Source organism: Lactococcus cremoris subsp. cremoris KW2 (assembly GCF_000468955.1).
GTDB classification, from domain to species: Bacteria; Bacillota; Bacilli; order Lactobacillales; family Streptococcaceae; genus Lactococcus; species Lactococcus cremoris.
In genome coordinates, this window is record NC_022369.1 from 1,384,113 (window position 1) to 1,441,783 (window position 57,671).

General features: G+C 36.9%; 53 protein-coding genes (2 of these 53 cut by a window edge). 21 read left to right on the forward strand and 32 right to left on the reverse strand.

Features of this window, described 5'->3' with window-relative positions; all coding sequences use genetic code 11:
• Positions 1-130: the 5' portion of a hypothetical protein gene (locus KW2_RS06540; protein WP_021037367.1), read on the reverse strand. Its footprint begins 314 nt before the window's first position; only the first 130 of its 444 coding nucleotides appear in the window; the start codon lies at positions 128-130; its stop codon lies beyond the left edge, outside the window.
• Between the two features lie 304 nt (positions 131-434).
• On the opposite strand from KW2_RS06540, the gene KW2_RS06545 reads away from it, so the two are divergent.
• The 5 genes from KW2_RS06545 to KW2_RS06565 all read left to right on the forward strand — a co-directional run bounded on the left by KW2_RS06545 (position 435) and on the right by KW2_RS06565 (position 6,659).
• Positions 435-2,063 (forward strand): Rqc2 family fibronectin-binding protein, encoded by a 1,629-nt coding sequence (locus KW2_RS06545; RefSeq protein WP_021037368.1) that lies wholly within the window; start codon positions 435-437, stop codon positions 2,061-2,063.
• 41 nt (positions 2,064-2,104) lie between these two features.
• On the forward strand, positions 2,105-2,920 hold the full coding sequence (locus KW2_RS06550) for a putative RNA methyltransferase (RefSeq protein WP_021037369.1): 816 nt from the start codon (positions 2,105-2,107) through the stop codon (positions 2,918-2,920).
• A 181-nt stretch (positions 2,921-3,101) separates the two neighbouring features.
• Positions 3,102-4,622 carry an ABC transporter ATP-binding protein gene (locus KW2_RS06555; protein ID WP_021037370.1) on the forward strand — a complete coding sequence of 507 codons (1,521 nt, stop codon included), beginning with the start codon at positions 3,102-3,104 and terminating at the stop codon, positions 4,620-4,622.
• Positions 4,615-5,709 (forward strand): ABC transporter permease, encoded by a 1,095-nt coding sequence (locus KW2_RS06560; protein ID WP_021037371.1) that lies wholly within the window; start codon positions 4,615-4,617, stop codon positions 5,707-5,709. Before KW2_RS06555 ends, KW2_RS06560 begins: the two co-directional genes overlap by 8 nt.
• On the forward strand, positions 5,706-6,659 hold the full coding sequence (locus tag KW2_RS06565; RefSeq protein WP_011676327.1) for an ABC transporter permease: 954 nt from the start codon (positions 5,706-5,708) through the stop codon (positions 6,657-6,659). The genes KW2_RS06560 and KW2_RS06565 overlap by 4 nt, the downstream gene beginning before the upstream one ends.
• Positions 6,660-6,775: 116 nt before the next feature.
• On the opposite strand, the gene KW2_RS06570 is transcribed toward KW2_RS06565, so the two are convergent.
• The 6 genes from KW2_RS06570 to KW2_RS06600 form a co-directional block, all read right to left on the reverse strand.
• A complete protein-coding gene (locus KW2_RS06570) occupies positions 6,776-7,753 on the reverse strand; it encodes an L-lactate dehydrogenase (protein WP_003131075.1) in 978 nt (325 codons plus the stop codon).
• A gap of 117 nt (positions 7,754-7,870) precedes the next feature.
• Positions 7,871-9,379 carry a pyruvate kinase gene (pyk, locus tag KW2_RS06575; protein WP_021037372.1) on the reverse strand — a complete coding sequence of 503 codons (1,509 nt, stop codon included), beginning with the start codon at positions 9,377-9,379 and terminating at the stop codon, positions 7,871-7,873.
• 87 nt (positions 9,380-9,466) lie between these two features.
• Positions 9,467-10,489, reverse strand: a complete 1,023-nt coding sequence (gene pfkA / locus KW2_RS06580; protein WP_003131080.1) for a 6-phosphofructokinase — start codon at positions 10,487-10,489, stop codon at positions 9,467-9,469.
• Positions 10,490-10,875: 386 nt separating this feature from the next.
• A complete protein-coding gene (gene nagA / locus KW2_RS06590) occupies positions 10,876-12,024 on the reverse strand; it encodes an N-acetylglucosamine-6-phosphate deacetylase (RefSeq protein ID WP_021037373.1) in 1,149 nt (382 codons plus the stop codon).
• A gap of 170 nt (positions 12,025-12,194) precedes the next feature.
• Positions 12,195-13,373 carry a toxic anion resistance protein gene (locus KW2_RS06595; protein ID WP_021037374.1) on the reverse strand — a complete coding sequence of 393 codons (1,179 nt, stop codon included), beginning with the start codon at positions 13,371-13,373 and terminating at the stop codon, positions 12,195-12,197.
• Positions 13,374-13,514: 141 nt separating this feature from the next.
• Entirely contained in the window at positions 13,515-14,141 is a 627-nt protein-coding gene (locus KW2_RS06600; RefSeq protein ID WP_011835023.1) for a 5-bromo-4-chloroindolyl phosphate hydrolysis family protein, read from the reverse strand.
• A 191-nt stretch (positions 14,142-14,332) separates the two neighbouring features.
• Here KW2_RS06600 and KW2_RS06605 point away from each other — a divergent pair, with 191 nt between their 5' ends.
• From KW2_RS06605 to rsmG, 6 genes are all read left to right on the forward strand, one after another.
• Positions 14,333-15,361, forward strand: coding sequence for an NAD(P)H-dependent glycerol-3-phosphate dehydrogenase (locus tag KW2_RS06605; RefSeq protein WP_011835022.1), 1,029 nt, complete (start codon positions 14,333-14,335; stop codon positions 15,359-15,361).
• 53 nt (positions 15,362-15,414) lie between these two features.
• Positions 15,415-16,356, forward strand: a complete 942-nt coding sequence (gene galU, locus KW2_RS06610) for a UTP--glucose-1-phosphate uridylyltransferase GalU (RefSeq protein ID WP_021037375.1) — start codon at positions 15,415-15,417, stop codon at positions 16,354-16,356.
• A gap of 70 nt (positions 16,357-16,426) precedes the next feature.
• Positions 16,427-16,834, forward strand: a complete 408-nt coding sequence (locus KW2_RS06615; RefSeq protein WP_021037376.1) for a NusG domain II-containing protein — start codon at positions 16,427-16,429, stop codon at positions 16,832-16,834.
• Positions 16,831-17,361 (forward strand): Gx transporter family protein, encoded by a 531-nt coding sequence (locus KW2_RS06620; RefSeq protein ID WP_021037377.1) that lies wholly within the window; start codon positions 16,831-16,833, stop codon positions 17,359-17,361. Before KW2_RS06615 ends, KW2_RS06620 begins: the two co-directional genes overlap by 4 nt.
• The gene (locus KW2_RS06625; RefSeq protein ID WP_011835018.1) at positions 17,352-18,311 is read left to right on the forward strand and encodes a polyprenyl synthetase family protein; all 960 of its coding nucleotides are present in this window, start codon (positions 17,352-17,354) and stop codon (positions 18,309-18,311) included. The genes KW2_RS06620 and KW2_RS06625 overlap by 10 nt, the downstream gene beginning before the upstream one ends.
• A complete protein-coding gene (gene rsmG, locus KW2_RS06630; protein ID WP_021037378.1) occupies positions 18,308-19,024 on the forward strand; it encodes a 16S rRNA (guanine(527)-N(7))-methyltransferase RsmG in 717 nt (238 codons plus the stop codon). The genes KW2_RS06625 and rsmG overlap by 4 nt, the downstream gene beginning before the upstream one ends.
• Before the next feature lie 8 nt (positions 19,025-19,032).
• Here the strand turns inward: rsmG and KW2_RS06635 are convergent, their stop codons facing one another.
• From KW2_RS06635 to KW2_RS06695, 13 genes are all read right to left on the reverse strand, one after another.
• Complete coding sequence (locus tag KW2_RS06635) at positions 19,033-19,491, reverse strand: hypothetical protein (RefSeq protein WP_021037379.1); 459 nt, start codon at positions 19,489-19,491, stop codon at positions 19,033-19,035.
• Position 19,492: 1 nt separating this feature from the next.
• Entirely contained in the window at positions 19,493-20,206 is a 714-nt protein-coding gene (gene pyrF / locus KW2_RS06640; protein WP_011676339.1) for an orotidine-5'-phosphate decarboxylase, read from the reverse strand.
• A 129-nt stretch (positions 20,207-20,335) separates the two neighbouring features.
• Complete coding sequence (locus KW2_RS06645) at positions 20,336-21,271, reverse strand: dihydroorotate dehydrogenase (protein ID WP_021037380.1); 936 nt, start codon at positions 21,269-21,271, stop codon at positions 20,336-20,338.
• Between the two features lie 230 nt (positions 21,272-21,501).
• Entirely contained in the window at positions 21,502-22,290 is a 789-nt protein-coding gene (locus KW2_RS06650) for a dihydroorotate dehydrogenase electron transfer subunit (RefSeq protein WP_014572723.1), read from the reverse strand.
• Positions 22,291-22,539: 249 nt separating this feature from the next.
• On the reverse strand, positions 22,540-23,904 hold the full coding sequence (locus KW2_RS06655) for an MFS transporter (protein WP_021037381.1): 1,365 nt from the start codon (positions 23,902-23,904) through the stop codon (positions 22,540-22,542).
• A 196-nt stretch (positions 23,905-24,100) separates the two neighbouring features.
• Positions 24,101-24,817 (reverse strand): GntR family transcriptional regulator, encoded by a 717-nt coding sequence (locus tag KW2_RS06660; RefSeq protein ID WP_021037382.1) that lies wholly within the window; start codon positions 24,815-24,817, stop codon positions 24,101-24,103.
• A gap of 70 nt (positions 24,818-24,887) precedes the next feature.
• On the reverse strand, positions 24,888-26,315 hold the full coding sequence (locus KW2_RS06665; RefSeq protein WP_021037383.1) for a glycoside hydrolase family 1 protein: 1,428 nt from the start codon (positions 26,313-26,315) through the stop codon (positions 24,888-24,890).
• A gap of 9 nt (positions 26,316-26,324) precedes the next feature.
• Complete coding sequence (locus KW2_RS06670) at positions 26,325-27,065, reverse strand: SDR family NAD(P)-dependent oxidoreductase (protein ID WP_021037384.1); 741 nt, start codon at positions 27,063-27,065, stop codon at positions 26,325-26,327.
• On the reverse strand, positions 27,066-27,611 hold the full coding sequence (locus KW2_RS06675; protein WP_021037385.1) for a hypothetical protein: 546 nt from the start codon (positions 27,609-27,611) through the stop codon (positions 27,066-27,068).
• Entirely contained in the window at positions 27,608-28,393 is a 786-nt protein-coding gene (locus KW2_RS06680; RefSeq protein ID WP_051303730.1) for a carbohydrate ABC transporter permease, read from the reverse strand. The genes KW2_RS06675 and KW2_RS06680 overlap by 4 nt, the downstream gene beginning before the upstream one ends.
• A gap of 50 nt (positions 28,394-28,443) precedes the next feature.
• Complete coding sequence (locus KW2_RS06685) at positions 28,444-29,397, reverse strand: carbohydrate ABC transporter permease (protein ID WP_021037387.1); 954 nt, start codon at positions 29,395-29,397, stop codon at positions 28,444-28,446.
• A 37-nt stretch (positions 29,398-29,434) separates the two neighbouring features.
• Positions 29,435-30,754, reverse strand: a complete 1,320-nt coding sequence (locus tag KW2_RS06690) for an ABC transporter substrate-binding protein (protein WP_021037388.1) — start codon at positions 30,752-30,754, stop codon at positions 29,435-29,437.
• 111 nt (positions 30,755-30,865) lie between these two features.
• Positions 30,866-31,795 (reverse strand): glycoside hydrolase family 113, encoded by a 930-nt coding sequence (locus KW2_RS06695; protein WP_011676350.1) that lies wholly within the window; start codon positions 31,793-31,795, stop codon positions 30,866-30,868.
• A 100-nt stretch (positions 31,796-31,895) separates the two neighbouring features.
• On the opposite strand from KW2_RS06695, the gene KW2_RS06700 reads away from it, so the two are divergent.
• The 4 genes from KW2_RS06700 (at position 31,896) to KW2_RS06715 (ending at position 36,359) form a co-directional block, all read left to right on the forward strand.
• Positions 31,896-32,834 (forward strand): acetylxylan esterase, encoded by a 939-nt coding sequence (locus KW2_RS06700; protein ID WP_021037389.1) that lies wholly within the window; start codon positions 31,896-31,898, stop codon positions 32,832-32,834.
• Between the two features lie 166 nt (positions 32,835-33,000).
• The gene (locus tag KW2_RS06705; RefSeq protein WP_021037390.1) at positions 33,001-34,212 is read left to right on the forward strand and encodes an SPFH domain-containing protein; all 1,212 of its coding nucleotides are present in this window, start codon (positions 33,001-33,003) and stop codon (positions 34,210-34,212) included.
• A 213-nt stretch (positions 34,213-34,425) separates the two neighbouring features.
• Positions 34,426-35,577 (forward strand): hypothetical protein, encoded by a 1,152-nt coding sequence (locus KW2_RS06710; RefSeq protein WP_021037391.1) that lies wholly within the window; start codon positions 34,426-34,428, stop codon positions 35,575-35,577.
• On the forward strand, positions 35,574-36,359 hold the full coding sequence (locus KW2_RS06715; RefSeq protein WP_021037392.1) for a TPM domain-containing protein: 786 nt from the start codon (positions 35,574-35,576) through the stop codon (positions 36,357-36,359). The genes KW2_RS06710 and KW2_RS06715 overlap by 4 nt, the downstream gene beginning before the upstream one ends.
• A gap of 35 nt (positions 36,360-36,394) precedes the next feature.
• Here the strand turns inward: KW2_RS06715 and KW2_RS06720 are convergent, their stop codons facing one another.
• Positions 36,395-36,928 carry an rRNA large subunit pseudouridine synthase E gene (locus KW2_RS06720; protein WP_021037393.1) on the reverse strand — a complete coding sequence of 178 codons (534 nt, stop codon included), beginning with the start codon at positions 36,926-36,928 and terminating at the stop codon, positions 36,395-36,397.
• 299 nt (positions 36,929-37,227) lie between these two features.
• On the opposite strand from KW2_RS06720, the gene glpK reads away from it, so the two are divergent.
• Genes glpK through KW2_RS06735 form a run of 3 tightly spaced genes read left to right on the forward strand, consistent with a single transcriptional unit; the run spans position 37,228 to position 41,122 of the window.
• Positions 37,228-38,745: a glycerol kinase GlpK gene (gene glpK / locus KW2_RS06725; RefSeq protein ID WP_021037394.1), complete on the forward strand. Its 1,518-nt coding sequence runs from the start codon at positions 37,228-37,230 to the stop codon at positions 38,743-38,745.
• Between the two features lie 52 nt (positions 38,746-38,797).
• Positions 38,798-40,375 (forward strand): glycerol-3-phosphate dehydrogenase/oxidase, encoded by a 1,578-nt coding sequence (locus KW2_RS06730; RefSeq protein WP_021037395.1) that lies wholly within the window; start codon positions 38,798-38,800, stop codon positions 40,373-40,375.
• An 18-nt stretch (positions 40,376-40,393) separates the two neighbouring features.
• Positions 40,394-41,122 (forward strand): MIP/aquaporin family protein, encoded by a 729-nt coding sequence (locus tag KW2_RS06735; RefSeq protein ID WP_011676357.1) that lies wholly within the window; start codon positions 40,394-40,396, stop codon positions 41,120-41,122.
• A gap of 57 nt (positions 41,123-41,179) precedes the next feature.
• Here KW2_RS06735 and KW2_RS06740 read toward each other — a convergent pair whose 3' ends face one another.
• From KW2_RS06740 to KW2_RS06775, 8 genes are all read right to left on the reverse strand, one after another.
• Positions 41,180-42,343: a WxLIP family cell surface protein gene (locus KW2_RS06740; protein WP_021037396.1), complete on the reverse strand. Its 1,164-nt coding sequence runs from the start codon at positions 42,341-42,343 to the stop codon at positions 41,180-41,182.
• Positions 42,344-42,420: 77 nt separating this feature from the next.
• Entirely contained in the window at positions 42,421-43,233 is an 813-nt protein-coding gene (locus KW2_RS06745; protein ID WP_021037397.1) for a WxL domain-containing protein, read from the reverse strand.
• Positions 43,214-43,549 carry a hypothetical protein gene (locus tag KW2_RS06750; RefSeq protein ID WP_021037398.1) on the reverse strand — a complete coding sequence of 112 codons (336 nt, stop codon included), beginning with the start codon at positions 43,547-43,549 and terminating at the stop codon, positions 43,214-43,216. The genes KW2_RS06745 and KW2_RS06750 overlap by 20 nt, the downstream gene beginning before the upstream one ends.
• 31 nt (positions 43,550-43,580) lie before the next feature.
• Positions 43,581-44,585, reverse strand: coding sequence for a WxL protein peptidoglycan domain-containing protein (locus KW2_RS06755; RefSeq protein WP_021037399.1), 1,005 nt, complete (start codon positions 44,583-44,585; stop codon positions 43,581-43,583).
• Positions 44,586-44,596: 11 nt separating this feature from the next.
• Positions 44,597-46,507, reverse strand: coding sequence for an RTX toxin (locus KW2_RS06760; RefSeq protein ID WP_187288335.1), 1,911 nt, complete (start codon positions 46,505-46,507; stop codon positions 44,597-44,599).
• Positions 46,508-46,582: 75 nt separating this feature from the next.
• Positions 46,583-47,164, reverse strand: a complete 582-nt coding sequence (locus KW2_RS06765) for a hypothetical protein (protein WP_021037401.1) — start codon at positions 47,162-47,164, stop codon at positions 46,583-46,585.
• Positions 47,165-47,362: 198 nt separating this feature from the next.
• Complete coding sequence (gene carB / locus KW2_RS06770) at positions 47,363-50,557, reverse strand: carbamoyl-phosphate synthase large subunit (protein WP_021037402.1); 3,195 nt, start codon at positions 50,555-50,557, stop codon at positions 47,363-47,365.
• 349 nt (positions 50,558-50,906) lie between these two features.
• A complete protein-coding gene (locus KW2_RS06775; protein ID WP_011834996.1) occupies positions 50,907-51,380 on the reverse strand; it encodes a glutathione peroxidase in 474 nt (157 codons plus the stop codon).
• Positions 51,381-51,604: 224 nt separating this feature from the next.
• On the opposite strand from KW2_RS06775, the gene KW2_RS06780 reads away from it, so the two are divergent.
• On the forward strand, positions 51,605-52,234 hold the full coding sequence (locus KW2_RS06780) for a glycoside hydrolase family 73 protein (RefSeq protein ID WP_021037403.1): 630 nt from the start codon (positions 51,605-51,607) through the stop codon (positions 52,232-52,234).
• 42 nt (positions 52,235-52,276) lie between these two features.
• On the opposite strand, the gene yoaB is transcribed toward KW2_RS06780, so the two are convergent.
• From yoaB to KW2_RS06795, 3 genes are all read right to left on the reverse strand, one after another.
• Positions 52,277-54,910, reverse strand: coding sequence for a cation-translocating P-type ATPase (gene yoaB / locus KW2_RS06785; RefSeq protein ID WP_021037404.1), 2,634 nt, complete (start codon positions 54,908-54,910; stop codon positions 52,277-52,279).
• Positions 54,911-55,168: 258 nt separating this feature from the next.
• Positions 55,169-55,891 (reverse strand): epoxyqueuosine reductase QueH, encoded by a 723-nt coding sequence (locus KW2_RS06790; protein ID WP_041168638.1) that lies wholly within the window; start codon positions 55,889-55,891, stop codon positions 55,169-55,171.
• 222 nt (positions 55,892-56,113) lie between these two features.
• Positions 56,114-56,683, reverse strand: coding sequence for a hypothetical protein (locus KW2_RS06795; protein ID WP_021037406.1), 570 nt, complete (start codon positions 56,681-56,683; stop codon positions 56,114-56,116).
• Positions 56,684-56,939: 256 nt separating this feature from the next.
• On the opposite strand from KW2_RS06795, the gene KW2_RS06800 reads away from it, so the two are divergent.
• The gene (locus KW2_RS06800; RefSeq protein ID WP_021037407.1) at positions 56,940-57,494 is read left to right on the forward strand and encodes a TMEM175 family protein; all 555 of its coding nucleotides are present in this window, start codon (positions 56,940-56,942) and stop codon (positions 57,492-57,494) included.
• 170 nt (positions 57,495-57,664) lie between these two features.
• Positions 57,665-57,671 carry the 5' end (the start) of a TraX family protein gene (locus KW2_RS06805; protein ID WP_021037408.1) on the forward strand. 749 nt of this gene lie beyond the right edge of the window, so 7 of the gene's 756 nt are visible here — the first part of the coding sequence; its start codon is at positions 57,665-57,667; its stop codon lies off the right edge, out of view.

A 57,671-nucleotide genomic window follows, 5' to 3' on the forward strand; every position in this document is an offset into this window, starting at 1 on the left:
CTGTTTTTTCTAAACTTTTATTTGTCTGATGGATACCAAGTAAAAACAGAGCCCCGAAAAGCATTGCCACTGCAACAATAAACATGACAATTCGCAAAATTCGCTGAAATATACTAACTATTTTATTCATTTAACATCCTATATTTCTAATTTAATAACTTTCCTGAGTTTAATCCTCTTTTCATTTTAACATTTTTTATTGATAAAAGTCGATATGCTAATTAAGCTGCATTCTTAGCTTTTTATGAAATCATAAACAATAACTTGAAAAATACAAGAAAAATTAACGTTTTTTTGGTAAAATTGGCTTAGAAATAGTTATTAATTTTCTCATATTTTACTGACAGGCCTTTGTCAGTAAATTGAAAAATAAAAGGCTCCTAAATAAACAGTGAAAGCTGTTTTTATAATCTATAAAACGAAAGAGGCACATAATGTCCTTTGATGGTATTTTTTTACACCACATGACGGCTGAATTGCAACCGCTTGTTGGTGGACGTATTCAAAAAATTAATCAACCTTTTGACCAAGAACTTGTTTTAACCATTCGGTCAGCTGGTAAATCTCATAAACTTCTACTTTCAGCTCACCCTGTATTTGGACGGGTCCAACTGACGAAAACTGATTTTCAAAATCCTCAAAACCCCAATAACTTTGTGATGATTTTACGGAAATATTTAGCGGGGGCTTTCCTTGAAAAAATCGAACAAGTTGAAAATGACCGCCAAATTATTTTTCACATTTCAACTAAAGATGAGATTGGTGACAGCCTAAAAATTGCTTTAATCGCTGAAATTATGGGGAAACACAGCAATATTATTTTGCTTGAAAAAACCTCACAAAAAATCATTGAATCAATCAAACATATTGGCTTTTCGCAAAATCAATATCGGACGATTTTGCCTGGCTCAACCTATATCGCACCACCTGCCTCTAATGCTACTGATCCCTTTAAAGCAACTGACGAAGAAATTTTTGATACGTTACAAACTGAACAATTACAACAAAAATTCCAAGGGATTGGGCGCGATTCTAAAATCGCATTGACTGGTCTGTCAGTAAAAGAATTCAAAGAAAAATTACTGACGATTAAACCATCAATTTATCCTACTGACAATTTTTCTAGTATTCAACTTACTGACACTGATGATTTTGTAAGCTTCGATAGCTTATCTGAAATGCTGGATGTTTATTATGCTGACAAAGCTGAACGTGACCGTGTCAAACAAGTTGCTGCTTCTGTCATTAAAAAAATCCAAAATGAATTAAAGAAAAATCGTGATAAATTAAAGAAACAAGAACGAGAATTATTGGCTACTGACAATGCTGAAATTTTCCGTCAAAAAGGTGAGTTGCTTAACACTTTCTTAAATCAAGTCCCAAACGATAAAACAAGTGTGACCTTAGAAAATTACTATACAAACGAACCCTTAGACATCGCTTTAAACCCCGCACTAAGCCCCGCTCAAAATGCTCAACGCTATTTCCACCGTTATCAAAAATTGAAACAAGCTGTCAAATTTTTGGGAGAACAAATCACCAAAACTAAAGAAACAATTCATTATTTAGAGTCCGTTGAGTCCAATCTTGAAAATGCTGATGTTCCTGAAATTGCTGATATTCGTGAAGAATTAATTCAAACTGGCTATATCAAACAAAAATATCGCAATAAGAAACAAAAAATGCTGCCGCCAGAAAAATATCAAGCTGAAGATGGAACAATTATTTTGGTCGGAAAAAATAATTTACAAAATGAACAAGTCAGTTTCAAACTTTCTCGTCGAGGCGATCTTTGGTTTCACGTTAAAGATATTCCAGGAAGTCATGTTTTGATTACTGGAAATCCAAACCCTTCTGATGAAACAATTACTTTCGCCGGAGAATTAGCCGCCTATTTCAGCAAGGCCCGTTATTCAAATCTTGTTCAAGTAGACGTTTTGGATGTCAAAAAATTACACAAGCCGACCGGAACAGCTCCAGGATTTGTGACCTATGATCGTGAAAAAACGATTCGTGTCACTCCTGATGAAGCTGTCATTAAATCACGTAAGATCAGTAAGTAAAGTTTACTGACGAAAATTAATTTTAAAAATTTGGAGAATCCATGTCTGAAATTATAAAATGTTCTGTTTGCAATCATTTACTTACAAAAGAAGGAAATACTTTTAAATGTGAGAATAATCATACTTTTGATTTGGCTAAAGAAGGCTATCTTAACCTTCTTTTAAATGCCAAAAAAACTTCTGGCGACTCAAAAGAAATGATGGCAGCCAGACGTGATTTTCTCGCAAAAGGTTATTATGAAAAACTATCCGACCGAGTCAATCAACGCTTAAACAATTTGTCTTCAACCAACCAAACCATTGTTGACATTGGTTGTGGGGAAGGTTACTATCTTTCACGTTTCCAAAAAGAAATGGCACCAGAATCCACTAAGCTTTATGGAATGGATATTTCTAAGCTCGGGATTCGGATGGCTGCTAAAAAAAACACAACGATTCAATGGTTAGTAGCCAATTTTGCCAATCTCCCTTTTACTGACAAGTCCGCCAGTACTGTTTTATCCATGTTCGCAGAATATTCTGTCCCAGAAATTGACCGAATTCTGACTGACGAAGGAAATATTATCATCGTCAGAGCCGCTAGTGACCACCTCATTGAATTAAAAAATATTATCTATCCTGAAATTCATGAAAAAGTTAAAGCCTCTTCTATTAAAACTTTCCCTGGATTTTTAGTTGAGCAAGAAAATTATTCTTATCAAGTGACAATCCAATCCACAGAAGATTTATTAAGCTTACTACTGATGACCCCTCATTATTGGAAAATCAAACCAGAGGGAATTGAAAATCTCAAAAAGTTTGAAGCTTTAGAAGTAACAATCAGTATTGAAATTGATGTATTAAAGCGACAAAAATAACTTTTTTTAATCGAAAAATAATCAACTTTTAAGTAATCATTTTCAAAATGCATTTTTAAGGAAAAGCCACGCGTTTATTGCTATGACGGGGCTTTCATATCTTAGACAAATTTGGTATAATTAAATTTGTAATTTTTACAATTTACATTATTATTATAATATTTTATAAGAAGGAGCCACTATGGCAAATGAAACTGTCATTCAAATGATTGATGTCACCAAACGTTTTGGTGATTTTGTCGCAAACGACAAGGTCAATCTTGAGTTGAAGAAAGGTGAGATTCATGCATTGCTCGGCGAAAATGGAGCCGGTAAGTCAACCTTGATGAACATCCTCTCAGGACTCCTCGAGCCTAGCGAAGGCGAAGTCCACGTCAAGGGAAAGCTCGAAAACATCGATTCCCCCTCTAAAGCAGCAAACCTCGGTATCGGAATGGTTCACCAACACTTCATGTTAGTTGACGCCTTCACAGTTACTGAAAATATCATCCTTGGTAATGAAGTAACCAAAGGAATCAATCTCGATTTAAAGACAGCGAAGAAAAAAATTCTTGAACTTTCTGAGCGTTATGGACTTTCTGTTGAACCAGATGCACTTATCCGTGATATTTCCGTCGGTCAACAGCAACGTGTTGAGATTTTAAAAACACTTTATCGCGGGGCAGATATCTTAATTTTTGATGAACCAACTGCCGTTTTGACTCCTGCTGAAATTACAGAATTGATGCAAATCATGAAAAACTTGATTAAAGAAGGTAAGTCAATCATTCTCATCACCCATAAGTTGGATGAAATTCGTGCCGTAGCTGACCGTATCACTGTAATTCGACGCGGAAAATCTATTGATACCGTTGAGCTTGGCGACAAAACCAATCAAGAGCTTGCAGAACTCATGGTCGGACGCTCTGTCTCATTTATTACTGAAAAAGCTGCTGCCCAACCTAAAGATGTCGTTTTAGAAATTAAAGACCTTAATATCAAAGAGAGTCGTGGCTCCCTTAAAGTTAAAGGCCTCTCTTTAGAAGTTCGTGCCGGTGAAATCGTAGGAGTAGCCGGAATTGATGGTAATGGACAGACAGAATTAGTAAAAGCAATTACTGGTTTAACAAAAGTGGATTCAGGTTCTATCAAACTTCACAATAAAGATATTACTAATCAACGCCCTCGAAAAATAACTGAGCAATCAGTTGGACACGTTCCAGAGGACAGACATCGTGACGGACTCGTTTTGGAAATGACAGTCGCTGAAAATATTGCCTTGCAAACCTACTACAAACCACCAATGAGCAAATATGGTTTTCTAGATTACAATAAAATAAATAGTCATGCTCGTGAACTTATGGAAGAATTTGACGTCCGTGGAGCTGGTGAATGGGTTTCTGCCTCATCTCTTTCTGGTGGTAATCAGCAAAAAGCAATTATCGCCCGAGAAATCGACCGTAACCCTGACTTACTTATCGTTTCCCAACCCACACGTGGTCTTGACGTTGGAGCGATTGAATATATTCATAAACGTTTAATCCAAGCTCGTGATGAAGGAAAAGCAGTCCTTGTTATTTCTTTTGAACTTGATGAAATTCTTAATGTCTCTGACCGAATCGCTGTAATTCACGATGGTCAAATTCAGGGAATTGTAAGCCCTGAAACAACCACAAAACAAGAACTCGGTATTTTAATGGTTGGAGGTAACATTAATGAATAATAAAACAAGAAAAGTCCTCGTTCCTCTCATTGCCATTGTTTTTGGTTTCCTGTTAGGTGCGATTATCATGCTAGCCTTTGGCTATAACCCGATTTGGGGTTACGAAGACCTTTTCATTTCTGCTTTAGGAAGTGCAAGATCCATTGGTGAAACCCTACAAACTATGGGACCTTTGATTTTGACTGCTTTATCCTTTGCCGTTGCCATGAAAGTCGGCCTCTTCAATATCGGGATGTCAGGTCAAGCACTAGCTGGTTGGATTAGTTCCATGTGGTTTGCTTTAAGTTTCCCAGATATCCCCCGCTTACTGATGATTCCTTTAGTTGTAATTATCGGAATGGTCTTTGGAGCATTTATGGGATTCATTCCCGGCATTCTTCGAGCTCTACTTGGAACTTCAGAAGTTATCACAACGATTATGTTGAATTATATTATGTTGTTCTTCTCAACATTTATGATACACAGTATGTTCCAAAAAAACATTTTGATGGACAATACAACTGACCAAACAAAATTAATTAGTGCAAATGCTTCTTTTAGAACCAATTGGATGTCCTCATTAACTGATAATTCAACCTTAAATATCGGACTAATCATTGCATTAATTGCCCTTGTGATTATGGCCATTATCTTCACTAAGACAACTCTTGGGTTTGAAATTAAAGCTGTTGGTTTAAATCCTGACGCTTCAGAATATGCTGGTATCTCAGCAAAACGTACCCTTATCTTATCTATGGTTGTCGCCGGAGCCCTCGCTGGACTTGGTGGTGTTGTTTATGGATTTGGGTATATGCAAAACTTCGTCTCTCAATCGGCATCCCTTGATATCGGATTTAATGGGATGGCTGTCGCCCTTCTTGGCGGTAATAGTCCTATCGGTATTCTCTTTGCCGCTCTTCTTTTCTCAGTTCTTCAAACAGGTGCACCTGGTATGACAAACGATGGTATTCCACCAGAAATCGTTAAAGTTGTCACTGCTGCAATTATATTCTTCATCGCAGTGAAATTCATTATCGAAGTCATGCTACCAAAAGCTAAAGCAATCAAAGCTTCAGAAGCCACTAAGAAGAAAGGAGAAAAAGCATGAACGTCGTAAACACTTTACAGATTATTGTCGCTAATATGCTCATCTATTCAACACCTCTAATCTTTACAAGTATTGGTGGTGTCTTCTCCGAACGAGGCGGAATCGTCAATGTCGGTCTCGAAGGAATAATGACTATCGGGGCCTTTAGTTCCGTTGTCTTCAACTTAACTACTGCCGGGATGTTTGGAAGCATGACTCCTTGGCTCTCAATTCTCTTTGGAGCTTTAATCGGTGCGCTCTTCTCTTCTCTTCACGCGGTTGCTACCGTCAACCTAAGAGCAGACCATATCGTATCTGGGACCGTACTTAACTTGATGGCTCCAGCACTTGGAGTATTCCTACTTCAAGTTTTCTACCAACAAGGTCAAATTAATATCAATGAACAAATTGGTTATTGGAACGTTCCTTTACTTTCTAATATTCCTGTCATTGGTAAAATCTTCTTTACTCAAACTTCACTCCCAGGTTTCCTTGCAATAGTTGTTGCAATTCTCGCTTGGTACGTCCTATTTAAAACTCGCTTTGGTCTTCGCCTTCGTTCTGTTGGTGAAAATCCTCAAGCAGCTGACACCCTTGGGATTAACGTTTATGCCTATCGTTGGGCTGGGGTACTTCTCTCTGGTGTTCTCGGAGGAGTTGGTGGAGCAATCTATGCTCAAGCAATTTCTGGTAACTTCTCAGTTTCAACTATTGCAGGACAAGGTTTCATTTCGCTTGCAGCCATGATTTTTGGTAAATGGAATCCAATTGGAGCAATGCTATCATCACTTCTCTTTGGACTCTTTACTTCACTGGCCGTTGTCGGTGGTCAAATCCCAGGAATCAAAGAAATCCCTTCTTCATTCCTACAAATGGCACCTTACGTCTTTACAATTATCGTCTTGGCACTCTTCCTTGGAAAAGCAATTGCGCCTAAAGCTGACGGGGTAAACTATATCAAATCGAAATAAATTTCTAAAAATAAAAAAGTCTGTCGATGAACAGACTTTTTTATTATAGTTTAAAGCAAACTTTTAAATATAATAAAAAGAGTTAGTTGAAATTTTCTACTAACTCTTTTTTATTTTTAGTTTTTAACTGCAGAAGCAAATTCTTCTTTAGCAAAAGCTTCATCGATGATAGCTTTCAATTGAGCTCCAGAAGCTTCCATTTTTTGCATTTCAGCATCGTTCAATGGAATGTGAATTGGGTTAACAACACCTTCAGCACCAACTACAGCTGGTTGACCAAGGTAGCAGTCGCTTACGCCATATTGTCCATCTTGGAATACTGATACAGGAAGTACTGCATGTTCATCATCAAGAATTGCTTTAGTAATACGAGCAAGGGCTACAGCCACACCGTAGAATGTTGCACCTTTTTTAGCGATGATTGAGTAAGCTGCATCACGTACAGATTCAAACAATTCAACGATTTCTGCTTCGTTAAGGTAGTCATTTTCTTGGAACCATTGTTCCAATTTAACACCAGCAACGTTAGCGTGTGACCAAACAGCAAATTCTGAGTCACCATGTTCACCCATGATATATGCGTGGATTGAACGAGCATCAACGTCAACTTTTTCAGCCAATGCTTGACGGAAACGTGCAGTATCAAGTGAAGTACCTGAACCTACAACACGGTTTTTAGGGAAACCAGAGAATTTCCAAGTTGCGTATGTCAAGATGTCAACTGGGTTAGCAGCAACGAGGAAGATTCCTTTGAATCCTGAAGCAACAATTTTAGTTACAACATCTTTAGTAATACGAAGATTTTTTTCAACAAGGTCAAGACGAGTTTCACCTGGTTTTTGTGGAGCACCAGAAGTCAAGACAACGAGGTCAGCGTCGCTTGCATCAGAGTAGTCTGCAGAGTAAATCTTTTTAGGTGATGTAAATGCCAAGGCATGAGAAAGGTCTTCTGCATCCCCTTGAGTTTTTTCTTTAAAAAGGTCAACAATACCTAATTCTTGTGCAATTCCTTGGTTAACAAGGGCAAAAGCGTATGATGAACCTACAGCACCGTCACCAACAAGGATAACTTTCTTACGTTGTTTATCAGCCATGATTTTCTTTAATTCCTTTCAAATTATAAACGAGTATTTTATAAAATATAATCTTTTCAACAATAGGGCCTGTCGATAGCGGCAGGCTGTATTGTTTTAAGATCATTAATTGACAAATTATTTAACAGTGCGGATACGCATTGTATTAGTGCGACCAGTACCAACTGGAACACCAGCAACGATAATGATATTGTCGCCAGCTTCAACCAAACCAGAAGCCAATGCAACTTTTTCAGCAACTTCAAACATGTCATCAGTAGATGCAGGTTTTTCAGTCATCATTGGGATAACACCCCAGTTGATCATCAAACCACGTTCAACTTTTTCGTCAAATGTGATAGCCAAGATATCAGCATCTGGACGGTGTTTAGAAATCAAACGAGCTGTGTTACCAGATTCAGTCAAAGCAACAATCAATTTAACATCCATAGCTTCTGCAGCATTTTTAACTGATGCAGCAACAACTTCTGTTACAGTTGATTTGTCGTAACGTTCTGGGTGAAGACGTCCGTATTCTTTCAACATTGTTTGAGCATTTTTGTTAACAGTAGCCATTGTACGAACTGATTCGCGTGGGTATTTACCATTAGCAGACTCACCTGAAAGCATTGTAGCATCAGTTCCGTCAATAACAGCGTTAAATACGTCTGAAATTTCTGAACGTGTAGCACGTGGGTTGTAAGTCATTGATTCAAGCATGTTTGTTGCAGTTACAACAATTTTACCTGCTTTGTTAACTTTGCTGATAATCAATTTTTGGTAAACTGGAACCATTTCAAATGGAACTTCGATACCCATGTCACCACGAGCAATCATGATACCATCAGCTGCTTCGATGATTTCATCAAGGTTTTCAATCCCTTGTTGATTTTCAATTTTAGCCAAGAGTTGTACGTGTGGATTACCAGTTTCTTCACAAATACGACGTACTTCTTTAACGTCATTTGCAGTACGTACGAATGAGATAGCGATAAAGTTAATTCCACCAGGTTGTGAAAGACCGAAACGGATATCTGCATCGTCACGTTCAGCAAGGGCTGGGAAAGGAATTTTAGTGTTAGGAATGTTAACACCTTTTTGTTTACCGATAACACCATCATTTTGTGCTTCAACTTCGAATTCACGAGTTGCTGCATCTTTACCAGTCAATGACAAACCAAGTTTACCATCATCAATCAAGATAGTTTGACCGATTTCAACATCATCAAAGATGTCAAGTCCGCCAGCTACGTTCAAGGCAATCAATTCAGGAGTTGATTTAAGACCTTGTTTAGTTGCAACACGGAATTTATCTCCAGTAACAACGCTGATTGAATCAGCACCGTCAGCGAAGAGTTCTGTACGCATTTCAGGACCTTTAGTATCAAGCAAGAAACCTACTTTGTGACCAGCGATTTCTTCAGCGCGGTGAACAGTTGCCATACGAGCACCTTGTTCAGGATGGTCACCGTGTGAGAAGTTGAAACGGAAGACATTAGCGCCTTCTTCAATCAAAGCTGCAATGTTTTTTGCTGATGCTTCGACGTCAAGAGATTCTCCCCAATAGCCGCTTTCACCAAATTTTTTGCCACCACGAATTTCGACAGCAGGTCCAAGAGTTGAGACGATTTTTACACGTTTATTCATTTTGTGTTTTTCTCCTATAATGATTAATTATATATCTCTGCCCTAATTATGCGTTTAACACTTAACTAGAAACAGATTTGCAGTAACTTAGTTAAGGTTAAGATTGTTGAGTGCTGAGTTAAGACGGTAAAGTTCAAGACCTGCTTTATGCGGGTTGTTTACTTTGATGCCACCTTCAGTAGTCAAACTAAAGAGTGCTCCTTCTTCAGCAGTTCCGAGAATTGGACTTTCTACAAGTTCTTCATTACGGATACCAACGGCTACGCCACCGATTCCATCACGAAGCAATTCAACGGCACGAGCTCCCATACGTGAAGCAAGAACACGGTCACGAGCTGTTGGTGAACCACCACGTTGGATGTGTCCAAGAACAGAAACACGAAGGTCTCCTTTATAACCAGCTTCTTTAAGTTTTGTAGCAAATTCTTCACCAGTCATAACGCCTTCAGCAAGAACGATGATGTGGTGATTTTTACCTTTTTCGTAGCCTTTGTTAATGTTGTTAACTACGTTTTCAAACTTAAATTCTTTTTCTGGAATACAAATATCATCTGCACCAGCAGCGATACCAGCATTCAAAGCGATATCTCCAGCATTACGTCCCATTACTTCTACAACGAAAGTACGGTTATGTGATGATGAAGTATCACGGATTTTATCCAAGGCATCTACGACTGTCGAAACAGCTGTATCAAAACCAATTGTAAAATCAGTTCCTACGATATCGTTATCGATTGTGCCTGGAAGTCCAACAGCTGGGAAACCATGTTCTGTAAGACGCATAGCTCCATGGTAAGATCCGTCACCACCGATTACAACGACACCTTCGATACCGAATTTTTTAAGTTGCTCAATCCCAGCAAGTTGTCCTTCTACTTGAGCAAATTCTGGGTAACGTGCTGAGTACAAGAATGTACCACCACGACCGATTTTATCACCAACTGAAGCTGACGTAAGCGGGAAAATGTCTCCCGCAACCATGCCCGCATATCCGTGATTGATACCGTAAACTTCGATACCTTCAGAAATTGCTTTGCGAACAACTGCACGAATAGCCGCATTCATCCCTGGGGCATCACCACCAGAAGTCAAAACTGCAATGCGTTTCATTTAAATCTGTCCTCCGAAATTGAGATACACAGCAAAAATACGTAAACGTTATTAATATTTTTACCATGTTCATTTGTTGTCTAGTTCATTATATCACGTATTTATAAAAAAATCTCTTTACAAACTGTATGAAACGTTTTCATTGTTTCTTTTTTTCTAAGCCTTATTTTGCAAGGGTTTTCTAGCATTTTCAAATAATTTTTTTAGACTTCATTTGCTTCTTATTCTTCTATAATATGACACAATATTAGCCATTCTATTCTTTTATATTTTAACAAAAAAGTAAAGAATCTTTTACTTTTTTGTTTATTTTTCTAATTATTCATTTTGAAAATTGAAATTATTTTCATAAAAAAATGAATTCCTTTCGAAATTCATTTTCAAGATTAAGCTTCGTAACGTTTTTCACCATCAAGATAAGTCGCAACTAAATCATATTCATTGTCTAATACGATGAAATCGGCTGCAAGTCCTGGTTTGATTTGTCCACAAACATCATCAATATTTACTGATTTTGCTGGCGTTAATGAAGCCATCATAACTGCTTCTGCTGGCGTAGCAATCCCCCAGTCAATCACATTTTTAACGGCTGTTTTAAGTGTTAAAATTGAAGCGGCTGGGCGGCCTGTTGGAAGCCAAGCAGCGCCATCGCGCACTTCTACTTCGTATTCTCCAAGCATATAAGGACCATCAGGAAGTCCTGCGGCACGCATTGAGTCTGTAATCAAAACAACATGGTCAGCGCCTTTCATTTTCACAACAATTTCAGCGGCTTCTGGACGAACATGGTGACCATCACAAATTAATTCGGCGTAAGTATTTGGAGTATTTAAAATTGCTCCAACCATCCCTGGTTCTTGGTGAGTCATTCCTGACATCCCATTGAATGTGTGAACCCATACAGATGCTCCAGCTTGAACACCGGCAACTGCTTGCTTATATGTCGCGTTCGAATGGCCTAAGGCAATGACAACCCCTGATTCAGTCGCCTTACGAATAAAGTCTTCTGAACCTTCGCGTTCTGGTGCAAGACCAATTTTCTTAAGCATTCCATGTGCAGCTTCTTGCCAATCTTCAAGCTCCCACATTTTAGCATCACGCATGTATTTAGGATTTTGAGCCCCTTTCTTTTCTTCTGTAAAGAAAGGACCTTCAAAGAAAATACCACGTACTTTAGCTCCGCGTGCTTCTTGGTAGTGTTCTCCTACAACTGTACAGACCGCTTTCAAGCCTTCATGGTCATCTGTTAAAGGACTTGGCAAAAATGAAGTAACTCCTGCTGACAATAATCCTTCTGACATTGTCCCCATGATTCCTTCTACTTCAGCATCTTGGGCATCTGCACCACCGAAACCATGAATATGTGTTTCAACTAATCCTGGGGCAATAGATTGTCCTGAATAATCTAGGATTTCAGCTCCTGCTGGCGCTTCTTCTGTCCACTCTCCAAATTTTCCATCAGTAATTTCTAAGAAACCACCTTTTTTTGTTTCATAAGCGTAGAAAAATTGATTTGCTTTAATATAGTAAGTCATAAATATCTCCTCTTCTTTTTCTTTAATTTTAGCACCCTTTATCTTATTTGTCAATAAACAGTATATACCAATTATCAGAATGAAAAAATTACTGACAGCTTTGTCAGAGCTTATCTATCACACGTTGGCGGATAAGAATGCTGGTCAATTTCTGTCAGTAATTTTAAAATTTAATTTAATTGTTTATTATTTGATAATTGTAACAATTTTTCTTTAATTTCTTCTTCCATCTTAGAAAGTTCAACTTCACCTTGTTGACGTTTTTGACGTCCTTCGGCTTGAATACGCATGGTTTCTTGGATAGTATCCACTAGGTTTTGTTGAGTTAATTTCAACGTTTCAATATCAACTAAGCCACGTTCATTTTCTGTTGCGGCTTCAATTGTTGAAGCTTTAAGCATTTCTGAATTCTTACGCAACAAATCATTGGTTGTTTCAGAAACAATCCGTTGGCTAGTCAATGCATCTTTTTGTTTCAACAAAGTCAAAGCAATCGCCACTTGGTTCTTCCAAAGTGGAATCGCAGTATTTATGGAAGTTTGAATTTTTTCAGCTAATTCTTGGTTGGTATTTTGAATCAAACGGATTTGTGGGGCTTGTTGGATGGTCAGCTGACGAGCAAGCCGTAAATCATGGGCTCGTTTTTCTAAACGATTTTTATATGATTCTAAATCATTCACTTTTTGAACAATTAAGGCATTGTCAGTAGATTCTTGCGCTTCCTTGCGTGCTTGAGGTAATATTTCAGTGTCCAATTCTTGAACTTTTAATTCGGCCCCTGCAATATAAACATTTAAGGCTTTGAAATAATTCAGGTTTTCATCATAGAGTTTGTCAAGCATTTCATTATCTTGCAAAAGCCCTTGTTGTTCATTATTTAATTTGGCCGAAATTTTGTCAATTCCAGCTCCGATTTTTTGATATTTTTGAGTCACTTCAAAAATCGAGCGTTTAACTTTACCAAACATTTTGGTAAAAATCCCTTTGTTTTCAGCAACCAATTCGTTGGGATTAGCTTGTTGCAAATTGAACATCAAGTCTGTTAGTGATGAGCCGACTTCACCTAAATCTTGGGCTTGAACTTTATTTAAGACACTTTGTGAAAATGCTGAAATTTTATCTTGAGCACTCGCTCCATAATTAATGACAGATTGGGCACTTGATTCATCCAATTGTTTAGATAATTCTTTTGCTTTTTCTAATTCGTCAGTAGAAAGGACTTCTACAGCTGCCAATGAGGCATTTTGATGCATTTTTACAATTTCTGATTTTTGTTGCTCATCTAATTGGTCTGCTTCTTTGATGACTTTATCATTCGTCATCAAATCATCTAAAATTGGGTTGTCCATATCTTTATTTTCCTTTACTAGTCTTCGATTACTTACTTTATATTATAAATGATTCCTGCCAAAATTGACAGGAATATTCGTCTTTTATTGACAGAATCGTCAGTTTTTACTGACAAAAATCATTTAATCTTGTCAGTAAATTTATTTGTCAAAATCAACTTGATGTTTAATGACATTCACATCATCCATCAGTATTTCGTGGTAATTTTTAGAAATCGAATTAGACAATGTTTTTATCAATAATAGAGTCTCATCTAAATCACGATTAATATCTTCGGTTCTTACTGATTGTTTCTTCATCTCAATAAATTTCTCTGACAATTTGACCATATTTGGCAAGTCTTTATAAAGAAACTCATTTTGTTTAGTAAGTTCTTGTGGATTTTGAACAATATATTTGAAAGTATGCTTACTAGCGTCTAAGCCACCTGTTACTGACTCAACAACTTGTAAATCATCTTCTTTTTTCAACAATTTTTCCCAAGTTTTGATGTTTTCTTTGGCTTCAGATAAATTTTCACGAAATATTTTGATGTCTGTATCAGAAAGTCCTGCTTCGTGGTAACGTTCAATATTTTCTTTTTTACTCATTCCTTTGTCCTGATACCTTTCTTCTTTTTCAGTCGAATTTTTGCGCATAAAACTGATACCTATAATCATTTTTATTATTAAGAAAAAGAGAACTAAACCAAAAATCACATTCACGATTCCTAGATGACCATAACCAAACATCATCCCATGATGATTCATAAATAAACTGACTGGCATATTTTTTTCCTCCCGCTTGTGTCCTGTTTTCACAAGTTTCTAATTTTTAAATTTCAATTTTAAGAATAACCTTTCGGATATATCTCTATTTTATCATAATATTTAAACCCTAAATCATACTTAGGGCTGATTTTTATTCTTGCTTATGTTAAAATGTAAAGGAAACCAAAACGAAAGAAAGGATCATTTCTATGAATCCACAAAAAATTGCAGTTTTAGGTCCAGGCTCATGGGGAACTGCTCTTTCACAAGTTCTTAATGATAATGGTCATGAAGTTCGTATCTGGGGAAACAACCTAGAACAAATGGCCGAGATAAATGAAAAACATACGAATACACGCTACTTTAAAGATGTTGTCTTAGATGAAAAAATAAAGGCATATAGTCGTTTAGATTTAGCTTTGGAAAATGTTGATGCCATCCTATTTGTTGTGCCAACGAAAGTTACACGATTGGTTGCAAAACAAGTTGCCCAAGTTCTTAAACATAAAGTTCATATCCTACACGCTTCAAAAGGGCTTGAACAAGGGACACATGACCGAATTTCGACAATTCTTGAAGAAGAAATTCCAGCTCAACTTCGCGGTGAAATCGTTGTCGTTTCTGGTCCTTCTCATGCTGAGGAAACGATTGTTCGTGACATCACTTTGATTTCTGCAGCTTCTAACGATCACGATGAAGCAAAATATGCTCAATCTATTTTTAGTAATGACTATTTCCGTCTTTATACTAATACTGATGTGATTGGAGTTGAGACAGCTGGTGCTCTTAAAAACATTATCGCGGTTGGAGCAGGGGCATTACACGGTCTTGGTTTTGGTGACAATGCTAAAGCAGCAATTATTACTCGTGGTCTTGCCGAGATTACACGATTAGGCGTTGCCATGGGAGCTGAACCTTTAACTTACAGTGGTCTTTCCGGAGTCGGCGACCTTATTGTAACAGGGACGTCCATTCATTCACGAAATTGGCGGGCAGGCGATGCTCTTGGTCGCGGTGAAAAAATAGCAGATATCGAAAAGAATATGGGAATGGTTATTGAAGGAGTTTCAACGACTAAAGCAGCTTATGAGCTTGCTCAACGACTTGAAATTGACATGCCTATCACTGAAACAATTTACAAAGTTCTTTATGAAAATCTTGATGCAAAATCTGGAATTCTTGATATCATGCGCCGCGAAACTCGTGCTGAAAATGAATTCATTAATATTAATAAATAAAATAATAAATAAAAAAATTCGATTTTACTAATTAAATAAAGGAGTTAATTATCATGAAACAAACTACTATACCTAACAAAGCCAGAAAAGTTCGTAAAGCTGTTATTCCTGCTGCTGGTCTTGGGACTCGCTTTTTACCAGCAACTAAAGCCATTGCCAAAGAAATGTTGCCAATTGTTGATAAACCTACTATCCAATTCATCGTTGAAGAAGCTTTGAAATCTGGAATCGAAGACATTTTGATTGTAACTGGTAAAGCAAAACGTCCAATTGAAGACCATTTTGACTCAAATATTGAGCTTGAACAAAATTTACTTGAAAAAGGAAAAACAGAATTACTTAAACTTGTTGAAGAAACAACAGATATCAATCTTCATTTTATCCGCCAATCTCATCCAAAAGGTTTGGGACACGCTGTTCTTCAAGCCAAAGCTTTTGTTGGCAACGAACCTTTTGTAGTTATGCTTGGTGATGATTTGATGAATATCACAGGCAATGAAACTCCTTTGACTAAAGACTTGATTAATGATTATGAAAAAACTCATGCTTCAACAATCGCTGTAATGAAAGTGCCTCATGAAGATGTTGACAAATACGGAGTAATCGACCCTAATGGCGAAGTTTCTAAAGGTCTTTACAATGTTGAACGTTTCGTTGAAAAACCAAAAGTTGAGGAAGCTCCTTCAGACCTTGCAATTATCGGTCGTTACCTCTTGACTCCAGAAATTTTTGATGTTTTAGAAACACAAGTACCTGGTGCTGGAAATGAAATTCAATTAACTGATGCGATTGAACGTTTGAATAAAACACAACGTGTCTTTGCTCATGAATTTACTGGAAAACGTTATGATGTTGGTGATAAACTTGGTTTTGTGGAAACAACAATCGAGTATGGTTTAGAACATCCACAAATCGGCGACAATTTGAAAAATTATATCATCGAAAAAGCTAAAGAACTTTCTAAAGATGAACCAAAACAAAATACAAAAAAATAAGAAAGAGCCTATTGGCTTTTTCTTTTTGATTTCGTGAATTTTTTCATTAATTTTGCTATAATTAATCTTAATGAACTTCTTTAAAAACACGATAATTTTTTTTAAAACAATAAAAACGAAACCGCTTGATTTTGTTATCATTTTCGTGTTATTTCTTGCTTCCTTTTCAACGATATTCCTTTTCGCCACTGGTTCTACTGGAGCCAAAGCCGAGCTTCGGATTAGCGGGAAAGTCATAAAAACATTTGATTTGAAAAAAAATCAAACTTGGACTTACCGTGATAAAGATGGCGACTATAACAAAATAGAGGTGAAAAACGGCGAAATTGCAGTTGTTGAGGCGAATTGTAAAGACCAAATTGATGTCCAACGAGGCTTTATTTCTAAAACAGGGGAAACAATCGTTTGTTTACCTCACAATTTAGTGATTGAAGTGATGAGTGGTCAAAAAGACGAACAGGTAGATTATAAGGTATGAATATCAAAGAATACGTTTATGTTTCCTTATTAACTGCTGCTGCAGTAGTCATGGGAATCATTGAAAGCACACTGCCTCCTTTTTTTGCTTTTGCTCCCGGAGCTAAGGTAGGATTGGCCAATTTAGTCATGATTATTGCTGTCTTCACTTTGAAATGGCAACAGGTTTGGGTCATGCAAATTCTTCGTCTTTTAATTACAGCACTTTTTACTGGATTTTCTGTCTTTCTCTATTCTTTTGCTGGCGGAATTTTATCTTTATTAGCCATGTACTTAATGAAGCAATTTGGACCAAAGCTAGTCTCACTGATTGGTATTTCAACCGTTGGTGGATTTTTCCATAATTTTGGCCAGTTAGCTATGGCTTCACTTTTAGCGAAAACAACTTCTGTCATGCTATATTTGCCATGGCTTGCCTTTTTTGGAATACTAGCTGGTTTTGCGATTGGTATTGCCGGGAATCAATTAATTTCACGGGTTAAACCCATACAGGAACTATTTATCAAAGAGAGTAAACAATGGACTTAAAAAATAACTTTTGGAAAGACTATCCAGCACTTGAGAAGGAATTAGCTCAAGTACATCAATTAATGAAAAGCCATGTTACCATCAAAAATTCTGATGTCAAATCGGCTATTTTTGATATTTTTGATGCAGGTGGGAAAATGTTACGCCCTGCTTATCTGCTTCTATTTTCAGGATTCACTGACCTTTCGGAGAGCGAGCGATTGGCTCTTGCTGCTTCTGTCGAAATGATGCACACGGCAACTTTAGTACATGATGATGTGATTGATCATGCTGATACTCGACGTGGAGTTGCCACCTTGTCAGCAAAATATGGGCCTGAAATTGCTGTTTATGCCGGCGACTATCTCTTTATTGCTGTCTTTCGTTTAATGTCAGAACACTCATTAGAATTGTCAAATTTAACTAAAAACATTGGGTCAATTGAGCGTTTGTTAGGTGGCGAATTGGGTCAACTTAATCATCATTTTAATCTTCAACAAACTTTGGATGATTATATTGAAAACATTTCGGGAAAAACGGGTGAACTTTTTGCACTATCTGCTTCTGTTGCTCCTTTGATTTCCAAGAATAATGCTCTGACAAAACGAGCCTACAAAATCGGCATGAATATTGGAATTTCTTTCCAAATCATGGATGATTATTTAGATTATGCATCGACTGCTCAAACGCTTGGGAAACCGGTACTTGAAGACATTAAACAAGGCATTTATTCGGCTCCTGTCCTCTTTGCTTTACAGGAAAACAATGCTCTCGTTTCTGAATTAATTAAAAATGAAAAATTCGATGAAGTTTATGATTTTATCAAAACTTCTGATGCCCTTGAAAAAACCAAAGCACTTGCGAAATCTTACACCCTTTCAGCATTAAATTTAATCGATAAATTACCTAAAGGTGAGAATCGAGAGCTGATTGCTGAAATTACTAGAAAACTTTTGGAGCGAACTTTATGACCCCTGATGAATTTTTGTCAGCACTGACAGACTTTGATATCAAGCTATCTGATAAACAAATCAAACAGTTTGAACGCTATTTTGAACTTTTGGTTGAATGGAATGAAAAAATTAATCTGACCGCAATTACCGAAAAAAACGAAGTCTATTTAAAACATTTTTATGACTCGGTTGCGCCAATTTTGTATGGATTAATTACTGACCAGCCCGTCAGCATTTTAGATATTGGGGCTGGAGCTGGTTTTCCTAGCTTACCAATGAAGATTATTTTTCCTGAACTAGAGGTAACAATCATTGACTCTTTAAACAAACGAATTAATTTTTTGAGTTTACTGACAGAGGAATTAGGCCTTGAAAATGTTACCTTGCTTCATGGACGAGCCGAAGATTTTGGACAAGATTCGAATTATCGTGGAACGTTTGATTTTGTGACTGCCCGTGCGGTCGCTAGACTCTCCGTCCTATCAGAATTTACAATTCCTTTTCTCAAGAAAAATGGTAATTTATTGTCATTAAAAGCAGCTCAATTTGAAGAAGAATTAACAGATGCTAAAAAAGCCATTGCAATTCTGGGCGGAAAATTCATCAAGGAAATCGCTTATGAATTGCCTAATGGCGATGAACGCCACATTGCCGTCATTGAAAAGAAAAAAGAAACACCAAAGAAATACCCACGTAAAGCAGGCACTCCTGCTAAAAGTCCAATAAAATAAAAAATCGGCTAATCATTGCCGATTTTTTTGGTCAGATTGCTAATAAGCACTGAGATTGAAACAATGGCCGTAAAGCTATTCATAATCATTGCTGGTGCAGTAAGCGATAAGGTAATGAAGACTGAAAGTAAAATAAAGGTAAGATGTATCGTCCGATAACGAAACCAAAAATGAGCAATTTTTGACTGGTATTTCGATTTTTTCTTGTTTTGAACTCGATGCCAAGAATGGACCGCAAGTACTGTCAGCAAATCTAATAAGAACATATAAGCAAAAGCCATACCAAAAGCGACGGCAATTGAACTAAAATTGATTTCTGTTAAAACTTTATAAAGTGTAATTGTTTTACTATCATGGACTAATAGCGCATTTCCAACCTCAGTATAAATGACCGTGAAGATATATCCAAGGACAAGTGCAGTACAAATTCCAATTAAAACAATGAAAAAATGCGAAATTCTTTTCATATTATTGATTCCATTCTTCCTTTATCGCATGATAAGCTGAAACAGGGTCTTTTGCTTGTGTAATTGGTCGACCAACAACAATGTAATCTGAACCAATTGTTCTTGCTTCTTTTGGTGTCATTACTCGTTTTTGGTCGCCTTTACTTGCTCCTTCTGGACGAATTCCCGGTGTTAAACAAATGAATTCTTTTGATGTTGCCGCTTTAATTTTTTCAACTTCATGAGCGGAGCAAACGACACCATCAAGTCCGGCTTGGGCTGTTTTTTGTGCGTAATTAATGACAGATTCTTCAAGACTGGTCATAATTTTTTGGTCATTTTGCATAATTTCCTCAGAAGTCGAGGTTAATTGCGTAACGGCAATTAGTTTTGGTCTTTGACGTCCAGTTGGAGTCCCTGCTTCTAAACCGCGTTTAGCTGCAACCATCATCTCAACCCCGCCAGCAGCGTGAACATTGACCATATCAACTCCCAAACGGGCTAAAACACGCATGGATGATTCAACTGTATTTGGAATATCATGAAGTTTTAAATCAAGGAAAACGCTATGACCGAGCGATTTCACATAATATACTACTTGTGGGCCGGCGGTATAAAAAAGTTCCATACCAAGTTTGATGTAGAGTTTTTCAGACGGGTCAAATTTTTCAAGGAAATCTTTCACATCTGAGAATTCTGGGAAATCTAGGGCAATAACAGGTCTATTTTCTTGCATTTTTTCTTCTTTCTTTTCTTAATATTTATTGACAGAACTGCCAGATTTACTGACGGTTCTTTTATTTAATGATAAAATACTCAATTTTTAATCGATGACGATTGATAGAATCATCAGGTCCATAGAGAATTAATTTCTGCCTTCTTTTACTTCTTGAATCAAGCTTTCTAAACTTTCAATCCCGTACTGGTCCATAAGCTCTGGTAATTTATCAATAATTTTTGGACAAACAAATGGGTCAGCAAAATTCGCAGTACCCACCGCAACAGCTGACGCTCCAGCCATATACATTTCTAAAACATCTTGAGCGTTGGCCACACCGCCCATTCCAATGATTGGAATATCAACGACCTGTGCCACTTGGTGAATAAGTTTGAGCGCAACTGGTTTGATGGCTGGCCCTGATAAGCCTCCTGTGATATTGGCTAAAATCGGCTGACGAGTTTTCAAATCAAAACGTACGCCCATGAGTGTATTAATCATGGTTAAACCGTCAGCGCCTGCTGCCTCTACTGCTTTTGCAATCGGAACAATATCAGTCACATTAGGTGAAAGTTTCACATACAAAGGCACCTTACTTACCGCTTTACAAGCTTTAACTAGAGCCGCCGCAACTTCTGGGTCAGTTCCAAAGGCTTGCCCGCCATGCTTGACATTTGGACATGAAATATTTAATTCGATGGCTTTAACATTTGCTGCATCACCAATTTTAGCGCATACAGCCACATAATCAGCTTCTTCAGAACCTGCTACATTGGCAATAATTGGTAACTCTGGAAAATTTTCGTTAAGCCAAGGAAGTTTTTCTGTCATTATGACTTCTAATCCCGGATTTTGCAGCCCAATGGCATTAAGCATGCCACTCGCTGTTTCAGCCACACGTGGTGTTGGATTTCCAAAACGAGGATGAAGAGTCGTCGCCTTAACCATGATTGAACCCAATTTGTTCAAATCATAATATTTCGCATATTCTTCGCCAAAACCAAAACAACCTGACGCTGGGATAATTGGATTTTTTAAGTCAAGTCCAGGTAATTTTACTGACAGACGATTGTTTTCAGTCATTATTTCTCTCCTAATTTAATGTGAGAATCATCAGCTGTGCTGACAATTCTTTAATCCACCGATAAAATGCTCATATTAATCGCATTTTACTGACAGAATCATCAGTTGCACTAACAATTCTTTTATCCGCAACTAAAATACTCCCTATTCAGTCGCATTTTACTGACAGAGCTGGCAGATCCTCTAACATTTCTTTTAATTGCTGATATCCTATTGATAGAACATTTCAATTACAATGAAAGCTGTTTCCCTAAAAAGACCGGTCCATCTTCGCAGACCTTGAGGGCATGGCTTTCATCTTCTTTATCATGTTCGACGCAGGCATAACAGGCGCCAATCCCACAAGCCATTCGACTTTCCATTGAAATATAAAGGCGCTCTAGTTGGTCATATTTTTTGGCAACTGCTTTAAGCATGGCTGGCGCACCACAAGTATAAAGGGCATCCGCCTCGAAATCAATTTCATTCATTAGCATACCAACATGTCCTTTTGTACCATAAGAGCCATCATCGGTAGCAATTTTCAGTGTCACATTTTTCAAATTAGAAAATTCATTTTCTAAAATTTTGACATTCTCAGAAGCAAAACCAAGTAATATGGTCATTTGACAACCGGTTTTCTCTAGTTGTTTTGCCAGTTCATAAAGAGGGGGAACCCCAATTCCACCACCGATAATCAAAATTTTATCAGTCGAAGTCACCTCCGCTACTGGAAAACCATTTCCCAAAGGACCCATGATATCCACTTTTGCACCAGGTTCCAATTTTGAAAGTTCATAGGTTCCAGTCGTTTCATCTCCAATCCGATAAAGAATCGTACAAGTTTTTGCCCTTTTATCCCAACTCGAAATTGAAATTGGTCGACGTAATAACATGGCTCCATTAGAAACAGCCAGATGGAGAAATTGTCCGGGCAAATCCATTTCATCTACTAACGTTCCTTTAAGCACCATCTCAAAAATATTGTAGGCGACCTCACGTTGGCTGACAACTGTCATCATCTCTTGTAATTGGGACATTATTTCTCCATTCTTTTATTTACCGATAAAATGCTCTAAATTATATAATAAAAAAACACTTGTAAGAGAACTTACAAGTGTACTAAAAAATTGGTCATTTACTGACAGACAAATACGCTAAAAAAGAAGTTGATCCTTAGTTTGTCAGTAATCCAAGATAAATTTTCCGTATCCTTGCAAGCCTCTCTGGACTTAGTTAAAGGTTTTAAAATATTATAACGAAAAAAGTGTCATTCGTCAAAGATTTTTTTAATGATTTGCTTTTATTTTTTTCAAATTTGGGAAACTTACAATCAAACTGACAATAATTAAGATGAAAAATAAAGCTAAAATAATTGAAGTTCCTTGGCTTGTTCCAGTTTTGAAACCATTAAGACCTTGGAAGAGTGAAAGGGTTGTTGCAACTACTGCCGTTGCGACCGCTCCGATAAATTGTTGTAAAGTATTGACCAAAGCATTTCCATCAGAAAGCTCCTCCGTTGACAAGGTGCCCAAACTGCAAGTCATCAAATTACTATAAGAAATTCCCAAACCTAACATCAAAACAATGTGCGCAATCAAAAGGAGAGCGAGACTCTTAGTCGGTAAAAATACAAAAAGCAAAACGAGTCCCAAAGCCGCTAAAACTAAACCTGTCGTAATCGGCTTTCTTGCCCCAATTTGGTCTAAGATTTTACCAGAAATCGGAGCCAAAACAGCCCCTATCAAAGCTCCAGGAAACATAAATATTCCGGCAACAGATGAACTAAATCCTGCTGATACTTGAAGAAAACTTGGCAAAATAAATGATAAACCTAATAATAAAGCTTGATAAACTAAAAGACTAAAAATTAAGGCAACGAAGCGACGATTTTTCATGATTCCCAAATCAATTAACGTTTCTTTACGATTGAAACGAACAAACATGACTGCTCCAATCATTCCGATGACGAACAAAAGTGCGAAAGTAAGCAAATGTTCTGCACTCAAAGCCGAAATAAAGGCAAAGAACATAATTGACAAGGCAATAACTGGACGAAAGGCCAATTTTTTTGGTGTTTTTGCAATTTCTCTTGGAAGGGCAGCTAAACCAAGAAATAAGGAAATGATAACTAAAGGAAGTAAAAAGATGTAGATATAACGCCAATCAAGCGCATGAGCAATAATTCCCCCATAAGTTGGGCCAATAGCTGGCGCAATAGAGGTTGTTAGAGTTCCAATTCCCATCATCATTCCTCTTTTATGAAGAGGTGCCTTAGTTAATATAAGATGGAACATCAGAGGTAAACCAATCCCTGTCCCGATCCCTTGTAAAAGGCGGCCAAACAAAAGCATGGCAAAATTCGCTGAGAAACAGTTGGTTAAGACTCCAACTAAAAAGAAAAGGTTGGCAATCAAGAAAAGCTTTCTTGCCGAAAAGCGCTCATTAAAATAAGAAGAGAGAGGAATCGTAATCGCAATCACAAGAAGATAAATCGTCGTTACCCATTGTATTTTTGATGTAGAAAGTCCAAACTCATGAATGAGCGTTGGGAAAGTCACATTCATCGCGGTTTCAATCAGAACACCAGAAAACGACAAAATACCTGTAGCAATCACTGCCCCTAATAAGTGGAAATGGTTGTTTTTATTCATGCAATAAAATCTCCTAAAACTAAACAAAAAGAGGCGAAATTATTATTCTAGAATAATAATTTCGCCTCTGTATAATTCAACATAATTTATGTTATCTGTACGAAAGTTATAACTTGTCTATTATATCTATAAATCTCATAAAATGCAAGTCTTAACTTTTTCGAGGACAAATTATAAATTATATAAAAATAATTTTTCAATTTTTATGCATTAACACTGTTTCAAACGCATATTTATCGTAGCGATGAACATTCATGGAAGCCTCAAAAGTCCTGCCATCAGACAAATATCCAACTTGTGATACTAGAACAACTGGGTCCCCAGATTTTCCACCCAATTCTACTAATTCTTCGTCAGTTCCTTTTCGTGCTTCAATTCTGCGATGAGCGCTCCCAATAGTCAATCCAAGTTCATCTTCAATATATTCATAAATCGAACCAGAACAAATTTCAAAAGTTAAATTTTTAATTAAATCGACTGGCATATAAGTACTCTCAATGACATAAGGCTCTCCATCAATCAAACGGGTCCGAACGACATGATATAAATCACTTATCTCACTTAATCCCAGTCTTTCCATAATTTCGGGTTCAGATTTTACCACTTCAAATACCAAAATTCGACTTTCAACAACCTTATCTGCAAAAAAAGCACTGGAACCTTGAAATTGGTTGACTACTTTTAATTTTTCAATATCCTCTGTGCTCAGCCCTTTAACAAAAGTTCCGCTCCCTCTCCTTTTGATGATCAATCCCTCATTAACAAGTTCATCCATTGCTTTTTTTACCGTTAGTTTTGAAGCATTGTATTTCAAGATCATTTCCGATTCTTTAGGGAGCAAAGTTCCAGGTTTATATTTTCCTGAAATGATTTTATTTCTTACATCATTTCGAATTTTGGCATATTTATTCAAGTAATTCTCCTTTCAAAATCTTCTATTTATTACTCGAATTATAGCACTATTTGCCGTAAAAAAGAAATGTTTAATTAAATTTATTATAGATTTCCTCAGAAAGCTCTAATATCGATTTTTCTGCTAAATTTTTAAAGAAATATGCCGATTTTTTCAAACACTTTTTCTGAGTATGAATATTAACCGATATCAAGCCATAACGATTTCGATAAGAATTACGCCAACTGAAACAATCAATAGGTGTCCATAGATGAAAACCATAGCAGTTTGCGCCCTCGTCTATTGCCTTATGCAACCAATAGAGATGCTCCTGAATAAATTGAATCCTATAATCATCTTCAATCAGACCGTCACGATTTAAATAACGGTCCTCATTACTAACTCCTATCCCACATTCAGACACAAACCAAGGGATATTTCCATAATTTTTTTGGATATTTTTAGCAATATTGTATAGTGTTTGCGGATAAATTTCCCAACCTTTATCTACATTCATTCGCGCTCCCACCATTTTATAATCATCAAAATATTTATTCGGTAACCAATCAACAGTCAAACTATCTGGCGAATAATGCGGACGTTGCGCACGATTGGGATGGTAAAAGTTAACTCCAAACATATCCACTTTATTATTTTTTATTGTTTCTAATTCTTCCAATGTAGAATTCCATAACACTCTATCTTTAGTTAGGATTTCAACTAATTCATTCGGAAATTTACCTTTGACAGATGCATCCATAAAGAGTCGGTTTTGCCATAAATCCGCAAAATGGGCTGCAGCAATATCTTCTTTATCCTGTGAGGCTGGATAATTTGGACTTAAATTTAAGATGATTCCAATTTTTCCATCAGAATTTTGATTCACTTCACGATATTTTTGAATGGCTAAACTCGAAGCCAATTGCAAATTATAAGCCACCTGTACTGCGAGTTTACCATCAACCAAGTCTGGATAATGAAATTGATAAAGATAGCCACCTTCAACTACTACCATTGGCTCATTATGAGTAAACCAATCACTCACTCGGTCACCAAATAATCTGAAACATTGTTCAGCATATTTCACATAGAAACTAATCACTTGTTTATTTGCCCACCCGCCGTATTTATGAAGAAGTTCAACTGGCAAATCAAAATGATGTAAATTAATTATCGGTCTAATACCATTTGATAAAAATTCATCAATGACGGCATTATAAAACTCCACTGCTTCAGGGTTTACTGTTCCTTCTTCCAAGTCATCAATCAAGCGTGACCATTGAATGCTTGTTCTTACTGAGTTCAAACCTGCCTTTTTCATCAATCTAATATCTTCTATAAAATCATTATAAAAATTACTAGCCACATCGGGACCAATACCATGCCAAAAATGCTCAGGAAATTTTTCAAAATCATAGTCAAAAATATTGGCGTGCTTCTTGTTAAACCGTCCTTCTAGCTGTGGCCCACTAGTCGCTGCTCCCCACCAAAAATCTTTTGGAAATTTTAATTCAATCATCTTTTTTTACTACCACGTAATTTCTTTCAAATTTTGTTCCAATTTTTCTAAAGCTTTTTCTAATCCCAAGCCCTTATAAGCCTGCGCTGAGATCCATTTTCCATTGATGTCATTTGATGTAAAGGCTGCTAATGCCATCCCAGGCACAACCGTATCCACTAGATTTGGAGCATTTTTGCCACCAAGATCCGTTTGAATCCAACCAGGATCGGCAACATTAATTGTTACACCCGTCCCTTCAATTTTTTTGGAAAAGTCTTTGCTTATTTTATCTAAAGCACCCTTTGAAGCTGCGTAAGCACTTTGTTCAGGTTGATAAATAATCCCACTTGTTGTATTACAAATTCGCCCAAATCCCTGCTCAATCATTTTTGGTAAAAACTTTTCTATTAAAATCATAGGAGCGACAAGATTTACTTTGTATGTTTGGATATATTCTTCCACGTTCATTAGACTAAAAGGAGTTTGTGCTTTAGGTTGGATTCCTGCGTTATTGAATAAATAATCTAAAACAACTCGTTTATCTATTTCATCAGCCATTTGACGTACTTGCATTTCATCTGATAATTCAGCATCAACCGCAAAAGTTTTAATCCCTAGATTTTTGAGCTCACAAATTAAAGACTCAGTATGTTTCAAACTCCGACTATGAACTACTACATTTATTTGATTTTTAGCAAGAAACAGTGCAATTTCTCGCCCGATTCCTCTTGAAGCACCCGTAACCAGTGCCCATTTATTTTCTGTCATCTATCTCACTTCTTTCTTTTCTAATCGACTAAAAGCAATATCTATCATTTTACAAAGTAACCCAGGAATAAATAAAACAAACCAGATTCGATTAAATCCCGTCAGGAAAAATGCTAAAATGACAATCATCAATGTATAAAAGACCATTGACCAATTGTTTTTCATTTTTTGAATAACCTCAACAAATCGGTCTAACCCATAATATGTCTTGAAAATAATATAAATCAATGTCAATACAAAATAAGCAATACTAACCAAAATCAAAAACGTCGTCAGATTAGATAATGGAAAGTCACTTGCCAAAAAGAAGACACCAAGCATAAAGATAATAATCAAATTACTGACATCAAATTTAACCTTAACTCCATGTGTTCTTTCGCGGTATTTGTCGTAATAAGTTCCACGCAGATAAGCAAAAGTTTTCTTAAAGGAATAAGTTGTCCCTAATAAAATAAAGCCACGCAGAAAATTTAGCCAAAACATCAGAGACGAAAGTACAATCATATAAATCCATTGGATTGCCCATGTAAAACCTGATACTTTCATTTAACCGCTCCTGTCACTCCATTATAGATATACTTTTGCAAAACAATGAAGACAATCAAAATAGGTACAATAACAATCATAACCCCAGCCAAAATCACTGGCCACTGCACAACCGATGAACCTTTGAAAGCAAAAAGTGCCGTTGAAATCACTTGTAAACTAGGGTCAGGCATATAGAGATAAGGATTATAAAAATCATTATAAACACCCACTCCTGAAATAATGACCATGGTCACAATTGGTGCTTTCAAATTAGGCAAGATAATCGACCAGAAAATCCTAAAGTATGAAGCCCCATCTAACAAAGCCGATTCGTCCAAGGAATAGGGGATTTCTTGCAAAAATTGTAGAAAAATATAGAGGGCAATCACATTTGTTCCGATATAGAGGAGAATGACTGACCAACGTGTGCCTACCAAACCCAGTTGATTAATCAATTGAAAAACTGCTACTTGGGATGTAATGGCTGGTATCAACATGGCTATCGTAAAGAGCGCCAAAATCAGTCTTTTCAGTCGAAAGTCAAAGCGGTTCATCACATAAGCAAATGATGATGAAATCAAAAGCTGACCCGTCATTGAAATCACAAAGATAATGAGCGTATTTTTAAAACCTGTCAGCATATTTCCTTGTGTAAAAGCTTGGCTATAATTAGCTAGCGTAAAATGCTTTGGCAAGCTCAAAACGCCTGAATTCGTGAACTCTGTCAGTGATTTAAAAGAGCCAATAAAAACAACCAAAAGTGGCAAGACTGCTACAAGCGCCGCCAAAGTTAACGGAATATATTTTAGAAGCTAACTCATACGAAATTTCTGTCTACTTGTCTTTTTCATTATGCTCCTGCTTTCTTTTTAGAAGTACTTCTGTCTTGTGTCAGAATAAATTGAGCCGCTGAAATCGTCACCACAATAATCAATAGAATGACTGCCATAGCTGATGCAAGCCCTACTTGATTATAGTTAAAAGCCGTTTGCACCGTTTGAATGACAAAAGTCATTGTCCCATTGGCTCCACCAGTCATAATATATGGCACTTCAAAGACAGAAAGTGAGCCTGAAACAGATAAAATGATGTTCAAAAATAAGATATTTCTAATTGCTGGAATAATAATAAAGCGAAATTGATTCCAACGATTTGCGCCGTCAATCTCTGCAGCCTCGTAAATTTCGGGATCAACCGATTGAATTGCTCCAAGAAAAATCAAAAAATTAAAGCCCATATAACGCCAAATCGAAACAAAAGATAATGAAATATTATTAATAGATTGATTTCCCAGCCAGAGTGGCACATGCTGAATCCCAACCAAGTGTAAAAGTGAATCTAAAGTTCCACCCGTTTTATAAAAATATAAAAACATAAAACCAATGGCAACGCCATTTAACAAGTAAGGAAAAAAGAGAATTCCTTTCCAAAAATTAGCAAACTTAACTTTGAAAGACAAGATTGTCGCAAAAAGTAAAGCCAGTCCAAGTTGCGGAAAACTTGATAAAAAATAATATAAACTCGTCTTGAAAACACCAAAATAATTTGGATTAGAAAAAACTTTTTCGTAATTTGCAAAGCCAACAAAGTTTGAGCTTGGCGAGATTCCATTCCAATCGGTCAGCGAATATTGAACCATTTTCACTAAAGGATAGTAGGAAAACATCAGAAGTAAGACAAGTGGAACAATCGTAAAGGCAAAAATGATTAATCTTTTCTGCGCTTTTTGTGATAATTTATTCAAGGTAACTCCCTCCAAAAATGAAAGGTTGGAAAAATAAATTTCCAACCCAACACCTTTCATCATCTTTATCTAAAATATGTTTCAAATCATGATTTTACTATTTCTTATCAGGATTATATTGTTTTACATTTTGGGCCCAAGCCGTATTCAAACCGTCCATAATCGAGGCAAAAGACTTATTAGATGAGCCATCTCCTGAATCAATAATTTGTTGTTTAACTGTTTGAGTTGTTCCTATCCCAACTTGTGAGCCATTATTAATATTCGAGAACAAATCTGCTTTATCAGCTGGCGTTGAACCTGCTTCAAAAAAGACAACTCCATTTTTCTTTGCATCATTCAGGTCTACCGGATAAGGTTGATTTTTCATAGCCGTCATTCCACCATTATCTTTGGCGAAATCAGATTTGTCTACTAACCAATTGACCCAATCTTTAGCGGCTTCTTGATTTTTACTGTTTTTATTAACGCCCCAGTTATAATCGCCACCGACAAGCATATAAGTTTTTCCATCAGGGGCCTTTTGTGGGAAAGGTTCAACATTGATGGCATCTTTATTTGAAGACATTTGAGCTTGGACTTGTGGAACAGCCCACGTCGCAAGCATCATTACACCAACTTTATTCTGAGCCATTTGCGAAACCGAAGTATTCCAATCATCAGTCGTTGGGTCATGGTTAATCAAGCCGTCCTTAGCCGCTGTATAGAGTGTATTGTAAATGGTATACATGGGTTGACCAGCTGTGAATGGTTTATCTGTTTTAGCAAGTGCCAAATCAAAGTTTGGATCTCCAGCTACTGATGAACGTTGGAAATCCCAGTCAACAAGTGCCCAACCACAGGCATAGTTAGTATAGAGTGGGGTAACATCTGGTTCTTTTGCCTTGATTGTCTTTAGGTCTTGGATAAATTCGTCAGTCGTCGTTGGCCATTTATCAATGCCAGCTTTTTTGAAAACATTCCAATTGACAACAAAGCCATTGGCGTTGACTTCTGATGGCAAACCATATTGTTCGCCTTTATAGGTACGGTCTTGAAGACTTGTATATTTCTTTTCCAAATCTTTTGTTTTACCTAGCGAGCTAAAAAAGTTGGGATAATCCTTTGGCGCTACGGCTGCAGGAATTGCTATAACATCGCCAAAGTTTTTCGATGACATTCTCGTTTGCTCTGTTTGGTCATAGTTGTTCAAGGCTTGTTCTTTAACGGTGATATTCGGATATTCTTTGTTGAATTGGGCGATATACTTCTTCCACATTCCGTTGGAGTGCATATCCGTTTTTTGGTCAACAAAGGTAATCGTTGCCTTGATATTCTTTCCAGTCCCTGATGAACTGGTTTTACTACCACAAGCTGCAAGTGTTATTGTAGCTAGAAGCGCAAGAGCTGCTGAACCAAAAATGTAGCGTTTTTTCATGATGTTTTCTCCTATTTTCCATTATTTGAAAGCGTTTTTATTTCACGAAATAAGTATATACTTTTGATTTTATTTTGTCAATACTTTTTTTGAAATCCATTACATTTTAAATTAATTAGTCCTTCCATAATAATCTTTAATTAATTTTTCGGCTGGCTTATTGTAAAAAGCATAGTCTATATCATTGGTTGCTTGTTTGGCAGAATAAATTTGTGCTTTCCAATCCCAAAGACCAAAACCTAATACAAAATCAACTTTGGCACAGGCGCTCAGCATTCCTTCATAAAATCTTGTCTGAGCTTCAAGGCTGACTTTTCCTTTATTTGTCCAATCATTTGGCAATAAATCACCACCTTCAACACTGGGAGCACCAGCTTCACAAAAGAAAAATGGTTTGTTATATTTTTTGACAACTTTTTCAATTCGCAAAAGTTCTTTATCCCACTGGTTATAGGGATAATAACCAGAACTTGAAATGACGTCAACGGCATCCCACCAAGTCAAATGATCTTCTTGATATTTGTCACAATTATAAGTAATCAACCCTTTATAGCTTCCCCGTACATCATCAATCAATTTTCGCCACTCAGCTTCGCGATGGTCTGAACTAACGAGTTCACAACCAACAACAAACATTGTAGCTCCAAATTCTTGAGCGATTTTGGCGTAATGAAGCAGAAAATTTCTATAAGCCAAAAACCAATCCGACCATTTTGGCTCACATACAACATCAATATCAAAAAAATTGATATAAGCCCGCCAAGTCCCATCAGCGCAATTAATCATCGGTTTTAAAATAACGTCAAGTCCCAAACTTTGAGCATAACGAATCGTTGCTTTGATTTCTTCATCCTTTGGTGGCATGGTCTGCCAATTAATGCTTGTTGAGTGAGCGTTTGCTTGTTCAGCTACGATGGTTAAAATAATCGTATTAATATTTGTCCTTTCTTTGAGAGTTCTCATTGACCACTGAGCATATTCATTATTTAGTTCTCCTTCTTTGGCATAATAGCCAAAGCTTGCTGCTTTAATTGCCTTCATTATTTCTTGCCTTTCTACTTTCAAAAGTATATACTTATTTATAAACAATGCAATTGTAATCCTTTTCAAAAAATATTGCAAGAATAAATTGGAGAAGCTTATGACAGAATTAGCAAGTTGGAAAGTTTATCAAGGAGGTTCTAATAAACCAGATAACTTTGATGAATTTTGGGATGAAAAAATTAAATTAGTTAATAATTATCAGTTTGAATTTGAACTAATAGAAAAAAAGCTCCCCTCTAGGGTAGCCCATTTTTATCATTTATGGTTTAAAGCAATTGATGGTGCAAAAATACATGCTCAACTAATCGTTCCAAAAAATTTGAATCAAAAGTATCCAGCTATTATACAGTTTCACGGTTATCATTGTGACAGCGGAGATTGGGTGGATAAAATTGGTATTGTTGCTGAGGGAAATGTGGTACTTGCTCTTGATTGTCGTGGTCAGGGAGGTTTGAGTCAGGATAATACTGAAACTTCTGGCATGACATTAAAAGGTCTCATCGTTCGCGGAATTGATGAAGGATATGGAAATCTCTATTATGTTCGGCAATTCATGGATTTGATGAGCGCAACAAAAATTTTAGCCAACTTTGATTTTGTTGATGAAACAAATATAAGTGCTCAGGGTGCTTCGCAAGGAGGAGGACTGGCCATTGCATGCGCTGCTCTCTCTCCTTTTATAAAAAAAGTGACTGCAACTTACCCATTTCTTTCAGATTATCGCAAAGCTTATGAACTTGGTGCCGAGGAATCTGCTTTTGAAGAACTTCCATATTGGTTTCAGTTTAAAGATCCACTTCACCAAAAAGAAGACTGGTTTTTTAATCAGTTAGAATACATTGATATTCAAAATTTAGCACCAAGGATTAGGGCTGAGGTCATTTGGATTTTAGGTGGCAAAGATACTGTTGTTCCCCCGATTACGCAAATGGCGGCTTATAATAAAATACAAAGTAAAAAGACTCTTTATGTCTTACCTGAATACGGACATGAATATCTTCCAAAAATTAGCGACTGGCTCAGAGAGAATCAATAAATTCCTACTTTAGTCTGATTTTAGTAAATTTTCAAATAATTGGTAGGCTTCATCAAATAAATTTGATATAATTAAGTCAAATAGCCTAGCTATTCACTAAAGGAAAGGAAGACAAATTCGGTCACTCGTAACATTGAGTGTCTTGAATTTGTTTGTAAAAGAATACATGGGAATTATTAAAGCTGCAACAGGTTCACTCGGTGGGGCTTTGGCTGACCAATGGCTTGAGGTCATTGAGCCAAATGAAATGTCAGACCAAACCGTTTTCACTAAGGGAATCAAGGTGAGAAAAGATGCAAAACGTGGTTCTAATCGCAAAGGAACCGAAGATGTGATTACTGACGGTTCTGTTGTTCACGTTTATGAAAATATGATGATGATTCTTGTTGATGGTGGTAAAATCATTGACTATACTGCCGAACCGGGTTATTATACCGTCAAAAATGATACTGCACCAAGTCTTTTCAATGGTGATTTACGTGATTCGATTCAAGAAAGTTTCTTCCGTTTCAAATTTGGTGGAACAACTCCTCAAAAACAAGAAGTTTATTATGTCAATCTTCAAGAAATCAAAGGCATTAAATTTGGCACAGCAACTCCTCTCCAATACTTTGATAATTTTTATAATGCGGAGCTTTTCTTACGTACACACGGAACTTACTCAATTAAAATTACTGACCCACTAGCTTTTTATGCGAATGTCATTCCTAAAAATGCTGACCATGTGGAAATTCAAGAAATCAACGACCAGTATCTGGCTGAATTTTTAACGGCATTAAATACGTCAATCAATCAGTATTCTGCTCAAGGTGAACGTGTTTCATTTTTAACATCGAAAAGCATGGAGCTCAGCAAGTACATGGCTTCTGTTCTTGATGAGGATTGGAAAAAATTACGTGGCATGGAAATTGTTTCTGTTGCCGTGGCAAGTATTTCTTATACTGATGACAGTCAAAAATTGATTAACATGCGTAATCAAGGGGCAATGCTTGGCGACCCATCTATCCGTGAAGGATTTGTGCAAGGGGCTGTCGCTCGTGGTCTTGAAGCAGCCGGCTCAAACACCGGAGGTGCAGCAAATGCCTTTATGGGCATGAATATGGGGGGACAAAATCTTGCTGGTTTTTCACAAACAAATCAAGCACAAATGGAATTTCAAGCAGAAAATAAGGCAGATACTTGGACTTGCCCCGAGTGTAATACAAAAAATACTGGTAAGTTCTGCTCAAATTGTGGGCAAGCAAAACCGTCAGCTACTCCTATCATGCCTGAATTAAACATGGCTTGTAACGAATGTGGGGCAGTTGTTAATTTAGCAAATGGCGTTCCTAAATTCTGTCCTGAATGTGGCAAACCCTTTGTCGCTAAAGCTCTTTAAACCAATTGATATATCCTTATAAGATAAAGTAGTCCTAAGTTAGGGCTGCTTGTCTTTGCGTATTTTCAAGAATTTATATTTTTAAATTCTAATTTTCTGAACTGAATTCAAATGACTAAAAGTCCTGAATAAAACTTTTCATAGCGTAAGAGCTAGTTTTATTTCAATTCTTTTTGGCTGAGCAGAATTCATATCATAAAGTAAGGAGAAACGATGAGCGAAAGCCAAGTTCTTACACATAAATGTCCAAATTGTGGGGGGCCACTACTATTTGAACCTAAAAATCAAAAATTCCATTGTGAATATTGTGGCTCAACCTTTACTGAACAAGAAGTTTCTGACTTTGAAGCCAAACAAGAGGCGGCAAAAGTTACTGATGACCCCACACCATTCCCAACGGAGCACGATAAAACTAATCAAACCGATGATTTTTCTACTGACGAAACTGTCAGTAACTCTGAAAGTACTGACGAAACTGCTGATGAAGAAATTGGACTCTTTTTATGTCCTTCTTGCGGTGCCGAAATCGTTACTGACGCTACAACTGCTTCAACTTGGTGCTATTATTGCCATAATCCTGTTGTTCTGACCGAACGTTTATCAGGTAAATTCCTTCCCGAAAAAATACTCCCTTTTCAAATTGAGAGAAAAGCGGCTGAAGAACAATTTTTAGACTGGGTGGGCAAGAAAAAATTTGTGCCCAAAGCCTTTTTTGACAAAAAACAAATTCAAAATCTGTCAGGCGTTTATTTTCCTTATTGGGCCGTTGATGCTGAATTATCTGGTGGAATTTCAGCACAAGCAACCAACTTACGCGTTTGGATTGTCGGAGATACTGAATACACCGAACACTCCCAGTATGAGATTCAACGTGGTGGAGATACAGCTTTCAAAGATTTAATCAAAAATGCCTTGAAAAAAAATCTGTCAGATAAAATGGTTGGTGCTGTTCAACCTTTTGACATGACTGCTGCTATTCCTTTTAAAAATCAATATCTTTCTGGCTTTTTAACCGAAAAAAGAGATATTGAATTTCCTGACATGAAAGAAAATGTAGAACGGGAATTTCGTCAATATGCTGATGGACTGATGGAATCAACAATTGTTGGCTATACTTCTGTCAGTAACTTACAAAGTAACCAGCAGATTAAAAGTTTAGATGAAGATTATGTTCTGCTCCCAATCTGGCTAGTGACTTACAAAGAAGCAGGAAATGACCGACTTTTTTACTATGCCATGAATGGTCAAACCGGCAAAGTTGCCGGACTTTTACCAATTGATAAGAAAAAACTTTGGACAGTTGCGATTGTAATCTTTATGCTCGTCCTTCTTCTTGGAATCATTGTGGGGTATCTGCTATCATGAGAAAAAAAATAATTATCTTTTCCCTATTTTTCCTTAGCTTCTTCTTTTTACTGATCACTCCAAAAACTTCTGCGGCAACTTTTCAGTCGGGAATTGAGGACAATTTTCAACTTTTAGGAGGGAATGTTACACTCCTTGAGCAAGAGGCCCAGCAATTAGCAAATCAAACCAAAGCAGGTGTTTTTGTGGTGACTACTGACAGTTCAACATCAGCAAGTCAAATGGCAAAAACCTATCTGGCTGACAAAGTAGGAGCTAAAAATAATGGTGTCGTTCTTGTCATTAACATGAACCTGCGTAAAGTCTACATTTGGGCCACAGGAAACCTTAAGTATTATCTGCCTTCTAGCCGAATTGAAAAGACTTTAGATATTGTCCAACCCGAATTGTCATCTGATAATTACTATCAGGCTGTCTCTGGATTTTTTGACCAAGTATCCAAATATTATCAAGCAGGAATTCCAACGACAAGAAAATATACCGTTAATAGTCAAACAGGAGCGATTACTTTTCATCGCAGTTTCCAACCTCTCTCAATTTTGATTGCCGTTGTTATTTCTTTGATTGCTGCCGGTGGCTTTGTTTGGACCATCTATCGCCGTTATCAAATGAAAGATGCCCATGCCGTATGGCGCTACGATTATGGCCGAAATGGAAATCTACAACTTCATCAACGAGAAGATATTCTAGTTAATACCTTCATTACAACCCGCATTATCCCCCGTCCTTCTTCTGACAATAATAGTTTCAGTGATGGCTCTGGTGGCGGACGTAGTTTTTAAACTAAAAAAGGAATCTTAAGTGATTCCTTTTTTTATTATTTAATGATTTTATAGTCGCCAGATTTTATATTTCCAAGCGTGTATTGTCCAATTGACCAGCGAATTAAACGAAGTGTTGGAAAGCCTACCGCCGCTGTCATTCTTCTAATCTGTCTATTTTTTCCTTCTTTAATTGAAATTTCCACCCAGCTTGTCGGAATTGCTTTTCGCTCTCGAATAGGGGGCGTCCGTTCCCAAAGCCACTCAGGTTCATCAATTAATTTTACTTTAGCGGGTAGCGTTTTACCATCTTTGAGTAGGACACCTTTTTCCAATTTTTGTGCCGCTTCTATCGAAAATTCCCCCTCCACTTGAACTAAATAAGTTTTAAAAGACTTCGATTTGGGGTCTGTCAGCAAATGATTGAGCTTTCCATCATCTGTCAGTAAAAGTAGACCTTCACTATCTTTATCCAATCTGCCTGCCGCATAAACATTTGGTATTTCTATATAATCTTTTAAAGTTTTGCGGCCCTCTCCATCGGTAAATTTTGTCAGTACATCAAAAGGTTTATTAAATAAAATAATCATAATTATCCTTGCAAATTTTGCATCTTTCTCAATCTATTCTTCTAATTATTTTACCAAAATTTATAATTAATAGCTTACAACTGAAGTTTTAATCCAAAAAGTTTGTGAAATTATTAAAAAATCAGCTAAAGTTTTTCATTCAAACCACAAAACTTCAACAATACCAAGCAATTACAACCTCACCAAATACTCTCTCCTCATAACTTTGTGATTTTTTTGCTTGACATCTTTCTGTTATCATACTATAATAGTAACCGTTTACAGAATACATTTAGTCGTAATTATTAGGAGGAAAACTTATGTCTGAGGGATTACCATTAGAAGCCACAGAAAAATATATCATGGCAATTGACCAAGGAACCACAAGTTCACGCGCAATTATTTTTGACCATGACGGAAAACACGTCGGAACAAGCCAAAAAGAGTTCACTCAATATTTTCCAGAAGCAGGCTGGGTTGAGCATGATGCCAATGAAATTTGGAATTCTGTTCAGTCAGTCATTGCTGGTGCTTTTATTGAATCAGGAATTAAGCCGGACCAAATCGCCGGAATAGGGATTACTAATCAACGCGAAACAACCGTTGTCTGGGATAAAACAACTGGTCTCCCAATCTATCACGCCATTGTCTGGCAATCTCGTCAGTCAGCTTCAATTGCTGATGATTTAAAAAATGCCGGTCATGCTGAACTTTTTCATAAAAAAACAGGATTGATTATCGACTCATATTTCTCAGCCACAAAAATTCGCTGGATATTAGACCATGTCGAAGGGGCACAAGAACGTGCAGAAAAAGGCGAACTTCTCTTTGGAACGATTGACAGTTGGCTCGTCTACAAATTAACTGACGGAAAAGTTCACGTCACTGACTATTCAAATGCCAGCAGGACCATGCTTTTCAATATCAATACTTTAGAATGGGACCAAGAAATTCTTGACCTTCTCAACATTCCAAAAATCATGCTACCAAAAGCCGTTTCTAATTCTGAAGTTTACGGTCTAACAAAGACTTACCACTTCTTTGGCTCAAAAGTTCCAATTGCTGGCATGGCAGGAGACCAACAAGCTGCGCTCTTTGGACAAATGGCATTTGAACCTGGCATGGTCAAAAATACTTATGGCACAGGTTCATTTATCGTCATGAACACAGGAGATAAACCTCAGCTTTCACACAACAATCTTTTGACAACCATCGGTTATGGCATTAATGGTGAAATCAATTATGCCCTTGAAGGTTCTGTTTTTGTTGCTGGTTCTTCTATTCAGTGGTTACGCGATGGTTTGAAGATTATTGACAAAGCAAGCGACTCAGAAGCTGCCGCTCTTGAATCAAAAAATGAAGATGAAATCTACATGGTTCCTGCTTTCGTCGGCCTTGGAGCTCCCTATTGGGACCAAGACGCCCGTGGTGCAATCTTTGGACTAACTAGAGGAACAACAGATAAAGACCTCATCAAAGCAACTTTACAAGGAATTGCCTATCAAGTTCGTGATATTTTAGGTGCTATGGGTGAAGATACAGGAATCAAAATTCCCGTTCTTAAAGTTGATGGTGGAGCAACGAATAATGAATATCTCATGCAATTTCAAGCAGATATTTTAAATACTTCCGTTCAAAGAGCTGGAGATTTAGAAACAACGGCCCTCGGTGCCGCATTCCTAGCCGGTCTTGCCGTTGGTTATTGGAAAGATTTTGATGAACTTAAAGAATCAGCCAAAGAAGGAAAACGTTTTGACGTTCAAATGGAAGAAGAACGCCGCAATAAACTCTATTCTGGCTGGAAGAAAGCCGTAGAGGCAACAAGATCTTTTGAATAAATCATATTAAAAGTATCATAAATGTATCGCTTATTAGAATTGGAGTAACAAGATGTCTATCTCTCGTCAAAAAAATATTGAATATTTAAAAGCAAATCCCGATGATTGGGACTTCATTATTATCGGTGGTGGAGCAACCGGACTTGGAGTTGCGGTTGATGCCGCATCACGCGGTTATAAAACAGTTCTAGTTGAACAAAGTGACTTTGCAAAATCAACTTCAAGCCGCTCGACAAAACTTGTTCACGGTGGCGTTCGCTACCTTGCTCAAGGAGATGTCAGCCTTGTTCGTGAGGCATTACATGAAAGAGGTCGCCTTGCTCGCAACGCTCCCCATCTTGTAAAAAATCAAAAATTTATCATTGCTAATTACAAAGCTTGGGAGCAACCCTTTTATAGCATCGGAATGAAAATGTATGATGCTTTGGCAGGTAAATTGAATATTGGAAAATCAAAAATTTATTCTAAGAAAAAAGTTGCTGAAGCAATCCCTCAAATCAAACATGAACATCTCGTCGGAGGAGTCATGTATTATGACGGACAATTCGATGATGCCAGAATGGCTATCAACCTTATGCAAACTGCCACTGAACAAGGTGCGCTACTAGTTAATTATGTCAAAGTGACTGAGCTTGTTAAAACGAACTCAAAAGTATCTTCTGTTAAACTTCATGATGAACTTTCTGGCGAATCATTTGAACTTCACGGAAAAGCCATCATCAACGCTACAGGAATCTTTGTTGACCAAATTATGTCAATGGATACCAAAGAACACAAACCCTCTGTTCGTCCTTCACAAGGCGTCCACCTCATTGTTGACGGCTCATTTCTCGGTGGTCAAGATGCCATCATGGTTCCAAAAACTTCTGACGGTCGTGTCTTGTTCTGTGTCCCTTGGCATAATAAAGTAATCTTAGGAACGACAGATACACCTCTTACAGAATTCGTTTTAGAACCTCGACCCCTTGAAGAAGAAATTGATTTCATCTTAGAAACTGCTGGTCAATATTTAGAAAAGAAACCCGAACGTAAAGATGTTTTAACTGCTTATGCTGGTTTACGTCCACTTGCTGCTCCCAAAGAAGGCGATGGCGAAAAAACGAAAGAAATTTCAAGAAGTCATAAACTCTTCACCTCTGAATCAGGATTGGTCACAATTACTGGGGGAAAATGGACAACTTATCGCCAAATGGCCGAAGAAACTGTTGATTTAGCAATCAAAACCTCTAAACTTCCTGAAAAAAAATGTATCACTAGAACATTGAAAATACATGGGGCCAAAGAAACAACTGAAAGAGAACGTCAAAACTGGCTCTATGTTTACGGTTCTGATAAAGGAAAGATTTTAGCTCTCCAAAATGAAGACTCTTCTTTAGCCTTACCTCTTCACCCAAAATACGAATTTACAGGTTCTGAAGTCATCTGGGCTGTCCGTGAAGAAATGGCTCAAACTCTAGATGATGTTCTCGCTCGTCGGATTCGTGCACTTTTCCTTGATGCAAGAATTGCCAAAGAAATGGCTCCCAAAGTCGCCCAACTGATGGCGAAAGAAATGGGTAAAGATGAAGCATGGGAAAAAGAACAAGTTGAGAGCTTCCTTGCTTTAGCTGATGGTTATATTTTAAAATAATTTTAGGAGAATATCTATATGAACTCTACTTTTGTTCAATTCCTTGGAGAATTTATCGGGACATTTATCCTGATTCTACTTGGTAACGGGGTTGTCTGTGCTGTATCTTTGAAAAAAACGAAGGCAGAAGGTGCCGGTTGGATTGCCATTGCTTTTGGTTGGGGACTAGCTGTCATGTTAGGTGTATATAGCTCTAGCTTTATGTCTGCAGCTCATTTGAATCCTGCTGTCACTATTGGTATGGCTTTAATTGGTAATATTAGCTGGTCTCTTGTTCTTCCCTATATTGCTGGTCAATTTCTCGGAGCAATGCTTGCTAGCTTTATTCTTTGGCTCTTCTACTATCCTCACTGGGCAGAAACAAAAGATGCTGCTGTAATTCTGGGCTGTCATTCGACAGGTCCAGCCATCCGCCATTTCCCTTCCAATTTCTTTGGTGAAGTGATTGGAACCATGGTTTTACTGATTGGAATTCTTTCCTTTGGGCGAAATCACTTGGCAGATGGTTTATCACCTGCCTTAGTTGGTGGATTAATTACCGCAATTGGCTTTTCTCTTGGAGCAACAACTGGTTATTCTCTCAATCCAGCTCGTGACCTTGGCCCTCGCATCATGCACGCGCTCCTTCCAATTAAAAATAAGGGAACATCTGACTGGGGCTACTCATGGGTTCCAGTCTTAGGACCTCTGGTAGGTGGTGCCTTAGGTTGTTTAATCTTTAACAGTATTAGCCCACTAATCAAATAATATAAAAAACCTTCCATTTTATATCTGGAAGGTTTTTTGTTTTGGAAAAATTAGGGATTATTTTTTATTCAAATCATCAATTATTTTTTCTTGAGCTTCAATTTTTTCTCTAAGCACTTGTTTTTCTTCTTCTTCTCTTTGTGATTTTTTTCTTCGCTTCCAAATAATGAGAATGAAAAACAGGATAATTAACATTAGACCTAAGATGAAGAGCAGCCAAGTCCAATCTTTTTCCTTTTTAACCGTTGGGTCACTATCATTCAATTTTTGAGCTTGATTATCAGAAATGGTAAATTCTTGGTCAAAGGTCCACTGATATTTATAACGTTCATTCTTATTATCAACCTTCGCTTCATATTTTCCTTGTGAATCTGTTCTTGCATTAACAATAAGTTGAAGTCGATATTTACCAGCTTTCAAAGGCTCTGAGACCCTTGTCGCCGCACTTTGATTACTAGTTGGCATCGGTAAATCAAAATTTGTATTTGGTGCCATTTGCATCATTGGGTTTGAATAAGAATAAGCTATATCTGAATCGGTAATGCCTTTTATTGTTGCTTTTACATTCATCGTATTGATATAAGCCATCGTTGGATTTTGAAGGTTGACATTAATCACATTTCGCCCATTTATTTGACCAGGACTGATCTTGGTTAATTTTAAATCTGGCGAAACTTCATTCTCATTTTGTTTCATTAGAAGAGCAATAGTATAAGAATAAGTGTTCTTAACGGTAATTCCCTCTGAGTCCTCTTTCTTATCATTTTGACCTTCTTTAGAAAAGGTTATTCCCCCAGCTATTTGACCATCAAAACTCTCATTTGGCATCTTTACTTTAATATCTATCTTCTGTCTTGTCAGCGGTGCTAAAGTTACTATCCGTGGACTTGTGACATAATCCTTAAGATTATATTTAAGTGAGCGGTCAGCCTCTATTTCTGTGGGCTCGTAAACAACAAGACCATTAATATTTGTGGCAGCACTAGAAAGTGCAAGGTCTATCTTCATTTCTTGCTCGGTATTATTGGATAATTCTACTTGCAAAGTCTGTTCTTTGCCCGCGCCTAAAGTAATATCAAAATATCCCAAATCTTTATTTGTTTGGTTTTCCGGAATAATTGGTTTGACCGTATAATCATCGGTTTGACCAAAAGCAACTTGTGCACCTCCAAAACATAGAATGATAAAAATTGATGATAAAAATAATTGTAACTTTTTCATATATAATCCCCCATAACCCCAAATTTTAATAAAATTTGAGCCTCTCTTGCGAGAGACTCCCTTACGAGAATACTTTATTAGGCATTTCCTGGTGCACTATAAAGATTCCAGTTTAAAGTTGTAGTATAAGTATCTACTTTAGCAGAACCAGCTGGCACACTGAGCGTAATATTAGGATCCACTTTACCTGTAGTATTCGTTGAAGCGTCTAAGCTTTCAGGATCTGTCACCAAACTAGAACCATCTGCCGCACCAAAACTAAGCAGGTTTGTTCCTGTTCCCGTTCCTGCATCTGCTTGGAAAATATTGACCGCTGTTCCAGGTGTGAGTGGATTAGTTGCCGTATTTACCGTAGAACTTGCTTTACTTGTTGAGGTGCTGACAACATTATTAGTTTTATCAGTATTAAAGGTTAAGACAGCATTGGTTAAATCACCAGCTTTAGTCCCTTTAAATTGAGCAGTTTGTGTTAGGGAAACTGACCAACCTGTTGGTCCAGTTGCAGTCCCACGGTTGTCCGTTACTTGCATGAATTGTGGAATTGCTTTTCCACTTCCATCATTTGCAGCCCAAGCCGACCAAGTATGAGGGCTTGAAGCATCTACATAGTGTGTCCCAAAGTTAAGCGTTGGAACATAATCCAAAGTCAACCCATCATCTGAAGCAACTGGAGTTGAAGTGTTAGGCACTCCTGGCGTAGTAGGCGTAATTGGCGTTTTACCATCTCCTGGCGATACTGGATTGGTAGGAGTTTTCTTCGGTTGAAAGGCTACATTAGCCCCACTTGATGTATTTCCCACTGTCGCCGCACTAACTTCCAAAAGATTGGTTGCTAGTAAGGCTGTGCTAATGACGGTGATGCCGCTAAGACTAATTATTGTTTTTTTCATTATAGTTCTCCTTTATCCTTATAATTCCGATATGTTTTATCGTTAATGCTCCCGCGCCGATTATCAATAAGAGTGCCATCAATGTCAGAGTATCACCTTGAGTACTCCCTACAATGGGTAATTTCTGATTAATTGATTTTGTGTTGTTAGTGGTAATCGGTGCACTAGAAGTTTCTGGTGGTTTTTCTATTGGTTCTTTTTCTAAAAATCCTACTTCACCAATTGTACTTGTTCCACCTATTTCCTGAGCAAAAATGGTACCTGTATTCAAAAGTAAGAGGGCACAGATGACCCAAAGAATATATTTAATCTTCATAATTCCCCTTTCTCAGTTTGACCTCAATATTCTATTTTTTGAAATAAAAAACTATCGCTCCAGATACAATAAAAACAAGAATGACCATTGATATTTTCATTGGTTTTTTACTTGTTGAAGCTATCTGCTTACTTTTATTTTCTACAATGTTTATTTCCCCAGACTTGGAAACAAGGAGTACCCGTTCTAACTTCTGTTTAGAATCTTTTATCGTTAACTTGTATTCTTCACCTTTTATCAGTTTGTGTTGATTATTGAGTTTAAGACTAACTGAAGCATTTGGAACAACTGCTGTCTGCGAGCTTTGAAATTCGGAAACAATTTTTCCGTTGTTATCTGTGATTCTTGCTTCTAGGCTTACCTGTCTTAGAAGTGATGAATTAGGGTTTTTAACTTCTATTATTTGCTCAGTTTCATTTGATTTTCCCAAGTCAAATTCTAAATTTTTTTCTTTTTTATTGGAGTAATTTATATCCTCCATAAGAAGAGCGACAACGTTACTATAAACATTTAAAATCCCTTGTTGACGATCAGATTCTTTGGGTATTTTGGTTACATTAATTCCTCCAATAGCCTGCCCTCTGATGCCTGCTTTCGGAACTTTAAAAGTAATCGCAATCTCTCTAATTTCATTAGGGGCTAGAGTGAGTTTTAAGGAACCTGCTTTTGCTTCTTTTTCAAAAAAGATATCTTTATAAAAGTTGAAAGTTGGTTCTTTCTCTGCTAGGTATTGCTCTACTTTCTCGTCAGATAAACTATAATCTAGCGTAAAATTATTGTTATTAACCGCCTGATTTGCTGCTATTTCAAAATTATTCTCTTCATTTCCATTGTTGATTATTAAATTTAGTTTGATTGACTCACCTTTTTTTACTTTCAACCACCAATAAGAAATGTTTTCATCTTTTTGGTGTCCTTCAAGTACCGCTTCTATACTAAAATCACCTGTTGAACTTTCTGCATGAACAGTTTCAAATAGACTAACTAAAAATAAACTTATTAGAGATAGGAAAAATATTTTATTAATTTTTTTCATTTTCCTCCTTTTTAAGACGGTCCATTAGCAACGGTATATTGGAAAGTTCCCGCATTTGAATTAGTTTGACTGAGTAAGCTATTATTAGCCTTAATATTTAATCCAGTATCCGTAGGGAAAGTCATTGTGTACCACATACCAGCTCCTGTCATTTTAATCCAAGAAGGTAATGTGCTATCACTGGTTATACTTGCAATCTGCAAAGACGAATTAAGATTTAATTGTGTCTGCGCTTTAGTCGTTGGGTCAACCCAATAATATTGTAGACCATTCGGAAAATTATTTTGTGTCATTTTGACAAGAATATGTATATTAGGGTTCTGTGCTCGGTCATCTCCAACAACTAGACTTTCAGCACTCGTCCCATTTATTAGTGAAGACCAAGAACCGTCTATGGGAGTTCCTTTTGTTGCTGATGGATCTAAAGAAATATTAAATGTCCGATTCATATTAGATACTGCAGCATTTAATTGAAATCCTAAAGGTTGATACCATGAAATATATTTACCCGCTGCAATGTTTGGGGCATCACTTCCATAATTATTAGGACTTAAATTTATCACCTGTAAAGTAGGGTTAAAAGTTGTTAGAGTTCCTGTATTCATCCGATACCAAATATCTGAACTCGTAGGAGTAATTGTTCCTTTATTGGGCGTTATCAAATCATAAGTTGAATCAAAAGTATAACCTGTTGATGATGAATGGGTTCGCAATCCACTTCCTGATATAGTAATGGGAAAAGTTAAGACGGTTGTAGAAAAAACGGAACCGCCTGCAGTATTAAAACTTACAACTTTAGGATCTGTCATTGTTATTCCACTTCCTAATCCTGGAGCAAGTGAAACCACATTTTGGTTTGGATTTAAGTTATTAAATAAAACACTCGAACCCTGCGCAAAATTCCATTTTACTGCCCCAGTCAAAAATGCATCCAAACTAATGACTCCACCTGTTGTCACCTTAAAAGTTGCATTTTGCCCAACATTTAAGTTCCAACTATTCAGTGTATTTAAGGCCATAAACCAACCTCCAGCATAGGTAGATGAAGTATTAACCGTTCCGTTAATGACAAAGCTCCCATTGATATTCCAGTTCAAGGCTCCAACTACTAATAGAGCGCCATCATCATAATACATCGTATATGTCTTATTTAAATTCCAAACCATTGCTGCTCCAGCATCGACTTGCAATGTCGACCCACTATTTGAGTAATAGACATAGAAAGGTTGATCGTTGCCCCAACTCTGATTCAAGGTAGTTGTTCCAGTTTCTACTTCCGTATAGGCTGCCCCTTGAATCCACTCCCCTTGATTATCTGCACCAGCTGAACTGATGTCATTCATATTATGGTTTTGCAGAATATTGAAGGTGTTCGTCCCTCGAAAAATAACTTTTCCATTATCATTTCTAATTGGTTGTGCCCCATATATTCCGTCCCCATTGCTTACAGTCACATTTTCATAAACAGCGGTCGCCTTGGCATTGCTCCCTTTCATTTGAAAAATCCCACTCGTAATATTGTTGACAATTGTTGCATTCTTAACTGTCAGTGTAGTATCCGCTGAAACTGTTCCGTTAGACCCGAATGCTCTCGCTGTCCCATCACTCCCACTGATACTTTGAGCTGTCGTATAAGTAGTATCATTATCAAGATAAAGAGTATAATTATTTCCGTTGATTGATAAAGATTTACCACTAGAAACGGCATTCCCAGAGTTCAAAACACTATTTCCCGGAACATTTGCTGTCACATTGAAGAATACTGTAGCTTTTGATGCCGCATTGGGAGTGACTGACTTATAGGTATCAATCATATCTTGCCAGCTATTCGTATTATAGTAAGTTGCTCCAGTTACTCCAGTTACTGCACCTGTGCTATCAATTGTTCCTGTAAGAACAGCAGCCTTAGTTTTGGGAGTCAAACCAAATAGAATAATTAGAAATCCTAAACTTATGAGAAAAATAATTTCTTTTTTTAATTTCACTGTTTCCCCCTTCTATGGACCTGTCACGAGTGTCGAGGTAATCGTTGCTTGGTATGAACCTGTGACAATTACTTTATTTGTTCCATCTACTGTAAGTTGCGCCGTCACAGCACCACTAGTTAATGCTCCATTAGCTCCTGTCCCACTTCTTAGAACAACACCATTTTGTTTAAAAATATTAATATTAGAGCTTCCGATAAGTTTTCCATCAGTACTGTTTGCTACCGAAATATAGAAAGCTGTGGTTGGCAAAACGATAGAGCTAGAAACTAAAGTAAAGTCAGAAATGGATTGTTGAAGAGAAAAACTTGTTGAGCTTCCAGACAAATTAACAATTCTAATTGGTGCATCTCCTGTTGCATTGCTATTAATTACTGATGCACTTGATGTTTGGGTCCCAAAATTAAAGTTTGGAGCAGTCAAACTCCAAATATTTGTTGTTGGAGCGGTAACATTTATATAGCCATTTGCTGTAGAATTTTGGCTGTCAATTGCTGTATCTGATGACACAGTGTTCTCAACAAAAATTAGAAAGGGGATACTAATAAAAATTAAACTAAATATGAATATTTTTGCTTTATTTATGCCAGTCATTCACCTACCCTCTTTCAATATATTGTCGTTTATAAATTACTCTGTAGTCTATATATCATTTATAACCTATTTCCTAACTTAAGTCTAATAAAACGCTTTCTCGTGTCTTTTGTGTACGAATAATAATACATTTATTTCAAATACTTATTAACTTTTATTTGAAAATAAAAAAAGCCCCATTTGGGACTGTTTATTTTTTTATATATTTTTTGTTGTAAAACTACGACTTTGCATCACCTTAAGAATTGCTGCAACTGTATCTAGCGAAGTAAAGAGAGGAATTCCTCGGCTGATTGCTTCTTGTCGAATACGGAAACCATCAGTGGCTGTTGTTAATGAAGCTCGCGTATTACCCATGGTATTGACAACGGCTTGAACTCGTCCCTGACGAATATCTTCAACAAGCGTTCCTTCCTCATCTTCTCCACCAGCAAGTTTTTCCACTTCGCGCACATAAAGTCCGTTTTCTTTAAGAAAGGCTGCTGTTCCTGCGGTAGCAACTAATGAATAACCAATTTCGGCAAAATCTTTAGCAAGCGCTAAGGTTTCTTCTTTATCCTCATCAGCGACTGTGAACAAAACTGAACCATAATCAGCCATATGAAGTTTTGCTGCTTCAAATGATTTATAGAGCGCTTTTTCAAGTGTCACATCTGAACCCATTGCTTCACCGGTTGATTTCATTTCTGGACCAAGTAGGCTATCTACTTTTGCCAATTTTGTGAAACTAAAGACGGGTGCTTTAACGTGAACCATATCAGGTGTAGGGGCAAGTCCTGCTTCATAACCTAAGTCTTTCAAGTTTTCACCTAAAATCATTTGGGTTGCCAATTGTGCCATTGGGATATTGGTAACTTTTGATAAAAAGGGAACAGTACGTGAAGCGCGAGGATTAACTTCAATCACATATACTTGTTCTTCATAGATAACGAACTGAATATTCATCATTCCTATGCAATTTAATCCAATCGCAAGGCGTTTGGTATAATCAACGATTGTATCAATGATAGCTTGAGAGAGATTTTGTGGTGGGTAAACTGCCATCGAATCGCCCGAGTGGACTCCAGCACGCTCAATATGTTCCATAATTCCTGGAAGAAGAACTTCTTTTCCATCACAGATGGCATCAACTTCACATTCTTGACCTTGCAAATAGCTGTCAACTAAAACTGGATGTTCTGGTGAAGCTTTAACCGCACGATTCATATAATCACGCAAATCTTTTTCATTATTAATAATTTCCATGGCCCGACCACCCAAAACAAATGATGGACGAATAAGGACCGGATAACCAATTTTGTTAGCGTTAGCGACCGCTTCTTCTTCATTTGTTGCTGTCGCCCCTGGTGGTTGTGGAATATCTAAATCTTGCAGTGCTTTTTCAAATAAATCACGGTCTTCAGCTCGGTCTAAATCTTCGACTTGAGTTCCTAAGATTTTGACTCCTGCTTTTGATAATGGCTCTGCCAAATTGATGGCCGTTTGTCCACCAAACTGAACAATGACACCTAGCGGTTCTTCAAGGTCAATGACATTCATAACATCTTCAAAAGTCAATGGCTCAAAGTAGAGTTTATCAGAAATAGAGAAGTCTGTTGAAACTGTTTCGGGATTCGAATTGATGACAATGGCTTCTTTACCCAAGGCTTGGATAGCTTTCACACAATGTACCGTTGCGTAGTCGAACTCAACCCCTTGTCCGATACGAATAGGACCTGACCCTAGAACGATTATTTTTTCTTTATCTGAGCGTTTAGATTCATTTTCCCATTCATAAGTTGAATAGAAATAAGGGGTTGAACTTTCAAACTCGGCTGCACAAGTATCAACCATTTTATAAACAGGAATTATCTTGTTTTCTTGTCTACGACGTCTAACTTCTTCTGGCGTCACATTCCATAACTTGGCAATTTCTCTGTCAGAAAATCCATTTTTCTTGGCTGTTTTTAGAAGTTCTGGCTCAAAAATATTTACCTTTAATTGATTTTCAATTTCAACGATATGAAGGAGTTTATCAAGGAAGAAAATATCAATTTTTGTCAAATCAGCAATTTCTTCGATTGGAATTCCGCGACGAATCGCTTCTGATACATAGAAAAGTCGGTCATCTTGTGTTTTAACCATTTTTTCATAGAGTTTTTCGTCATCAGCTTCAATCGCTTCAGTCATTTCATTATGGAAAACGCCAATTTCAAGCGAACGAACAGCTTTTAGAAGACTTTCTTCGATGTTGCGTCCAATTGCCATAACTTCACCAGTCGCCTTCATTTGTGTTCCTAAATGACGGTCACCATTTTCAAACTTATCAAATGGAAAACGGGCGATTTTTGCCACAACGTAGTCAAGGGCTGGTTCAAACATGGCATAAGTTTTGTTGGTTACTGGATTGATGATTTCGTCCAGAGTCATTCCGATTGCAATTTTAGCTGACATTTTGGCAATCGGATATCCAGTTGCTTTTGAAGCCAAAGCTGATGAACGGCTGACACGGGGATTCACTTCAATGACGCGGTATTCATAGCTGTTCGGATCAAGGGCCAATTGAACATTACAGCCACCTTCAATTTTAAGAGCACGAATGATATTGAGCGAAGCATCACGGAGCATTTGATATTCATTGTCAGACAGGGTTTGACTTGGGGCAAAAACGATAGAATCGCCCGTGTGGACACCTACTGGATCAAAGTTTTCCATGTTGCAGACAACGATAGCATTATCAGCAGAATCACGCATCACTTCATATTCGATTTCTTTATAACCTGCGATTGATTCTTCAATCAAACATTGTGTCACAGGTGAAAGTTTCAAACCATTTGCTACAATTTCACGGAGTTCTTCTTCTGTGTCACAAATTCCGCCTCCTGTTCCTCCCATAGTAAAAGCTGGGCGAACAATGATTGGATAGCCAATTTTGTCAGCAATGTTAATCGCTTCTTCAACTGTGGTTGCAATATCGCTGGCACAAAGAGGCTCATTGATTGATTCACAGAGCTCTTTGAAAAGTTCACGGTCTTCTGCTTGGTCAATAGCACTTAATTTTGTTCCTAAAAGTTCAACATTAAGCTCCTCAAGAATTCCTGTTTTTGATAATTCCATTGCCATGTTGAGTCCTGTTTGCCCGCCAAGTGTTGGTAAGAGTGCGTCAGGACGTTCTTTACGTAAAATTTTACTGACAAACTCTAAAGTGATAGGTTCAATATAGACCGTGTCAGCAATTTCTCGGTCAGTCATAATTGTTGCTGGATTTGAATTGACCAAAACTACTTCATAGCCTTCTTCTTTAAGAGCAAGACAGGCTTGCGTTCCAGCGTAATCAAATTCAGCGGCTTGACCGATAATGATTGGACCTGAACCGATAATCATGATTTTTTTGATATCATTACGTTTTGGCATTTGTTTTTCTCCTTTGTAGTAAAGCATAACTTCGTTGTAATTACTTACAAGCCGCTTCGCTCCTTGCGCCCTTTATTTTCAATCATAAAAAGTTAAAAATAAAGCAAAAACATCTGCCAGAAACCTAGCAGATGTGTCCTAATATGCCCTGACAGTTTACTGACAGAACTGGCCCTGTCCGCTTTGGTACTTATGGACCAAGCTACACCGCTCTTTTGTCAGTAACTTTTAAGGATAATATTTCCTGTTCACAACCTTGCTAGCCTCTCTGGACTAGATTAAAAGTTTTATTGTTTATTAGTTTAGCAAAATAATTGACCTTTTACAAGTCTCAGAGCATTTATGACTTTTAAAGTAATTTTTTGATTTCTTCTTCCATTTCTTCAGGCTCCGTTTTGGGAGCAAATCGTTCAATGACTTGTCCATCTCGGTCAATTAAAAACTTTGTGAAATTCCATTTAATCGTTCCACTAAGCGCCCCTTTGGCTTCCTTTTTCAAAAATTGATAAAGTGGATGAGCTTCTTTTCCATTTACTTTAATTTTTTGAAACATGGTGAATGTAACGCCATAATTCAACTGACAGAATTCATTAATTTCCGTATTTTCACCAGCATCTTGATTAGCAAACTGATTACAAGGAAATCCTAGAATCTCTAATCCTTGGTCTTTATATGTTTCATACAATTTTTCAAGTCCCTCAAATTGTGGAGTAAAACCACATTTACTGGCTGTATTGACTACGATTACGACTTTTCCTTTGTAGTCAGACATTGAAACAGTTTCACCGTTCATTTTAACGGCACTAAAATCATAAAAATTCATTTGTTTACCTCCTGGTAAATCTTGCTTATATAACTTATTCCATCAGAAATAATTTATAGATTTAGTTTTACTGACAGATGGCTCAGCATAAAAATTGATTGCTGTCAGTAACTATTTTACTGACAAGAATTCTAAAACTCATCATCTACTTTTCTTAACTAGTTTTAGTATATCAAATATTGATTTTTAAGCCAAGAACTTGATTTTTATGTTAAACTATTTTTATGAAATATAAAACTCGACGAAGAAAACCAAATCGACGTCAATCTTTGTTAAAACAGCTCATTTTTATTTTCCTAATCATTTTAGGAATATTTGCTTATAATAGAATTTTTAATAATCAAGTAGAAAAGCCCTCAGAAGCCCAACTTGAAGAAATTCGTGAACATAAATTCATCAAAGAAATTGCCCCCTTGGCTCAAAAATCACAAAAAGTAAGTCAAGTTCTGGCTTCTATTACCATTGCTCAAGCCTGCCTTGAATCTAACTTTGGTAAAAGTGAACTCGCTAGTAAATATCATAATCTATTTGGTGTGAAAGCCTCAGGTGATGTTCCTAAAGTCTCACTCGAGACTCAAGAGTACGAAAACGGTCAATGGATTACCATTCAAGGTGTTTTTCGCGTTTATCCTAACTTTGCTGATTCCGTTTCGGCTCATACACAACTTTTCCTCTATGGCACAACTTGGAACGCTAAACAATATGCTTCTGTTCTTAGCGCAACAGACTACAAAACTGCTGCTAAGGCGGTCCAGAGCTCTGGCTATGCGACTGACCCCACATATGCTGATAAACTTATCAATATGATTGAAACTTATCATTTGAATCAATATGATAAAAGTTCAACCATTTAAAAATCACTGACAGATTTGTCAGTGATTTTTTCTAAAATTTAATTATTTTTCAAAGACGCCTTTAACTGATTTAAGAATTTCCATACAAATCACAGCGATTACGGCAAGACCCGCAGCTACAGCCCATTCAGACCAACCAAAACTTGCTGGAATTGAAAAGATTTCTCTAAGGAATGGTAGTGTGGTCAAACTGTACAAAGCAAGACAGAAAGTTACAGCCATCAAAACATATTTATTCGTTGTAAAACCAAGTTTGAAAATATTTTGTGAATTTGAACGTGCAGCAAAAGTTTGCAAGGTCCGAGCCAAAATCAAAGTTGTAAAGGCCATAGCCACACCCATTTCAGGTGAAGTTTTTTGTCCAACATATTGAGAGACAATCGCCGCAATCCCAATCAATGAACCACGAATCAAAATAATTCTCATCAAACCATTGGCAAAGATTCCTTCATTTAATTGGCGAGGAGCTTTTTCCATAACATCTGGTTCTGCTTTTTCCATTCCTAAGGCAATGGCTGGAACAGAGTCATTGACTAGGTTTATAAACAATAGTTGCAAAGCAGTAAATGGATTAACCCAACCCACAATTAAAGCAAAAACAATCGCAATAATCGCTCCTAAGTTTCCAGAGAAAAGATAACTAATTGATTTTTTGATATTATCATAAACCACACGACCAATTGATACAGCAGAAACAATTGATACGAAATTATCATCAGTCAAAATCATACTTGACGCATCTTTTGCTACATCCGTTCCTGAACCCATGGCAATCCCAATATTAGCTTGTTTAAGGGCTGGAGCATCATTGACCCCATCACCTGTCATGGCAGTCACTTGATGTTCATTTTGCCAAGCGCGGACAATTCGGATTTTATTTTCAGGCGAAACACGTGCATAAACAGAAATCTTTTGCAAATTGTCACGAAGTTCATCTTCAGTAAGCGCATCCAGTTCTTGACCCGTAAGAGCCATGTCCCCTTCATTCATCAAACCAATATCTTTAGCAATGGCTTGCGCCGTCGTTTTATGGTCACCCGTAATCATAATTGTTTTAATGCCGGCTTTTTTGGCTTCGGCAATTGAATCATAAACGGCTTCACGAGGTGGGTCAATCATTGCTGACAAACCGATAAGAATCAAATCATTTTCGTCAGTAAGTGTGAGTTCTTTCTTATCATCACTGGCAGGTTTGTAAGCATAAGCCAAGACACGAAGTGCTTTTTGACTAAATGCTTCATTTTGAGCTTGGAATTTTTCTTTTAATTCTGGAGTAAACTCTTGTACTTTTCCATCTAAGAAAACTTGGTTGCAGCGATTAAAAAGTACATCTGGGCCACCTTTAACAAAAATCGTTTTCTGACCTTCAAAATCATTGATTGTGCTCATTAATTTACGTTCTGAGTCAAAGGGAAACTCAGCCAAACGTGGTGATTTTTCTCTTAATTCTTGATAGGGATGACCAATTTTATCACTATAAGCAATCAAAGCCACTTCGGTAGGGTCACCCAATGCTTGTCCTTCTTGTGAAAATGATGAATCATTACAGAGTACCATTGCATTAAGTAAGAGCTTTTGGTCTACTCGTGACAAGTCTGTCAGTTCTTTGCTACTTTCGGTTGGTAAGTAAGAATCAACAACTGTCATTTTATTTTGAGTCAAAGTTCCCGTTTTGTCAGTACAAATGATTGAAGTTGAACCTAAAGTTTCTACGGCTGGCAAATTACGCATAATCGCATGTTGTTTCGCCATTTTATTTGTTCCAACTGACAGAACAATCGTAACAACTGATGAAAGAGCTTCAGGAATTGCTGCTACGGCAACTGCAACTGCAAACATGAACGAATCAAGAATAGCTTTTTGCATATCAGCCGTTTGATTTGTCGTAAAGAGGCGAAGAATTTGTACGGCAAAAATCAAAGCACAAAGCGCCAAAATTGCCCAGCCCAATTGTTTCCCAAACTTTTCCAGTTTTTGTTGGAGAGGTGTTTGTTTGGCCTCAGCAGTTTCCAACATTTGAGCAATCTTACCAATTTCCGTTTGCTCAGCAATGGCTGTCACGACAAAATCTGCTCGTCCATAAACGACAAGGCTTGAACTGAAGACCATATTCTTACGGTCACCAAGTGCTGCTTCTCCCTCGATAAGATCTGAAAATTTTTCAACTGGCTCAGACTCACCTGTCAGCATTCCTTCTTCAACGCGTAAGTTTTGAACGTCAATTAAACGGCCATCCGCTGGAATGAAATCACCAGCTTCCAATGAAACAATATCTCCAACGACAAGCTCACGCGCAGGAATTGATGTTTTTTCCCCATTACGTAAAACTTTGGCTGAGGGTGCTGACATCTGTCTCAAAGCATCTAAAGAACTCTCTGCCCTTTTCGTTTGAACAACAGCCACCACTGAATTAATCATCAAAACAATGAAGATAACTAATGATTCAACGAATTCGCCTAAGAAAAGTTGGACAAAAGCGACTAAAAGTAAAACAATCACCATCGGGTCCTTCAATGTATCAATAAAAAGTTCCCAAGTCGAAGTTTTTTTCTTCTCTTTTAATTCGTTGAAACCATCTTCGGCTTGACGAAGTTCAACTTCTTTGGGTTTCAAACCTTCAAGTTGACTTTTAGTCTCCTTCAAAACTTCATTGACGGACTGATTGTAACGCTGCATAATGATTCTCCTTTATTTCTAACTGATATCATGAGAGGTCTTACAAAAAAAGACCTCTGCCAGATATCAAAACTGGCAAAGGTCTTGCTAAACATACATAGTATGTCAACAAAGCCGGTGAGAATCTCACGAATTGACGACTTTGTTTCGGTCTTACCGACGCTACTCCCCTTTGGAATATTTAAGTTACCCTCATTTTATTAAAAAAGGACTATTTTGTCAAGCTATTTTCTTATTTTTTAACTACAATTTTTCTGCTCAAGACTGACTTCTAATAAATTTAATCGCTTCTCGATTTTGTTCTTTTAAATCAATTCCTTGGGCTTTAGCCGCAAAAATACAACCACAATAACATTGACGATAAACATCGTATTCTTTACACATCTCAATGGAACGCTTATAGCCATTATTCTTCTTAAAATCACTCGGAAGATAATTCACATCATAAATTTTTTGAATATCAAGCCCAATTTCATTAATCAATTGACTGTCTTTTTTGGGCGATAGCGTTAAAGCACTACCAAAATAATCAAAACCAAGTTCCAAAGCTTTTTCAGCAACAATATCTAAACGCATTTCAAAGCAAGAGCTACAACGTTTCCCACCCTCGGGTTCATTTTCTAAATGTTTTTGACGTACCATTTGTAAAAAGACATTTGGTTCATATTCAGCAGCGATGAATTGAACGTTATTTCCTGTTCGCTCATTAAAATCTTTTACAAACTGTTCTTGTACCATCTTTCTTCTTGTATATTCCGTTGAAGGATGAATGTTTGAATTGGCAAAATAAATTGTAACATCAGCCGATTGAGTGAGATATTCTAAAGAATAAGTACTACAAGGGGCGCAACAAGAGTGAAGTAAAATTTTGGGGCGAACTGATTCTCGTTCCCAACTTTCACGAACTCTTTGAAAAACACGATCATAATTTATTTTTTGATTAGGATTCATTTTCTCAATGATATTTAAACTGTTTTCCATCATTTTTATCCTTACATCTCTCTATTTCTGACCATTATTATATCATATTTTCAATTAAAAAATGACCTCTTATAACAGAGGTCATTTATCGGTTATTATATCCTTTATATCAAAATCTTGGAAAATTGATAAATCTAAGAGATATTGGATAAGATAATTCTATCTATTTTCAAGCGAGCTTTCAATACCATTTATTGATAACTTTTGTTAATCACAAAAAATCTATTTATTAAAAGAACTATTTTGTCTTCTTCTGGCTAAAGTTTCGACTAATTTTTTGTTTTTGCTTTTTATAAAACAAGTAAAAGTCAAACTGGAAATTCCTGTTATTAGCCACGTTTCCCAACCATTATTGGCATTGAATCTAGCAAATATTAAAATTTCTTTGACCATTTCTTTCCAAAATTCTGTTACAACCTCTTCCAACTCTAAATGCGAATTGGCGTAGAAATGTGCACCAATAATTACTAAAAATAAAATAATCCAGCCAATAATATAAGTCCAATTCTTTTTCATTAAGATAATTGGACGTTCATACTTATCTTTTTTTCCTTCATCTTTAAATTCAACTTTCGAAGATTGCAACCAACCAATTAAAAATGATAATAGGAATAAAACAATAGCTACTATTATATTTTCTTCTTTCCAAGTCATTGTAATAAAAAACATCAAGGTTGAATATAAAGGCAAGACAACTAATTCTAACCTACTTACTTTTTCAAATTCAAATGAGTGTTTAGACAACCTAAAAGCCAAATAAAACAATAGGATATAAGACCCAATTCTTAACATAAATGCTCCTTCTGTATTCTATATTATATCCTAAAATTTCAAATGATTCTCAAACTTTTGAATGATTTTTATAAAAAATCTCAGTAAATACTAAAGCCATTTTTATAATTCAAAATTCATTTTAGTCATTTTTGAGTCAACTTACAATAAGTATTTAAATTCATAATTGATAATATAATATCTAGAACAACTTACAAAAGTCAATAAACGCTTTCTGTAACAGTGATTATCAGCTTTTTTTGCTATAATTATAGCTATGAATAAAAGTAGAATTGAGGCACTTACTGACGGAATTTTTGCCGTTGTAATGACCTTAACAGTTTTAGAATTTAAAGTCCCTAAAGATGGAAATCTATTTTCCCCAAATGTCTTACTCATGCTCCTTATCTATATCACTACTTTTGTCGCTTTGGCTTCAATTTGGAATTCACTCCATCATGTGATGACTTTTATCAAATCAAATAAGGTTGATGAGCTAATTCTTTGGTCCAATCATTGGATTCTACTCATTGTTTGCCTCTTTCCTTTTTCAACCGTTGCTCACGCAGAACATCCAAATTCTTTAACTGCAAGCATCGCTTACGTTTCGACTTATCTAATTCCTTGGATTAGTTTAATTATCTTTAGCCAGGTAATTTATAAACAGTATAATGAAAGCAGCACACTAAAAAAAAGGAATCAGGAGAGAATTAAAATCTTTTTAGTCTTTCTACTTCCCGGTGCCCTCTTGTCATTAGTTTGGTTATATGCTTTACCAATAGTAACCATTTTGATGGCTATAAATTGGGGCAGACATAGTAATTTTGATTAGGCGCATAAAGGCGCTTTTTTTGTCAGTAATTTTTTAATATAATTTTAGTTTTAAAGTAAACTGTCAGTTTATTGACTTTCAAAAAACTGACCTTACATAAAAGTAAGTTAAATGTTCACTTTTCTATATTAGAATAGAAAAGTAAAATATATTTATTGTGAGGTATTTTTTTGAAAC

Coding starts and splice junctions, on each gene's coding strand:
- KW2_RS06545 (WP_021037368.1), top strand. CDS start 435: ATGTCCTTTGATGGTATTTTTTTACACCACATGACGGCTGAATTGCAA.
- KW2_RS06550 (WP_021037369.1), top strand. CDS start 2,105: ATGTCTGAAATTATAAAATGTTCTGTTTGCAATCATTTACTTACAAAA.
- KW2_RS06555 (WP_021037370.1), top strand. CDS start 3,102: ATGGCAAATGAAACTGTCATTCAAATGATTGATGTCACCAAACGTTTT.
- KW2_RS06560 (WP_021037371.1), top strand. CDS start 4,615: ATGAATAATAAAACAAGAAAAGTCCTCGTTCCTCTCATTGCCATTGTT.
- KW2_RS06565 (WP_011676327.1), top strand. CDS start 5,706: ATGAACGTCGTAAACACTTTACAGATTATTGTCGCTAATATGCTCATC.
- KW2_RS06570 (WP_003131075.1), bottom strand. CDS start 7,753: ATGGCTGATAAACAACGTAAGAAAGTTATCCTTGTTGGTGACGGTGCT.
- pyk (WP_021037372.1), bottom strand. CDS start 9,379: ATGAATAAACGTGTAAAAATCGTCTCAACTCTTGGACCTGCTGTCGAA.
- pfkA (WP_003131080.1), bottom strand. CDS start 10,489: ATGAAACGCATTGCAGTTTTGACTTCTGGTGGTGATGCCCCAGGGATG.
- nagA (WP_021037373.1), bottom strand. CDS start 12,024: ATGACTTACTATATTAAAGCAAATCAATTTTTCTACGCTTATGAAACA.
- KW2_RS06595 (WP_021037374.1), bottom strand. CDS start 13,373: ATGGACAACCCAATTTTAGATGATTTGATGACGAATGATAAAGTCATC.
- KW2_RS06600 (WP_011835023.1), bottom strand. CDS start 14,141: ATGCCAGTCAGTTTATTTATGAATCATCATGGGATGATGTTTGGTTAT.
- KW2_RS06605 (WP_011835022.1), top strand. CDS start 14,333: ATGAATCCACAAAAAATTGCAGTTTTAGGTCCAGGCTCATGGGGAACT.
- galU (WP_021037375.1), top strand. CDS start 15,415: ATGAAACAAACTACTATACCTAACAAAGCCAGAAAAGTTCGTAAAGCT.
- KW2_RS06615 (WP_021037376.1), top strand. CDS start 16,427: ATGAACTTCTTTAAAAACACGATAATTTTTTTTAAAACAATAAAAACG.
- KW2_RS06620 (WP_021037377.1), top strand. CDS start 16,831: ATGAATATCAAAGAATACGTTTATGTTTCCTTATTAACTGCTGCTGCA.
- KW2_RS06625 (WP_011835018.1), top strand. CDS start 17,352: ATGGACTTAAAAAATAACTTTTGGAAAGACTATCCAGCACTTGAGAAG.
- rsmG (WP_021037378.1), top strand. CDS start 18,308: ATGACCCCTGATGAATTTTTGTCAGCACTGACAGACTTTGATATCAAG.
- KW2_RS06635 (WP_021037379.1), bottom strand. CDS start 19,491: ATGAAAAGAATTTCGCATTTTTTCATTGTTTTAATTGGAATTTGTACT.
- pyrF (WP_011676339.1), bottom strand. CDS start 20,206: ATGCAAGAAAATAGACCTGTTATTGCCCTAGATTTCCCAGAATTCTCA.
- KW2_RS06645 (WP_021037380.1), bottom strand. CDS start 21,271: ATGACTGAAAACAATCGTCTGTCAGTAAAATTACCTGGACTTGACTTA.
- KW2_RS06650 (WP_014572723.1), bottom strand. CDS start 22,290: ATGTCCCAATTACAAGAGATGATGACAGTTGTCAGCCAACGTGAGGTC.
- KW2_RS06655 (WP_021037381.1), bottom strand. CDS start 23,904: ATGAATAAAAACAACCATTTCCACTTATTAGGGGCAGTGATTGCTACA.
- KW2_RS06665 (WP_021037383.1), bottom strand. CDS start 26,315: ATGATTGAATTAAAATTTCCAAAAGATTTTTGGTGGGGAGCAGCGACT.
- KW2_RS06670 (WP_021037384.1), bottom strand. CDS start 27,065: ATGACAGAAAATAAATGGGCACTGGTTACGGGTGCTTCAAGAGGAATC.
- KW2_RS06675 (WP_021037385.1), bottom strand. CDS start 27,611: ATGAAAGTATCAGGTTTTACATGGGCAATCCAATGGATTTATATGATT.
- KW2_RS06685 (WP_021037387.1), bottom strand. CDS start 29,397: ATGAAAGGTGTTGGGTTGGAAATTTATTTTTCCAACCTTTCATTTTTG.
- KW2_RS06690 (WP_021037388.1), bottom strand. CDS start 30,754: ATGAAAAAACGCTACATTTTTGGTTCAGCAGCTCTTGCGCTTCTAGCT.
- KW2_RS06695 (WP_011676350.1), bottom strand. CDS start 31,795: ATGAAGGCAATTAAAGCAGCAAGCTTTGGCTATTATGCCAAAGAAGGA.
- KW2_RS06700 (WP_021037389.1), top strand. CDS start 31,896: ATGACAGAATTAGCAAGTTGGAAAGTTTATCAAGGAGGTTCTAATAAA.
- KW2_RS06705 (WP_021037390.1), top strand. CDS start 33,001: ATGGGAATTATTAAAGCTGCAACAGGTTCACTCGGTGGGGCTTTGGCT.
- KW2_RS06710 (WP_021037391.1), top strand. CDS start 34,426: ATGAGCGAAAGCCAAGTTCTTACACATAAATGTCCAAATTGTGGGGGG.
- KW2_RS06715 (WP_021037392.1), top strand. CDS start 35,574: ATGAGAAAAAAAATAATTATCTTTTCCCTATTTTTCCTTAGCTTCTTC.
- KW2_RS06720 (WP_021037393.1), bottom strand. CDS start 36,928: ATGATTATTTTATTTAATAAACCTTTTGATGTACTGACAAAATTTACC.
- glpK (WP_021037394.1), top strand. CDS start 37,228: ATGTCTGAGGGATTACCATTAGAAGCCACAGAAAAATATATCATGGCA.
- KW2_RS06730 (WP_021037395.1), top strand. CDS start 38,798: ATGTCTATCTCTCGTCAAAAAAATATTGAATATTTAAAAGCAAATCCC.
- KW2_RS06735 (WP_011676357.1), top strand. CDS start 40,394: ATGAACTCTACTTTTGTTCAATTCCTTGGAGAATTTATCGGGACATTT.
- KW2_RS06740 (WP_021037396.1), bottom strand. CDS start 42,343: ATGAAAAAGTTACAATTATTTTTATCATCAATTTTTATCATTCTATGT.
- KW2_RS06745 (WP_021037397.1), bottom strand. CDS start 43,233: ATGAAAAAAACAATAATTAGTCTTAGCGGCATCACCGTCATTAGCACA.
- KW2_RS06750 (WP_021037398.1), bottom strand. CDS start 43,549: ATGAAGATTAAATATATTCTTTGGGTCATCTGTGCCCTCTTACTTTTG.
- KW2_RS06755 (WP_021037399.1), bottom strand. CDS start 44,585: ATGAAAAAAATTAATAAAATATTTTTCCTATCTCTAATAAGTTTATTT.
- KW2_RS06765 (WP_021037401.1), bottom strand. CDS start 47,164: ATGACTGGCATAAATAAAGCAAAAATATTCATATTTAGTTTAATTTTT.
- carB (WP_021037402.1), bottom strand. CDS start 50,557: ATGCCAAAACGTAATGATATCAAAAAAATCATGATTATCGGTTCAGGT.
- KW2_RS06775 (WP_011834996.1), bottom strand. CDS start 51,380: ATGAATTTTTATGATTTTAGTGCCGTTAAAATGAACGGTGAAACTGTT.
- KW2_RS06780 (WP_021037403.1), top strand. CDS start 51,605: ATGAAATATAAAACTCGACGAAGAAAACCAAATCGACGTCAATCTTTG.
- yoaB (WP_021037404.1), bottom strand. CDS start 54,910: ATGCAGCGTTACAATCAGTCCGTCAATGAAGTTTTGAAGGAGACTAAA.
- KW2_RS06790 (WP_041168638.1), bottom strand. CDS start 55,891: ATGGAAAACAGTTTAAATATCATTGAGAAAATGAATCCTAATCAAAAA.
- KW2_RS06795 (WP_021037406.1), bottom strand. CDS start 56,683: ATGTTAAGAATTGGGTCTTATATCCTATTGTTTTATTTGGCTTTTAGG.
- KW2_RS06800 (WP_021037407.1), top strand. CDS start 56,940: ATGAATAAAAGTAGAATTGAGGCACTTACTGACGGAATTTTTGCCGTT.